The 56,566-nt window shown below is 60.2% G+C and carries 53 protein-coding genes and 2 riboswitches (2 of these 55 only partly in view); of the genes, 30 read left to right on the forward strand and 23 right to left on the reverse strand.

Translation table 11 applies throughout. From position 1 onward, the window contains the following. Positions 1-856, forward strand: the 3' portion of a protein-coding gene (locus AC1DMK_RS06305) for an MFS transporter (RefSeq protein WP_477857786.1). Its footprint begins 338 nt before the window's first position; only the last 856 of its 1,194 coding nucleotides appear in the window; its start codon lies off the left edge, out of view; its stop codon occupies positions 854-856. 98 nt (positions 857-954) lie between these two features. Continuing rightward, a complete protein-coding gene (ispG, locus tag AC1DMK_RS06310; RefSeq protein WP_477857788.1) occupies positions 955-2,205 on the forward strand; it encodes a flavodoxin-dependent (E)-4-hydroxy-3-methylbut-2-enyl-diphosphate synthase in 1,251 nt (416 codons plus the stop codon). A 13-nt stretch (positions 2,206-2,218) separates the two neighbouring features. Here ispG and AC1DMK_RS06315 read toward each other — a convergent pair whose 3' ends face one another. Then, positions 2,219-2,857 (reverse strand): LysE family translocator, encoded by a 639-nt coding sequence (locus tag AC1DMK_RS06315; RefSeq protein WP_037058982.1) that lies wholly within the window; start codon positions 2,855-2,857, stop codon positions 2,219-2,221. A gap of 135 nt (positions 2,858-2,992) precedes the next feature. Beyond that, positions 2,993-3,907, reverse strand: coding sequence for a polyprenyl synthetase family protein (locus AC1DMK_RS06320; RefSeq protein WP_477857789.1), 915 nt, complete (start codon positions 3,905-3,907; stop codon positions 2,993-2,995). A 134-nt stretch (positions 3,908-4,041) separates the two neighbouring features. Between AC1DMK_RS06320 and mtgA the strand changes: the two genes are divergently transcribed. From mtgA to AC1DMK_RS06345, 5 genes are all read left to right on the forward strand, one after another. Next, positions 4,042-4,788: a monofunctional biosynthetic peptidoglycan transglycosylase gene (gene mtgA, locus AC1DMK_RS06325; RefSeq protein ID WP_196246729.1), complete on the forward strand. Its 747-nt coding sequence runs from the start codon at positions 4,042-4,044 to the stop codon at positions 4,786-4,788. A gap of 97 nt (positions 4,789-4,885) precedes the next feature. After that, positions 4,886-5,632 carry a DUF1868 domain-containing protein gene (locus AC1DMK_RS06330; protein WP_477857790.1) on the forward strand — a complete coding sequence of 249 codons (747 nt, stop codon included), beginning with the start codon at positions 4,886-4,888 and terminating at the stop codon, positions 5,630-5,632. Further along, positions 5,620-6,267: a glutathione S-transferase family protein gene (locus AC1DMK_RS06335; RefSeq protein ID WP_037058986.1), complete on the forward strand. Its 648-nt coding sequence runs from the start codon at positions 5,620-5,622 to the stop codon at positions 6,265-6,267. The genes AC1DMK_RS06330 and AC1DMK_RS06335 overlap by 13 nt, the downstream gene beginning before the upstream one ends. 156 nt (positions 6,268-6,423) lie before the next feature. Further along, entirely contained in the window at positions 6,424-6,609 is a 186-nt protein-coding gene (gene rpmF, locus AC1DMK_RS06340; RefSeq protein ID WP_003543812.1) for a 50S ribosomal protein L32, read from the forward strand. 143 nt (positions 6,610-6,752) lie between these two features. Beyond that, positions 6,753-7,160, forward strand: coding sequence for a hypothetical protein (locus tag AC1DMK_RS06345; RefSeq protein ID WP_037058988.1), 408 nt, complete (start codon positions 6,753-6,755; stop codon positions 7,158-7,160). 69 nt (positions 7,161-7,229) lie between these two features. Here AC1DMK_RS06345 and phaR read toward each other — a convergent pair whose 3' ends face one another. Further along, entirely contained in the window at positions 7,230-7,802 is a 573-nt protein-coding gene (gene phaR, locus AC1DMK_RS06350; protein WP_037058989.1) for a polyhydroxyalkanoate synthesis repressor PhaR, read from the reverse strand. Between the two features lie 237 nt (positions 7,803-8,039). On the opposite strand from phaR, the gene AC1DMK_RS06355 reads away from it, so the two are divergent. After that, complete coding sequence (locus AC1DMK_RS06355; protein WP_477857794.1) at positions 8,040-9,221, forward strand: acetyl-CoA C-acetyltransferase; 1,182 nt, start codon at positions 8,040-8,042, stop codon at positions 9,219-9,221. 69 nt (positions 9,222-9,290) lie between these two features. Continuing rightward, complete coding sequence (gene phbB / locus AC1DMK_RS06360) at positions 9,291-10,016, forward strand: acetoacetyl-CoA reductase (RefSeq protein WP_477857796.1); 726 nt, start codon at positions 9,291-9,293, stop codon at positions 10,014-10,016. A gap of 96 nt (positions 10,017-10,112) precedes the next feature. On the opposite strand, the gene AC1DMK_RS06365 is transcribed toward phbB, so the two are convergent. From AC1DMK_RS06365 to metA, 7 genes are all read right to left on the reverse strand, one after another. Continuing rightward, on the reverse strand, positions 10,113-10,265 hold the full coding sequence (locus AC1DMK_RS06365; protein WP_477857798.1) for a hypothetical protein: 153 nt from the start codon (positions 10,263-10,265) through the stop codon (positions 10,113-10,115). A gap of 84 nt (positions 10,266-10,349) precedes the next feature. Then, the gene (locus AC1DMK_RS06370; RefSeq protein ID WP_196246725.1) at positions 10,350-10,496 is read right to left on the reverse strand and encodes a hypothetical protein; all 147 of its coding nucleotides are present in this window, start codon (positions 10,494-10,496) and stop codon (positions 10,350-10,352) included. A gap of 142 nt (positions 10,497-10,638) precedes the next feature. Next, positions 10,639-11,790 carry an N-acetylglucosamine-6-phosphate deacetylase gene (nagA, locus tag AC1DMK_RS06375; protein WP_477857800.1) on the reverse strand — a complete coding sequence of 384 codons (1,152 nt, stop codon included), beginning with the start codon at positions 11,788-11,790 and terminating at the stop codon, positions 10,639-10,641. After that, positions 11,790-12,821, reverse strand: coding sequence for an SIS domain-containing protein (locus tag AC1DMK_RS06380; protein ID WP_037058997.1), 1,032 nt, complete (start codon positions 12,819-12,821; stop codon positions 11,790-11,792). Before AC1DMK_RS06380 ends, nagA begins: the two co-directional genes overlap by 1 nt. After that, a complete protein-coding gene (locus AC1DMK_RS06385; protein ID WP_037058998.1) occupies positions 12,818-13,591 on the reverse strand; it encodes a GntR family transcriptional regulator in 774 nt (257 codons plus the stop codon). The genes AC1DMK_RS06380 and AC1DMK_RS06385 overlap by 4 nt, the downstream gene beginning before the upstream one ends. Positions 13,592-13,749: 158 nt before the next feature. Further along, the gene (locus tag AC1DMK_RS06390) at positions 13,750-14,772 is read right to left on the reverse strand and encodes an aldose epimerase family protein (protein ID WP_477857803.1); all 1,023 of its coding nucleotides are present in this window, start codon (positions 14,770-14,772) and stop codon (positions 13,750-13,752) included. A 127-nt stretch (positions 14,773-14,899) separates the two neighbouring features. Then, complete coding sequence (gene metA, locus AC1DMK_RS06395) at positions 14,900-15,823, reverse strand: homoserine O-acetyltransferase MetA (RefSeq protein ID WP_477857804.1); 924 nt, start codon at positions 15,821-15,823, stop codon at positions 14,900-14,902. A 35-nt stretch (positions 15,824-15,858) separates the two neighbouring features. Further along, positions 15,859-15,936: riboswitch (SAM riboswitch) on the reverse strand. Between the two features lie 151 nt (positions 15,937-16,087). Between metA and AC1DMK_RS06400 the strand changes: the two genes are divergently transcribed. Then, a complete protein-coding gene (locus AC1DMK_RS06400; RefSeq protein ID WP_037059003.1) occupies positions 16,088-17,914 on the forward strand; it encodes an ABC transporter ATP-binding protein/permease in 1,827 nt (608 codons plus the stop codon). A 4-nt stretch (positions 17,915-17,918) separates the two neighbouring features. Here AC1DMK_RS06400 and AC1DMK_RS06405 read toward each other — a convergent pair whose 3' ends face one another. From AC1DMK_RS06405 to AC1DMK_RS06420, 4 genes are all read right to left on the reverse strand, one after another. Further along, the gene (locus AC1DMK_RS06405; protein ID WP_477857806.1) at positions 17,919-18,542 is read right to left on the reverse strand and encodes a DUF5666 domain-containing protein; all 624 of its coding nucleotides are present in this window, start codon (positions 18,540-18,542) and stop codon (positions 17,919-17,921) included. 148 nt (positions 18,543-18,690) lie between these two features. After that, positions 18,691-20,514: an ABC-F family ATP-binding cassette domain-containing protein gene (locus AC1DMK_RS06410; protein WP_477857808.1), complete on the reverse strand. Its 1,824-nt coding sequence runs from the start codon at positions 20,512-20,514 to the stop codon at positions 18,691-18,693. A 3-nt stretch (positions 20,515-20,517) separates the two neighbouring features. Beyond that, the gene (locus AC1DMK_RS06415) at positions 20,518-21,168 is read right to left on the reverse strand and encodes a thiamine diphosphokinase (RefSeq protein ID WP_477857809.1); all 651 of its coding nucleotides are present in this window, start codon (positions 21,166-21,168) and stop codon (positions 20,518-20,520) included. A 48-nt stretch (positions 21,169-21,216) separates the two neighbouring features. Then, positions 21,217-21,747, reverse strand: coding sequence for a MarR family winged helix-turn-helix transcriptional regulator (locus AC1DMK_RS06420; RefSeq protein WP_477857810.1), 531 nt, complete (start codon positions 21,745-21,747; stop codon positions 21,217-21,219). Between the two features lie 121 nt (positions 21,748-21,868). Here AC1DMK_RS06420 and AC1DMK_RS06425 point away from each other — a divergent pair, with 121 nt between their 5' ends. From AC1DMK_RS06425 to AC1DMK_RS06445, 5 genes are all read left to right on the forward strand, one after another. Next, on the forward strand, positions 21,869-23,404 hold the full coding sequence (locus AC1DMK_RS06425; RefSeq protein ID WP_037059013.1) for an MDR family MFS transporter: 1,536 nt from the start codon (positions 21,869-21,871) through the stop codon (positions 23,402-23,404). Positions 23,405-23,464: 60 nt separating this feature from the next. Then, positions 23,465-23,581, forward strand: a riboswitch (TPP riboswitch). Positions 23,582-23,635: 54 nt separating this feature from the next. Next, the gene (gene thiB / locus AC1DMK_RS06430) at positions 23,636-24,652 is read left to right on the forward strand and encodes a thiamine ABC transporter substrate binding subunit (protein WP_477858130.1); all 1,017 of its coding nucleotides are present in this window, start codon (positions 23,636-23,638) and stop codon (positions 24,650-24,652) included. Next, positions 24,652-26,286, forward strand: coding sequence for a thiamine/thiamine pyrophosphate ABC transporter permease ThiP (thiP, locus tag AC1DMK_RS06435; protein ID WP_477858132.1), 1,635 nt, complete (start codon positions 24,652-24,654; stop codon positions 26,284-26,286). The genes thiB and thiP overlap by 1 nt, the downstream gene beginning before the upstream one ends. Then, positions 26,279-26,986: a thiamine ABC transporter ATP-binding protein gene (locus AC1DMK_RS06440; RefSeq protein WP_477857811.1), complete on the forward strand. Its 708-nt coding sequence runs from the start codon at positions 26,279-26,281 to the stop codon at positions 26,984-26,986. Before thiP ends, AC1DMK_RS06440 begins: the two co-directional genes overlap by 8 nt. A gap of 251 nt (positions 26,987-27,237) precedes the next feature. Then, entirely contained in the window at positions 27,238-28,782 is a 1,545-nt protein-coding gene (locus AC1DMK_RS06445; protein ID WP_477858134.1) for a M48 family metalloprotease, read from the forward strand. A 53-nt stretch (positions 28,783-28,835) separates the two neighbouring features. On the opposite strand, the gene AC1DMK_RS06450 is transcribed toward AC1DMK_RS06445, so the two are convergent. From AC1DMK_RS06450 to AC1DMK_RS06470, 5 genes are all read right to left on the reverse strand, one after another. Further along, positions 28,836-29,699: an RNA polymerase factor sigma-32 gene (locus AC1DMK_RS06450; protein ID WP_037059020.1), complete on the reverse strand. Its 864-nt coding sequence runs from the start codon at positions 29,697-29,699 to the stop codon at positions 28,836-28,838. 380 nt (positions 29,700-30,079) lie between these two features. Then, on the reverse strand, positions 30,080-30,652 hold the full coding sequence (locus AC1DMK_RS06455) for a CarD family transcriptional regulator (protein ID WP_037059021.1): 573 nt from the start codon (positions 30,650-30,652) through the stop codon (positions 30,080-30,082). A gap of 398 nt (positions 30,653-31,050) precedes the next feature. Beyond that, positions 31,051-31,389, reverse strand: a complete 339-nt coding sequence (gene fdxA, locus AC1DMK_RS06460) for a ferredoxin FdxA (protein ID WP_037059440.1) — start codon at positions 31,387-31,389, stop codon at positions 31,051-31,053. Positions 31,390-31,582: 193 nt separating this feature from the next. Further along, the gene (locus tag AC1DMK_RS06465; protein ID WP_037059022.1) at positions 31,583-31,987 is read right to left on the reverse strand and encodes an RNA-binding S4 domain-containing protein; all 405 of its coding nucleotides are present in this window, start codon (positions 31,985-31,987) and stop codon (positions 31,583-31,585) included. Positions 31,988-31,990: 3 nt separating this feature from the next. Then, positions 31,991-35,068, reverse strand: a complete 3,078-nt coding sequence (locus tag AC1DMK_RS06470; RefSeq protein ID WP_037059023.1) for a helicase-related protein — start codon at positions 35,066-35,068, stop codon at positions 31,991-31,993. A gap of 641 nt (positions 35,069-35,709) precedes the next feature. Here AC1DMK_RS06470 and AC1DMK_RS06475 point away from each other — a divergent pair. Next, entirely contained in the window at positions 35,710-35,865 is a 156-nt protein-coding gene (locus AC1DMK_RS06475; RefSeq protein ID WP_080725438.1) for a DUF3309 family protein, read from the forward strand. A gap of 27 nt (positions 35,866-35,892) precedes the next feature. Further along, entirely contained in the window at positions 35,893-36,153 is a 261-nt protein-coding gene (locus AC1DMK_RS06480; RefSeq protein ID WP_037059024.1) for a YMGG-like glycine zipper-containing protein, read from the forward strand. Between the two features lie 167 nt (positions 36,154-36,320). On the opposite strand, the gene efp is transcribed toward AC1DMK_RS06480, so the two are convergent. After that, positions 36,321-36,890 carry an elongation factor P gene (gene efp, locus AC1DMK_RS06485; RefSeq protein WP_037059026.1) on the reverse strand — a complete coding sequence of 190 codons (570 nt, stop codon included), beginning with the start codon at positions 36,888-36,890 and terminating at the stop codon, positions 36,321-36,323. Between the two features lie 151 nt (positions 36,891-37,041). Here efp and epmA point away from each other — a divergent pair, with 151 nt between their 5' ends. The 8 genes from epmA to AC1DMK_RS06525 all read left to right on the forward strand — a co-directional run bounded on the left by epmA (position 37,042) and on the right by AC1DMK_RS06525 (position 48,638). Continuing rightward, entirely contained in the window at positions 37,042-38,106 is a 1,065-nt protein-coding gene (epmA, locus tag AC1DMK_RS06490; RefSeq protein WP_037059030.1) for an EF-P lysine aminoacylase EpmA, read from the forward strand. Further along, positions 38,103-39,155, forward strand: coding sequence for a lysine-2,3-aminomutase-like protein (locus tag AC1DMK_RS06495; protein ID WP_477857816.1), 1,053 nt, complete (start codon positions 38,103-38,105; stop codon positions 39,153-39,155). Before epmA ends, AC1DMK_RS06495 begins: the two co-directional genes overlap by 4 nt. A gap of 265 nt (positions 39,156-39,420) precedes the next feature. Continuing rightward, on the forward strand, positions 39,421-39,672 hold the full coding sequence (locus AC1DMK_RS06500; protein WP_037059034.1) for an acyl carrier protein: 252 nt from the start codon (positions 39,421-39,423) through the stop codon (positions 39,670-39,672). Then, entirely contained in the window at positions 39,673-40,854 is a 1,182-nt protein-coding gene (locus AC1DMK_RS06505) for an acyl-CoA dehydrogenase family protein (RefSeq protein ID WP_477857817.1), read from the forward strand. Between the two features lie 4 nt (positions 40,855-40,858). Continuing rightward, positions 40,859-41,767, forward strand: a complete 909-nt coding sequence (locus AC1DMK_RS06510) for an amino acid--[acyl-carrier-protein] ligase (protein WP_037059037.1) — start codon at positions 40,859-40,861, stop codon at positions 41,765-41,767. After that, complete coding sequence (locus tag AC1DMK_RS06515; RefSeq protein WP_477858136.1) at positions 41,758-42,738, forward strand: DUF1839 family protein; 981 nt, start codon at positions 41,758-41,760, stop codon at positions 42,736-42,738. Before AC1DMK_RS06510 ends, AC1DMK_RS06515 begins: the two co-directional genes overlap by 10 nt. Positions 42,739-42,754: 16 nt before the next feature. Then, entirely contained in the window at positions 42,755-45,229 is a 2,475-nt protein-coding gene (locus AC1DMK_RS06520) for a glycosyl hydrolase 2 galactose-binding domain-containing protein (protein WP_477857819.1), read from the forward strand. 97 nt (positions 45,230-45,326) lie between these two features. Continuing rightward, positions 45,327-48,638 carry an oligosaccharide flippase family protein gene (locus tag AC1DMK_RS06525; RefSeq protein ID WP_477857821.1) on the forward strand — a complete coding sequence of 1,104 codons (3,312 nt, stop codon included), beginning with the start codon at positions 45,327-45,329 and terminating at the stop codon, positions 48,636-48,638. 12 nt (positions 48,639-48,650) lie between these two features. On the opposite strand, the gene AC1DMK_RS06530 is transcribed toward AC1DMK_RS06525, so the two are convergent. The 3 genes from AC1DMK_RS06530 to AC1DMK_RS06540 form a co-directional block, all read right to left on the reverse strand. Continuing rightward, complete coding sequence (locus tag AC1DMK_RS06530) at positions 48,651-49,817, reverse strand: glycosyltransferase family 4 protein (protein ID WP_477857823.1); 1,167 nt, start codon at positions 49,815-49,817, stop codon at positions 48,651-48,653. Positions 49,818-49,956: 139 nt separating this feature from the next. Further along, positions 49,957-50,193, reverse strand: coding sequence for an Lrp/AsnC ligand binding domain-containing protein (locus AC1DMK_RS06535; protein WP_037059054.1), 237 nt, complete (start codon positions 50,191-50,193; stop codon positions 49,957-49,959). 73 nt (positions 50,194-50,266) lie between these two features. Continuing rightward, positions 50,267-51,163, reverse strand: a complete 897-nt coding sequence (locus AC1DMK_RS06540; protein WP_477857824.1) for a LysR family transcriptional regulator — start codon at positions 51,161-51,163, stop codon at positions 50,267-50,269. An 84-nt stretch (positions 51,164-51,247) separates the two neighbouring features. Between AC1DMK_RS06540 and AC1DMK_RS06545 the strand changes: the two genes are divergently transcribed. From AC1DMK_RS06545 to AC1DMK_RS06565, 5 genes are all read left to right on the forward strand, one after another. After that, positions 51,248-51,475, forward strand: a complete 228-nt coding sequence (locus tag AC1DMK_RS06545) for a hypothetical protein (protein WP_477857826.1) — start codon at positions 51,248-51,250, stop codon at positions 51,473-51,475. Positions 51,476-51,522: 47 nt separating this feature from the next. Continuing rightward, positions 51,523-52,806 carry an NAD(P)/FAD-dependent oxidoreductase gene (locus AC1DMK_RS06550; protein WP_477857828.1) on the forward strand — a complete coding sequence of 428 codons (1,284 nt, stop codon included), beginning with the start codon at positions 51,523-51,525 and terminating at the stop codon, positions 52,804-52,806. A gap of 25 nt (positions 52,807-52,831) precedes the next feature. After that, a complete protein-coding gene (amaB, locus tag AC1DMK_RS06555; RefSeq protein ID WP_037059058.1) occupies positions 52,832-54,370 on the forward strand; it encodes an L-piperidine-6-carboxylate dehydrogenase in 1,539 nt (512 codons plus the stop codon). 70 nt (positions 54,371-54,440) lie between these two features. Beyond that, positions 54,441-55,430 (forward strand): Ldh family oxidoreductase, encoded by a 990-nt coding sequence (locus AC1DMK_RS06560; RefSeq protein ID WP_477857830.1) that lies wholly within the window; start codon positions 54,441-54,443, stop codon positions 55,428-55,430. Positions 55,431-55,568: 138 nt separating this feature from the next. Beyond that, positions 55,569-56,566, forward strand: partial view of an iron ABC transporter substrate-binding protein gene (locus AC1DMK_RS06565; RefSeq protein ID WP_477857832.1) — the 5' portion only. The gene runs 31 nt beyond the window's last position; 998 of the gene's 1,029 nt are visible here — the first part of the coding sequence; the start codon lies at positions 55,569-55,571; its stop codon lies off the right edge, out of view.

Genomic DNA, 56,566 nt, shown 5'->3' on the forward strand with positions numbered 1-56,566 from the left:
CTTCCTGTTCGGCGGGTTCATCGGCGCGATGGACGTTGCCATGAACGCCAACGCGGTGGCCGTGGAGAAGTCCATGCGGCGGGCGATCATGTCGTCCTGTCATGCTTTCTGGAGCCTTGGCGGCCTGATCGGCGCGGCCCTGGGCGGCCTCCTGATCGCCAAACTCGGCGTCCTCTGGCACGCGGGACTTGCAACGCTTCTTGCCGCCACCATCCTGGGCGTCGCTTGGACCATGATCTATGCCGACCCGCCACATCCCGATGAGAAAAAGGAAAAGACACGGGCGCCGATGGTGCCGCTGCCTTGGCTGCTCGGTCTCATGGCGCTGTTTTCCATGGTCCCGGAAGGCGCGGTGCTGGATTGGGGCGCGCTCTATCTGCGCCAGGAACTTGGCGCATCGGTCGCTCTTTCCGGCTTCGGTTTTGCGGCCTTCTCGCTGACGATGGCCATCATGCGCTTTGCCGGCGATCTTGTCCGCGACCGGTTCGGCGGTGTCAAAACGCTGAGAATCTGCACCCTCTTCGCCATTGCCGGCATGCTGTTTGCGGCACTCGCGCCGAGTGCGGAAATTGCGATCATCGGCTTTGCGCTGTGCGGCGTCGGCATTTCGAACATGGTTCCGATCGCCTTTTCGGCTGCCGGCAATATTCCCGGACTGAAGAACGGCATCGGTCTCTCGGTGGTAACGACGATGGGTTACTCCGGAATGCTGGTAGCGCCTTCCGCCATCGGTTTCGTCGCTGAGCATACCGGCTTCGGCGTCGTCTTCATGGCGCTTCCGGTCCTGCTTGTCGTCGTGCTTTTGTTTTCGAGCCTGGCGCGCTACGCCGACGGCATTTCGGGTGGCGGTCACTGAGGCTGGCGCCCAAGCAAAAGTGATGCACCGGGCGGTTGACAACAAAGCGGGCATGATCCACCTGAAAGAGACGAATTTTAGGGGTTTAAGAACTCTATATGTCTTCTGCTGCAGATTTTGATCCGAAAGCGCGCCGCGCATCGGTCGCCGTCGACGTCGGCGGCGTCATCGTGGGCGGTGGTGCGCCTGTCGTCGTGCAATCGATGACCAATACCGATACCGCCGATATCGATTCAACCGTCGCTCAGGTGGCCGCGCTGTTCAGGGCGGGCTCGGAGCTGGTGCGTATCACCGTCGATCGCGACGAGAGTGCTGCCGCCGTGCCGAAGATCCGCGAGCGGCTGCTGCGGCTGGGCATGGACGTGCCGCTCATCGGCGATTTCCACTACATCGGCCACAAGCTGCTTGCCGATCATCCGGCGTGCGCCGAAGCATTGGCGAAATACCGCATCAATCCCGGCAACGTCGGCTTCAAGGACAAGAAGGACAAGCAGTTCGCCGAAATCATCGAGATGGCGATCCGCTACGACAAGCCGGTCCGCATCGGGGTTAACTGGGGATCGCTCGACCAGGATCTTTTGACAGCCCTGATGGACAAGAACGCGGATGCGGGCTCACCGCTTTCGGCGCGCCAGGTGACGCGCGAGGCGATCGTGCAGTCGGCGCTTATTTCTGCCAATCTGGCCGAAGAGATCGGCCTGCCGCGCAACCGTATCATCCTCTCGGCCAAGGTCAGCCAGGTGCAGGACCTGATTGCCGTCTATTCGATGCTGTCGGAGCGCTCGGACCATGCGCTGCATCTCGGTTTGACCGAGGCCGGCATGGGAACGAAGGGCATTGTCGCTTCGTCTGCCGCCATGGGCTACGTGCTACAGCATGGCATCGGGGACACGATCCGCGTTTCGCTGACGCCTGAGCCGAATGGCGACCGGACGCGCGAAGTGCAGGTCGCGCAGGAACTGCTGCAGGTCATGGGGTTTCGTCAGTTCGTGCCCGTCGTCGCCGCTTGTCCGGGCTGCGGCCGCACCACCTCGACGGTCTTCCAGGAGCTGGCGCAGAACATTCAAAACGATCTGCGCAAGAACATGCCGGTCTGGCGCGACAAGTATCCGGGCGTCGAGGCGCTGAACGTTGCGGTCATGGGCTGCATCGTCAACGGACCAGGCGAAAGCAAACATGCCGATATCGGCATCTCGCTGCCGGGCACAGGTGAAACGCCGGCTGCCCCTGTCTTCATCGACGGGAGCAAGGCTCTGACGCTGCGTGGTCCGAACATCGCTTCGGATTTCGAGGCACTGGTGGCCGATTACATCGAAAAGCGTTTCGGGCAGAAAACGGCTGCGGAGTAGCAGCCTCCAGCCGTCAGATGCGGCTGGTCAGCAGCTTCAGTCCCGCAAAGCAGTAGAAGGCCGCCATCGCGCCTTCTATCCAGCGCCGCAGGCCGCGGTAGACCTTCAAGGCGTGCGGTGTGGAGAAGAGCAGCGCATAGCCCATGAAGACGGTGAAGCCCGTCGCCATGCATACTGCGATGATCAGGCCCGCGACGGATGCCGGGGCACCTTGCGGCATGCCAAGCGCGATGATCGCGAGCCACGCGAAAATGGCCTTCGGATTGGTGACATGAATGCCGTAGCCCCGCAGCAGCAATGCCCGCGTCGACAGGCTCTTTTGCACGACAGTGCGCGGCAGATCATCGTTTGAACGCACGGCCCTGAACGCCTTGTAGGCGAGGTAGAGCAGATAGAGACCGCCGAAGATCTTCAGGATCTCCAGCGCTATCGCGTAGGTCTGGAGAATCGTCGCCAGGCCGAGCGCCGCCGCACAGGCCCAGGTGAAGGAGCCTGCGAATATGCCCAGCGAGATGGTCATGCCGGCCTTTCGGCCATGCATCATCGAGGTCGATACGATCGCCATGATTGCCGGCCCCGGGCTGATGACGGCGATCAGATAGGCGACGTAGGCGGGTAGGATCTGCGGCAGGTAGGTCAGGGTCTCACGCATCTTGCGTCTCGTACTTAGGTGGCGGGCAGGTTGTCGGAGCGCGCTGGTTCTCGTCCATTTCTAGGCCCGGTTGCCAGGCGCCGACAAGAGACAGTGCCTCTCGCCCAGCCCGGAATATTGTCCCCGTGACGCTTTTCAGCTCTTGCGCTTGGCGATGAACCGGGCCGCTTCGGCCAGAACAGCGCCCTTTTCGGCATAGGGCGACAGCAGCGCTTCGGCCTCGCTTACGTGTTCCCCAAGCATAGCCTCCGCCCAGCACAGGCCATGCAGGCCGACCAGCGTTCCCTTGCCGCGGCCGGCGTCCTTGCCGGTTGCCTTGCCCATCGTGGCTGCATCCGCGGTCAGGTCGAGAATGTCGTCGGCCAGCTGGAAGGCGAGGCCGATCTTTTCTCCAAAGCGGCGCAGCCTCGCACGGTCGTCTGCCGCCGCGCCGGCGACGATCGCGCCGGCCTCGCAGGCGAAGCGGATGAGCGCGCCTGTCTTCATCGCCTGCAGCGTGACGATGCCGTCCTCGTCCGGGGATTGCTTTTCGGCGGCAAGGTCGAGCGCCTGTCCGCCCGCCATGCCGCCAATGCCGGCGGCGCGCGCGAGCGCCAGAATGAGGCCAACCTTGCTGGCGTCAGGCAAGGCAGTCTGCTCAGAGGCAATGATGTCGAAGGCGTAGGTGAGCAGGCTGTCGCCCGCAAGGATCGCGGTCGCTTCATCGAAGGCGATATGCGCCGTCGGCTTGCCACGGCGCAGATCGTCGTTGTCCATGGCCGGCAGATCGTCGTGGACGAGCGAATAGCAGTGCACGCATTCGAGCGCAGCACCTACTCTCAAGGCTGACTGCCTGTTGCCGCCGAGCAAAGCTGCCGTTTCGACGACCAGAAACGGCCGCAGGCGCTTGCCGCCGTTCAAGACCGCATAGTGCATGGCCGAACGCAGGCGCTCCGGACGAGCGATTTCGTCATCGAAAACCTTTGCCGACAGCAGCGCATCCAGCTGGGTCTCGATTTCGCGCGCGCTCGCAGCCAGTCTCGTTTCGAATGCTTTGAAATTTGCGTTCATGGCGCGTTGTTTGGCATGGGCGGCCTCCGGCTTGCAACGGAATTGTCGATGAAGCAGGCAAGATTTCCTTTGTCTCTGGCAATGGCAGTTTGCAGGCGGTATGGAGAATGAGGGAACGTGACTGGGTCGGGGATTTGGACATAGCGCCGGATAGAGAGGACAGCATGGCCGTGCCGCCTTATAGGCAGGCGCTGCTTTGGCTGAAGGATCGCTCGACTATGATGCGCATTGTTCTTGCGATCGCCGCTCTTCTCGTTCTTCCCTACGTCCTGATCTTCCTCTACCTGCTGCCCTTCATCCATCCCGTCTCCACGCTGATGTTGCGTGATCTGGCGCTCCTGCGCGGCTATGATCGCCAGTGGGTTTCGATCGACAAGATCTCGCCGGTTCTGGTGCAGTCGGTGATGATGTCGGAGGATGGGCAGTATTGTTTTCACGGCGGTGTCGATTGGGACGAGATGCGGATGCTGGTCACCGACACGCTCGCAGGCAAGTCGACGCGTGGCGGCAGCACTATTCCCATGCAGACGGCCAAGAACCTGTTCTTGTGGAATAGCCGCTCCTTCGTTCGCAAGGCCATGGAGCTGCCGCTGGCCGTCACCGGCGACTTCGTGTGGTCGAAGCGTCGCCTGATGGAGATTTATCTCAACATCGCGGAATGGGGCCCCGGGATTTACGGCATCGAGGCTGCAGCGCGCTATCACTTCAAGGTACCTGCGTCGAAGCTCACCAGTCGCCAGGCCGCACTTCTGGCGGTCTCGCTGCCCAATCCGATCGACCGCAATGCGGGCAAGCCCGGCAGAGGGCTGCGCAGGCTGGCCGCCGTGATCGAACGGCGCGCGCGGGGCTCGGGCGAATACATCAGATGTATTTATGATTGACATGAGAAGATGTCGTTGGTGACGACAGGTGTCATCTGGCATTCGTGGTTGAGACGTATGGACGGGCCTCCCGCCAGCAACGACCGGACGCCCAGCGATGATCACCGCCCTTTCCCCAGCGCTTTTGGACTATTCTGAAACGCACAATCCAGATCCGCCAAAACATCTTGGTACGCGCTACGACGAAAGCGGAACCTTTCTGCGCGAGCCCGGCAATACCGTCGTCTGCCACCTGGTCGAAGGATCGGCATCACAACGCGCAATCGTCGACGCACGGCAGCGCCTGTTGAAAATGCCGCAGGCATCGCAGTTCGCATTCACCCCCATTCCCAGCCTGCACATGACGCTGTTCCAAGGCATCATCGAGCATCGCCGCACATTGCCCTACTGGCCGCGGGATATTGCGCTTGATACCGAGATCGATGGCATGACCGATCTCTATCTCGATCGGCTTCGGTCTTTCGCGGCGCTTGAGCCGTTCCGCGTCGGCGTGAGCGAGGTGACTCCGGCTGGATTGACCGTTGAAGGCCTAAACGCAGGCGACCGGCAGACGATGCAGGCCTGGCGCGACGCTCTTGCCGATGTCTTCGGCTACCGGCATCCCGACCATGGCAGCTATGTCTTTCATATCACCTTCTGCTATCCGATAAGCTGGCTCAGCGAGGCGGCGCTGCCTTTATGGCAGGCGATGCTCGATGCTGCGCTGGACGCGTTGCGCCGGACCGCATCCGTTATAGAATTGAAACCGCCGGCCTTCTGCAGTTTTAGGGATATGAACCAATTCGAAGAGCGGCTCGTGTTTGATAGAGCCATGCAACAGGAGAGAGCCCGTTGGATAGACTGACGCTTTATATTGGCAACAAGAACTATTCTTCCTGGTCCTTCCGCCCATGGATCGCCATGACTGCGGCAGGCGTTCCGTTCGAGGAAGTCCTTGTCCCCTTTGACTTTGCGGCTGGAAATCCACGGCTCAAGGAATTTTCGCCGACCGGGCAGGTGCCAGTTCTTCAGCATGGCGATCTTCGCGTCTGGCAGTCTCTGGCGATCATCGAATATGTTGCCGAGCTCTTTCCGGAAGCGGAAATCTGGCCCAAGGAGCGCGACAAACGTGCTGTGGCGCGAGCGGTTTCGATGGAGATGCTTTCCAGCTTCAGGGCTCTGCGCAGCGCCTTGCCGATGAACATCCGGCGGGCGAAGGGCAAGATCGCGCTGGCAGATGGTGTGATGGCCGATGTTGCCCGCATCGAAACGATCTGGCGGGATCTGCGCGCGCATTCGGGAGGACCATTTCTGTTCGGCGCCTTTTGCGGGGCCGACGCGATGTTTGCGCCTGTCGTCAGCCGGCTCGATGTATATGATCTGGTGACAGCGGGCGACACATTGAGCTATATGACTGCGGTAAAGGCGCATCCTGCCTGGAAGGCCTGGGAAGCAGCGGCGCGCGCCGAACCCTGGGTCGTCGAGGAAGACGAGGTCTGATGGCGGAATCGTCAGATTCTCAAAAAATAAAGCTGGGGACTGGTCAAGCCCCTCCAAGGCATGTATAAGCGCGCAAAATTTCCGAAATCGCGATACGTCGTTTCGGCCGCCAGTCTGGCCGTTGGATGTGTTCGCCTGTGAAGTGGAGTAAGAGAAATGGCTGTACCGAAGAGAAAAACGAGCCCGTCCAAGCGCGGTATGCGCCGCTCTGCAGACGCACTGAAGGCTCCGACCTACGTTGAAGACAAGAACTCCGGCGAACTGCGTCGCCCGCACCATATCGATCTGAAGACCGGCATGTACCGCGGCCGCCAGGTTCTGACGCCGAAGGAAAGCGCATAATACTTTATGCGTTCTGCTTCAGCAGGATTTGCGAGGTCGGCCACGTGCCGGCCTTTTGCTTTTTCAGCAAATATACTCATTGATGTCTTGAAGTGACATGGCGGTTTACGGCACTATTCTTCTGTCGAGGGAGAATCTGCCATATGCTTAATGCTGTTCCGCTGATGATCGTACCTTTTATTCTCTATAATCTGGCAATGTTGGGCTTGATGGGCGGCGGAGGTCTTCCGTCACTGCACAACGATTTGTTCGTTCTCTCGATGATTTCGGGTGCCATATGGAGCATGTCGCTCGGCGATCTGTTTATCGTCGTTGCGCTCGTCGTGCTGTTCTTCGATATACTGAGGGCGACCCTCAACTCTCGCGGCAGCCTTGCCAACCACATGCTGTCGATGTTGGTCTTCATTGCGTTTCTGGTCGAGTTTCTTCTCGTCCAGGATGCTGCAACGCAGGTCTTCTTCATTCTGCTGACAATTGCGCTGATCGACGTCGTCGGCGGCTTTGCCGTGTCGATCCGCAGCGCGGGACGGGATGTTTCGATCGGGCTCTGAGGCGCCGCCCGCGGCTCACATCCCGTCAAGCTGCCGAGCTTGAAGAGATGTGCGCTCGGGCATGACCCGTTAGAGGCTGTCGAGCTTGCTCTGAAGCGCGCGCAGCTGTTCCTTCAGCTCGTCGATGTCTTTTGCTTCCGCTTTGCGGCTCTCCTTGGCGGGCGGCGTCATGAAGGGCGAAAACATTTGCATGGCCTGCTGGAACATCTCGGTGTTGCGACGCACCTGCTCTTCCACCATCTGTATCGGCAACTGCAGGTTCTTCGTCAGTGGCGTTTCGCCGAAAGCACGCGTTACCTGCTCGCGCATCTGCGATTGCTGCTCCGTGAAGGCGCGCATCGAATGCTCCAGAAAGCTCGGAACGACCATCTGCATCTGGTCGCCGTAATAGGTAATCAGCTGGCGAAGGAATGAAATCGGCAGGAGCGTATTGCCCGTCTTGGATTCCTGCTCGAAAATAATCTGCGTCAGTACAGAGTGAGTGATGTCATCACCGCTCTTGGCGTCCTGGACCGTAAAATCCTCCCCCTTCTTGACCATCTCCGCCAGGTCTTCCAGCGTCACATACGTGCTGGTGCCCGTGTTGTAGAGGCGGCGATTGGCGTATTTCTTGATTACGATCTGACCCTCATTCTTCGCCATATCAGTCTCCCAAAACCCGTCTGATTGTCATGAAAATTCCTCCACTTGAGAATGTAGACGCAAAAGAAGCTCGGTGACAATCTCTTTGTGCGATGCGGCAACCCCTTTTGCGGCAGGCATAATTTGCCAGAATGTAAGTTGTTGCTAAAATTAGCGGATAGACTCTTGCCGTTTGACTTGGGGATGAAGCTTTGTCAGTTTCAACCCATATGTGGTGGAGTTAATGAGGAGACCGTCATGTCCAGTCCGTCCATCGTCATCGCCAGTGCCGGCCGTACCGCGGTTGGTTCGTTCAACGGCGCTTTTGCAACTGTTCCGGCTCATGAGTTGGGGGCAGCTGTCGTCAAGGGAGTACTTGAAAGAGCGGGTGTTGAAGCCGGGGAGGTGGATGAGGTCATTCTCGGCCAGGTTCTGCCAGCGGGAGAGGGCCAAAACCCCGCGCGCCAGGCCGCAATGAAGGCCGGGGTTCCGAAGGAGGCGACGGCCTGGGGCGTCAACCAGCTCTGCGGTTCCGGTCTTCGCGCTGTGGCACTCGGCATGCAGCAGATCGCCCTTGGGGACGCGAAAATCATCGTGGCAGGTGGCCAGGAATCCATGTCGATGGCGCCGCACGCAGCGCATCTGCGCGGCGGCGTCAAGATGGGCGACATGAAGATGATCGACACGATGATCAAGGATGGTCTTACCGATGCCTTTTATGGCTATCACATGGGCGTGACGGCTGAGAACATCGCCCGTCAGTGGCAGCTCTCTCGCGATGATCAGGACCAGTTTGCCGTGTCCTCGCAGAACAAGGCCGAAGCTGCGCAGAAGGCCGGGCGCTTCAAGGACGAGATCATTCCCTACCTCATCCAGACCCGCAAGGGCGATGTGACGGTGGATGCCGACGAATATATCCGCCATGGCGCCACGATGGAAGCGATGGCGAAACTTCGCCCTGCGTTCGACAAGGACGGTACCGTTACGGCGGCCAATGCGTCGGGCCTGAACGATGGTGCCGCGGCCGCCGTTCTCATGACGGAGGCGGAGGCGTCCAGGCGCGGCATTCAGCCGCTTGCCCGGATCGTGTCCTGGGCCACTGCGGGCGTCGACCCGCAGGTTATGGGAACCGGCCCGATCCCGGCATCGCGCAAGGCGCTGGAGAAGGCCGGCTGGTCGGTCAGCGACCTCGATCTGATCGAGGCGAACGAGGCGTTTGCGGCTCAGGCCTGCGCCGTCAACAAGGATCTCGGATGGGATAGCGCGATCGTAAACGTCAATGGCGGTGCCATTGCGATCGGGCATCCGATCGGCGCATCCGGCGCCCGCATTCTCAATACGCTGCTGTTTGAGATGAAGCGCCGCGGTGCCAAGAAGGGACTTGCGACGCTCTGCATCGGCGGCGGCATGGGCGTTGCGATGTGTTTCGAAGCACTTTGAATAGCCTGCATTTCATGTCTTGATGGAGCTCCACAAGATAGTGGAGCCTTAAATAGGGGGAAGCGGAACATGAGCAGAGTAGCTGTTGTCACCGGCGGTACGCGAGGCATCGGCGCCGCAATTTCCATGGCGTTGAAGAATGCCGGCTATAAGGTTGCTGCCAATTATGCCGGCAATGATGAGAAGGCGAGGGCCTTCCATGACGCGACGGGCATCCCGGTGTTCAAGTGGGACGTGTCCGACTACGGCGCTTGCGGCGAAGGCATTGCCAAGGTGGAGGCGGAACTCGGCCCCGTGGAAGTGCTCGTCAACAATGCGGGCATCACACGGGACGCCATGTTCCACAAGATGACGCCGCAGCAGTGGCACGAGGTGGTCAACACCAACCTGACGGGGCTCTTCAACGTGACGCACCGCGTGTGGGGTGGCATGCGTGAGCGCAGCTTCGGACGCATCGTCAACATCTCTTCGATCAACGGCCAGAAGGGCCAGATGKGGCAGGCGAACTATTCCGCTGCGAAGGCGGGCGATCTTGGATTTACCAAGGCGCTGGCTCAGGAAGGGGCAGCCAAGAATATTACCGTCAACGCGATCTGCCCTGGCTACATCGGCACGGAGATGGTTCTTGCTGTTCCGGAAAAGGTCTTGAACGAACGGATCATTCCGCAAATTCCGGTGGGGCGGCTCGGAGAGCCCGAGGAAGTCGCACGCTGCGTCGTCTTTCTCGTCTCCGACGATGCCGGCTTCATCACCGGTTCGACGCTGAGCGCCAATGGCGGACAGCTTTTCGTCTAGAGCAATTCCAGCAAAAGTGCATAGCGGTTTTGCGTTTGGAATTGCGTGAAAACAAAAGGTTAGAGCGTTTTCGCGATTCGGAGAAAAGCGGAAACTCTAGCGAATCGAGGCGGTAGGATCGCCGTCGCGGCTGTCGACTTGCTGCGAATAGCTGCGTGGCGTGCTGCGCGTTTCATATGGATTGATTGAGGCGGCATAGGCTGCGAGCGCGATCGTCAGGAATGCGGCCGCGCCGATGATTCTGGTCATGTTGATACCTCCGATTCCGGTGAGAGCATTCGTGCTGCCGGGCGGTGTCGATATTGGGGCCAATTTGAGGAATTATTCGGTCACTCAACCGTTTGGTTGTTGCCGATCTCTGACCCTGACCGGAACCTTCTGCATCGCCTGCGTCTGGCGGCGCGATGCGGCAGCCGCCGTCACAATAAAACTGGCCGCGACGAGGATGGCGACCGCCGAATTCAAGATGATCTGAGCCATGGAAGCATTCCTTTTCAAGCGCCCCGGCTTATGATTGCGCCGACGCTGTTCATTGAGGAAATATGCGCTCGCGGCCCGCGGTTCGATAGATTGACCTTTGGCGACCGACTGTCAGTGCAATGTTGACAATCGCTCTTTGTGGCTACGGTGTCTCGCCGCCGATCCAGGTTCGCGTGACTTCGATGCTATCGGTTATGTGCACCAGATCGGCGCGTGCGCCGGGCGCCAGGCGTCCGCGGTCTTCAAGACGAAGGAAACGCGCCGGGTAGAGCGTGGCCATGCGCAAGGCCTCCGCAAGCGTCAGGTCCAGATAGGTGACGCCATAGCGGATGGTCGACGCCATATCGACGTCCGAACCGGCGAGCGTGCCGTCCGAGAGCACCAGCTTTGAGCAGAAACCACCCTTTTCGCGGCGAACGGTACGGCCGTTCAAGACAAACTCATCGTGCTTCGAGCCGACGAGCGACATCGCGTCGGTCACGAAAAAGAGCTTTCCTTCGCCGCGCTTTGCGCGAAGCGCGGTTCGCAGTGCTTTCGGATCCACATGATGGCCGTCGGCGATGATGCCGCACCAGACAGAAGGGTGATCGATTGCCGCACCGACCAGTCCGGGAGCGCGATGCCCCATTTGGCTCATGGCGTTGAAGAGATGGGTGACGCCGCGCGCGCCGGCATCAAAGCGGCTCTCCGCGGCCTGGCTGGAGCAATCGGAGTGGCCGATACTGATGATGATGCCTGCTTCGCTCAGCTCCCGCACCTGCTTCGACGTGACCTGTTCGGCGGCCATCGTCACCATGAGCGTGCCGATCGATTGCTTGGCCGCGACAAGTGTTCTGACGTCCTTTTCCTCGACGGAACGCATCAGTTCGGCGAGATGCGCGCCTTTGCGCGCCGGGGCAAGATGCGGACCCTCGAGATGCAGGCCGGCGACACCGCGGTTCGCCTTCACAGCCTCCTTGGCCGCTTCAAGGGCCATGAGGGTCGCATCTGCCGTGTCGGTGATCAGGGTCGGCAAGAGGGCAGTCGTTCCGTAAGGCCGGTGGCCTTGCGCAATCATGTACATCGAGCTTGCGGACGGATCGTCATTCAGCATCCGGCCGGCGCCGCCGTTTACCTGGGCGTCTATGAAGCCGGCCGAAAGCACGCCGCCGTCCAGCTGGATCGTCTCTCCCTGCGGAAGGTCGTTGCCCGCAGCAATCGTCTCAATGCGCCCATCGGCGATGACGAGTGCCTTGTCGTCGTGGAAGCGCTCGCCGTCAAAGATGCGAGCGCCAGCGATGATTTTGCGAGGCATCAGACCGTCTCCGTGACCTTAAGCAGGTTTGCCGGCTTGTCTGGATCAAAGCCCTTGCGGCGCGTCACCGATTCGATCAGCCGGTAATAGACGAGCAGCGAAACGAGCGGATCGAGAAGGCCATTTCCGGTGGTCGGCACACGCAGATTAATCCCTGCAAGCGGCTGAGACGAGAAGGGAACGGTGGTGGCGCCGAGCTTCTGCAGGCGTTCGAGTGCCTGTACGTTGTTGGCATGGGCTGCGTCGTCGGGCGTAAAGGCAACGATCGGGAATCCGGGCTGCACGAGCCGCATCGGCCCATGCATCAATTCTGCCAGTGAGAAGGCCTCCGCATGCAGGCCAGCGGTTTCCTTGGCCTTGAGGGCAGCCTCAAGAGCAATCGCGAAAGCGGGGCCGCGACCGCCGGTGTAGAGCGACGTGGCGTTGAAGAGGACATCCTCGGCCGCAGCCGTGTCTATCCCTACCGTTGCCAGGAGTGCCTCCGGCAGCTTGTCCAGTGCCGAATGCAGATCGCGCTTGCCGCCGATTGCCGCCGTGACGCCGGAGAGGGCCGCAACAGAAGCGATGAAAGACTTCGTGGCAGCAACGCTCTTTTCGGCGCCGGCGTTGAGGCCGAGCACGATGTCTGCCTGCTTGGCCAGCGGACTGTCCGTGACATTAACGACGGCGATGGTCGTTGCGCCGCCGCGCTTTGCCGCTTCCTGCAGCGCGACGATGTCGGGACTTGCGCCGGATTGCGACACGGTAAAGTGGATACCGCTCTTCAGATGCAGCGGCGCGCCATAGACCGACGCGATCGAAGGGCCGACCGAGGCGACCGGCACGCCGCAGGTGATCTCGAACAGATATTTGAAGAAGGTCGCAGCATGATCGGAAGAGCCGCGCGCAGCCGTTGTGATCACACTTGGGGTGCTTGAGGAAAACAGCTTGGCGATCTCATCGAAAACCGGCTTTTCTTTCTGCAAGAGCGTTGCCACGACATCCGGCGATTGGCCGGCTTCTTGCAACATCAGCGACTGGGTATCACTCATAGGTCGTCTCCGATTCTCAATTCTGCTACAAAATCATATGCATCGCCGCGATAGTGCGAGCGGGTGTATTCAACGACGCGCTGGTCATCCAGCCGCGAAACGCGTTCGATCAGGAGTGCTGGCGCTCCGGGCTTCACATCAAGGGCTGCGGCCGACGACGGATCGAGGGTGACTGCTGTCAGCCTCTGCAGCGCGCGTACGGGGCGGTGGCCGCTGGCTGCGAGCGCTTCATAGAGCGAATCCTCTCCGCCGCCGTTTTCGCCAAGAAATTTGACGGGTACCACTGAGCGGTCGATTGCGAGCGGCAACCCATCTGCGAGGCGGAGGCGGTCAAGGCGAAGCACGCGCTCGTCGACGCCGAGACCGAGCAGGAAGGCTTCCTCGGGCGAGGGCGTATTGATGGTGCGGGACAGGATTTTGGCGGCAGGTACGCGACCGCGCGAGCGCATGTCGGCGGAGAAGGAGGAAAGCCGCCAGAGCGACTGCTCCATGCGCTCGACCCTGCTGGATACAAAGGTGCCGCTGCCATGTCTCGATTCGAGAGTGCCTGCGTTCAGGAGGTCGCGATAAGCGGTGCGAACGGTCACGCGCCCAATTTGCAAGGCTTCGGCAAGATCGCGTTCGCTCGGCAGGGCCGCGCCCGGTTTCAGCAGGCCCTCCTGGACCAATCCGGTGAGAGCCAGTGCAAGGCGCCTGTAGAGCGGCCCGGTACGGGTTCCATCGCGCAGACCCCGGCTATCKATCTCCGCTATCAGACTGGTTCTATCCATGGCTATCAAATAGAACCTATTTAGAACCAATTACAAGCAAGAAATGAGATAAAACAAAAAACCCCCGCAGCTGCCTGCGAGGGTGAGGTGGTGTTCATCGATGGTGCTGGAGTGTGGGCGAGCGAAGCATCACGCATCCTCCGGCGGAGGGGGCGCGGTCAGCTCTTTGAAAAAATGTAGTCCGTTTCCTGTCGCAGCACCTCTCCCGGGCGAACAACCGCGCTCGGGAATCCCTGGTGATTGACCGCGTCCGGCCAGATTTGTGTTTCGAGGCAAAAGCCGGCGAAAGGTCCGTATTTGCGGCCGCCGATCCCGGGCACCGGCACGTTGAGTTTGAAGGCGGCGTAGAACTGCACGCCAGGCTCCGTCGTTCGCACTTCCATCGAAACGCCGGAGTGCAGGCTGCGGGCAAGCGCTACGGAACGCTTGGCGGTGCGTTCGTTCGAGAGGCAGAAATTGTGATCGTATAGCGCCTGCTTGTCGCCATCGAAGCGCTTCATCGAGGACATCTCGCGGAAGTCGAAGACCGTGCCTTCCACCGGGCGCACTTCTCCTGTCGGTATCTGTCTTTCGTCCGTCACCAGATAACCGTCGGCGGCGATCATGATGTCGTGACCGAGCGTGTCCTCGCGACCGTCCAGATTGAAATAGGCATGCTGGCAGACGTTTGCGAGCGTCGGCTGGTCGGTCGTGGTTTCGTAAGTGACCGACAACTCACCGTCGCCGTGCACCCGGTATGTGGCCAGAATGGTGCAGTTGCCGGGATATCCGCCGCGGCCGTCAGCGTCGATAATCTTCAAAACGACGCGATCGACGTCGTGTTCGACGATCGTCCAGTTGCGCTTGGCGATATTGTCGGTGCCGCCGTGAAGATGAGTGATGTCGTTCTCGTTCAGGTCCAGCTGATAGTCCTTGCCGTCCAGCGTGAACTTGCCGCTGCCAATGCGATTGGCGCAGCGACCCGGAGTGGCGCCGAAATAGGAGGAGTGAACGGGGTAGCTGTCGAAGTTGTCGAATCCGAGGGTAAGCGGCGCGTCATGGCCTTCGAGGCGCAAATCCTGGATCACCGCGCCCCATGTCATCACCTTGGCGGTCAGCCCGCCGCCCTCGATCTCGACGCGATAGACGGCTTCGCCCGTCTTGGTCTGCCCGAAAACGTCCCGCTTCAATGTGTCCGCCATCACCACCGCCCTACCTGTATCTTCATGAGGCTCGGAACCTGCCTCCATTTGCCCCAAACCGCAACCGTCACGAGACAAAAAACAAGCGCCGCCTCCCGGAGGCAGCAGCGCTTGCAACGGCCGATGCTCAGCCGTCCTCGCCGATTTCCTTAAGGTCGTAAGGTGTCGTCTGGTAGATCTCGTTGATCCAATTGCCGAACAGCAGATGTGCATGGCTTCGCCAGCGGTTCTGCGGGGCGAGAGATGGATCGTTATGCGGGAAGTAGTTCTGTGGCATCTTGATCGGTACGCCGGCGTTCACATCGCGGAAATACTCGTCGGCAAGCGAGGTGGAGTCATATTCGACGTGGTTGAATATGTAGAGCCGCTTGCCCTTCGCCTCGTGAACGAGGCAAACGCCCATCTCACCCGATTCCATGAGGATCTCGAGGTTTGGCGATTTCTCGATGTCCGGGCGGCGCACTTCGGTCCAGCGTGAGACCGGAACTTCGAAATTGTCAGAAAAACCGTTGAGATAAACCGATGACGGCGAAAGGTTCTTGTGACGGTAGACGCCGAATGCCTTCTCCTTGAGCTCGTGCTTTGGAACGCCGTGGAAGTGATAGATGGCGGCCATTGCGCCCCAGCACACGTTCATCGTCGAATGGACGTTGGTTCGCGTCCAGTCGAAAATCTGCTGCATTTCGCCCCAATAGGTGACGTCTTCGTAGGGCAGCGTTTCGATCGGCGCACCGGTGATGATGAAACCGTCGAACTTGCGATGCTTCACCTCCTCCCATGTCTGGTAGAATGAGAGAAGATGCTCTTCCGCGGTGTTCTTGGCCTTGTGGTTTCCGACCCTGACGAGCGACAGCTCGACCTGCAGCGGCGAGGCGCCGACAAGGCGTGCCATCTGCAGCTCGGTCTTGATCTTGTTCGGCATGAGATTGAGAAGCCCGATCTGCAACGGACGGATGTCCTGACGGATTGCTTCCGTCTCGGTCATCACGCGCACACCTTCCTGAACCAGGGTTTCAAAGGCGGGCAGGGTATCGGGGATCTTGATGGGCATTGCGGTCACTCGATGAAAAAAACGAAAATATCGCTATCGGTCCGCACGCGGCCCTTTAGCAACTTCTTTAACGTGGCTGCAAGCCGGCCGGCCAAATCACCACGGAATGCCTTAAATAGCGCCAGTTGGGTTGCGAATCAATCACTGAAAAAGACGGGCCTGCGGGCTGGCGGTAACTCACGCATTAATGCGTGCTAGAATCTGTTGCTGGACAGGCTGAAACACCATGTTATTCAGATGGGATAGACCGCTTAGGGAAGCATAATGGCAGATGACGTCAAAGGCAGGCCGAGGATTCAGGGACAGGACAGGGTAGGTTACGACCTCAGCCTGGTCTACCGGCTGAAGGTGATGTTCTCAGCGTTTTGGAATTCCAGGGTGCGGGGACGTGTTCTTGTTCTGTCGACTGCGTTGATCGCCATCATCCTGGCCACCGCATATGCCACTGTCATCCTCAATCAGTGGAATGCGCCGTTCTACGATAGTATCTCGCGACGTGACCTGCCGGGCTTCTTTCACCAGCTCAAAATCTTTGCGATGATTGCCGGCATGCTTTTGCTGCTCAACGTCATACAGGCTTGGCTCAACCAGATGACGGCGCTTTTTATGCGTGAGGGCCTGACGCGCGACCTTGTCGACCAGTGGCTGCAGCGCAAGCGCGCGCTTCGCCTGGCGTCAAGGGGCCTGATCGGCGTCAACCCGGACCAGCGCTTGCACGAGGATGCGCGCAATCTTGCGGAAAGCACGACGGGCCTGGTCATCGGCCTTGTGCAATCGACCATCCTTCTCGTGAGCTTCATCGGCGTGCTATGGGAGCTTTCCAGCGGCTTCGTCTTTCACTTCGGCCTGCACAGTTTTTCCATTCCGGGCTATATGGTCTGGGCCGCAATCTTTTATGCAGCCTCTGCCTCCGTGCTCAGCCAGCTTGTCGGCCGCAAGCTTGTGAAGCTGAATGCCGATCGCTTTTCGAAGGAAGCAGAGCTCCGCTTTGCCCTGATGCATGCCAACGAAAACATACCCGCCATCACGGCTGCGCGCGGCGAGGAAAACGAGCGGGGGCGCATCAACAACGATATCAGCGCGGTTCTCACCGTCATCAAAAGGGTGGCGATGGCAAACGTCAATCTCACCTGGGTTTCGGCCGGCTATGGTTGGCTCGTCGTCGTCATCCCTATCATCGTTGCTGCGCCCGCCTATTTCTCCGGCGGGCTGACCTTCGGCCAGTTGATGATGTCGGTCGGCGCGTTCAATCAGGTGAATACGGCCCTGCGCTGGTATGTCTCGAATTTCGGCCCGATTGCCGAATGGCGAGCCACGTTGATGCGGGTCACCGATTTTCGTCAGGCGCTGACAACCATGGGCGACGACGTCGATCTCAAGGAGATGATTGCCTATGAGAGGAGCGCTCCCGGGACGCTGACGCTCGACAATGTCAGGATCGCGGCCAAGATCGACGAACAGATCGACCAGTGCGGCGGCTTCCGGGTGCGTGAGAACAGCGTGACGATCAAGGCCGGTGAGAAGGTCATGATCAACGGCGACCACAACGTCAATCGCAAGCTCCTCTTCCTTGCGCTTTCCGAGCTCTGGCCGTGCGGTGGCGGCAAGATCGGTCTGCCGCCCGCCGACGACATGCTTTTCGTTCCGCAGTCCGCCTATATCCCAGGTGGAACGCTTCGCGAAGCTCTGGCATTCCCCGAGCCTGCGGAGACCTACAAGAACGAAGATGTCGAGGCAGCCCTTGAGAAGGCCGGGCTGCACAACCTGATTGCCCGGCTCGACACGCGCGCGCGCTGGGACAAGCTGCTGGATTCTGACGAGCAGCGTGCCATCGGCTTTGCCCGGCTGCTTCTCGTTCGGCCGCGCTGGATCGTTTTCGACGAGGTGCTGGAAGGCATGGAGCCGGAATGGCAGGCCACGATGATGAAGGTGCTTACCTCGGTGCCCGAGAGCACGATGATCTATATCGGCCGCTCCGAAGCCTATGTGGAAGCGTTTCAGCCGCGGGTGCTGCATCTCGATGCGCTGGCGGCCAAGCCGGAAGCGAAGGTCGTGGCAAAAGCCCCGAATGCGCGGGCGCCAGCGCTCTGACCGCTCACATCGGCGGGACAACACCGTTCGTGCCGACGGTCACCTGGGATGCAGAGATCGTGCCGTCGGCCGTTTTTTCGCCCATCACGATCACCCGGGCACCCGGCGTCAGATCCGCCTTGCCGGCGGGCGTGAAGGTGACGATCGGCGTATCGTCAGCGATTGATATGGTCTTTTCCTTGCCTTGGTAAGTCAGCGTAATGGTGTGGCCATCGACCGCCTTGACCGCCTTGGCAACGGTTGCATTGGTCATAGTGCTGTTCGGCTTCAAATCCCAGGGGCGGCTGCCTTCGCCGGTGCCTTTCATCGCCGCGGGAAAGATCAGAACCTCCAGGGCTCCGTCGCCGCCGTCAGCCTTCGGCAGCGACGCAACGCCGACGAAATCTCCCGGCTTGATATCTTCAACCGACGCCTTCTTGATGCCCCCTACTTTCCAGTCAGGCTTCAGCGACACTGTCTGGTCGGCGCCCTCCCTGGTCTTGACGACAAGCGTGTCGCCGTTGAGGCTTTCGATGGCGCCGCGCACATGCACGCGCTGTGCGTCCGCGGCGAATGCGGTTTGCGATGCGATCGTGAGGACACTTGCAGCGAGGGCGGCGGCCACTGAGATGTTAGGATTGCGGGACATGGTCTGTCTCCATGCGGTCGTCTGGTCGGTGTGCTTCGACCGCGCGGTTGCAGTTTAGTCCCGGCGCTGGAACGCTGACGAATCAATGAAAAGTGAGGAGCCCGGCCGATGCCGCATGGAGCTGAGCCCGCTCTGAAGGCGGGCTTGTTCAGCCCTCCAATTCTTCCCGCAGCATTTCGAGTTCCAGCCATTCCTCTTCCATCTTCGTCAGGCTGCCGCGGAATTTCTCCATCTCGGCGGCGAGACGGCTGAACGTGGCGGGATCCTTGCTGAAGAGTGCCGGGTCGGCCATCTTTTCCTCGCGCCTGGCGATTTCGGCTTCGGCCTTTGCCATCTCCTTGGGCAGGTTATCGAGCGCGAACTTCTGCTTGAAGGAGAGCTTGCCCTTTCCCTTTGGTGCCTCGGCGACGGCTGCTGTGCCCGGCGTCTTCGACCTCGCCGCCCTCTCGGCTTTTTTGCGCTCGTCGGCAGCACCCTTGCGCTGTACGAGCATATCGGAATAGCCGCCGGCATATTCGATCCAGCGTCCGTCCGGCGCATCGGGTGCGGCGGGTGCGATTGTCGACGTCACCGTACGATCGAGGAAATCGCGGTCGTGGCTGACGAGAATGACGGTGCCAGGAAAGCCGGCGACAATCTCCTGCAGCAGATCCAGGGTCTCGATATCGAGATCGTTTGTCGGCTCGTCGAGGATCAACAGGTTTGCCGGGCGCGACATGATACGCGCCAGCATGAGGCGTGCACGCTCTCCGCCCGAGAGGTTCTTGATCGGCGTGCGCGCCTGCTCGGGCTGAAACAGGAATTCCTTCATGTAGCCCGTGACGTGGCGCTGCTCGCCATTGACGAGCAGGTTGTCGCCGCGGCCGTCCGTCAGATAGTGGGCGAGTGTCTCGTCGGGGTTGAGGTCCTCGCGCTTCTGATCGAGCGTGGCGATTTCCAGGTTGGTGCCGAGCTTGACCGTGCCGCTATCGGGCGAAAGCTGCCCGGTCAGCATCTTCAGCAATGTCGTCTTTCCCGCGCCATTCGGCCCGACGAGACCGATGCAATCGCCGCGATGCACACGGATCGAAAACGGCGTGACGATCGGCCGGTCGCCGAATGCCTTGGTGATCTTGTCGGCTTCGATGACAAGTTTGCCCGATTCCTGCGCATCGGAGACAGTTGCCTGCACCGTGCCCTGCGGACCCTGGTGTCCACGATAGTTCGAACGCATCGTCTGCAGTTCGCCAAGGCGGCGCATGTTGCGCTTGCGTCGTGCCGTGACGCCGTAGCGAAGCCAGTGCTCCTCGCGTTCGATCGCCTTGCCGAGCTTGTGCTGCTCGAGCTCCTCGGCTTCCAGCACCTGGTCGCGCCAGGCTTCGAAGTGGGCAAAGCCCCGGTCGAGCCGGCGCGAGGTGCCGCGATCGAGCCAGACGGTTGCGGTCGAGACCTTTTCGAGGAAGCGACGGTCATGCGAAATCAGAACGAGTGCACTTCGGGTCTTCTGCAGTTCGCCTTCCAGCCATTCGATCGTCGGCAGGTCGAGATGGTTGGTCGGCTCGTCGAGCAGGAGAATATCGGGCTCGGGGGCAAGGACGCGCGCGAGAGCAGCGCGGCGTGCCTCGCCGCCGGAGAGGTTTTTCGGATCTTCTTCGCCCGTCAGGCCAAGATGCGAGAGCAGATAGGTGACGCGATAGGGATCGTCGCCCGGCCCGAGCCCAGCCTCGGCGTAGGCTTGCACTGTCTTGTGGGTTCCGAAGTCGGGAGCCTGCTCGAGATAGCGGACCGTTGAGGAGGGATGGCGAAAAACCTCACCGGACTGGGCTTCGACCATGCCGGCTGCGATCTTGAGAAGCGTCGACTTTCCCGAGCCATTGCGGCCGACAAGGCAGATCTTGTCTCCAGGCTCCACCTGCAGCGCAGCACCGGCCAGGAGCGGTGCGCCGCCGAAGCTCAGGAAAATATCATCGAGTTTAAGAATGGGGGGCGCCAAAAATCAGACTCCGGAAAGATCGTAGGGGCGGGCGAGCACGATGGCGCGGCCGCTTTGAAGCGAGAAGCGCACAGTGCCTTGCGCGACATTGGAAATGGTGCGCGAGGAACCGAACGGCAAATGAAAATCCGCCAGCCGATAGCGTGCATTTTCGATGGACAGCCCACGCAGCTCGCTGAAGCCTGTGACCGAGAAGAGACTTCCCGGTGGGAGATCGAGGCTGATCGTGCCGGCAATAAGCGGCACGGCCTCTTCACTGCCCGACGTCAGCAGCACGTCCAGGCCCTGTTCGGCGAGGCTGACCGCATAGAGCAGATGCTGGATCGCATGATCGGAGCGTTCGCCTGCCAGCGCGCCGACAAGGATCAGCCGATCTGCACCACGTTTGATGGCTTCCGATACGGCGATCTCACCATCGGTCGAGGCCTTTGCCGTCGGGTAGGCCTGCTTTTGCACATGCGCAAACGCGCTCTCAAGATCTGCAGGGGTGGAATCGAAGTCGCCGACCCAGAGTTCGGGCACAACGCCCAGAGCAGCGGCATGCCGCATGCCTCCATCGGCAGCAATGAAGCGTGTGCCCGAGACTGCCTGGCGCAGCCGATCGGTCCGTTGCAACTCGCCGCCGAGCAGAATGGTGAAGGTGGATTGGCTCATGGGCATTGCCCATAGCGCAAAGCGGGGGTGAAGGGGAAGGGGCGCAGATCAGGCTTCGTCGGCCTCATCCTTCATGCGAGCCTGAAAAACGGCCTCAAAGCCGGAGATGTACCGGTCGAAAAGCCTTGCAAAGGTGTCGATATCCTCCTTCGGCCAGTCCTCGACGATTTCGCAGACGATCTTGAGCTTCTGTGCCTTCAGTTCCGACAGCAGTCTCTGGCCGAGTGGCGTCATGACGACGACGATCCGGCGGGCATCGGCCTGGGATGCCTTGCGGCGAAGCACGTTGCGGCCGACCATGTCGGAGACGACACGGCTTGCTCGGGATGGATCGATGCGCATCATTTCGGCAATGGTGCCGACTGTGACTTCGCCGTTGTCCTGGGCCCGGCGAACCGCATCAAGGACGTCGAGATGCGAAAGTTCGAGGCCAGGGGCGATGGTCTGTATGGCAAGCCGGCCGATCAGCCGTCGGCCGGTCATCAGCCGCATGCGGGTCATGCTTTGGCCGATGTACATGACGCCTTCGCTTGTCCCGGCGGGGTCGATATCGGCAGATTTGGTCGTGGTCTCGTTCATCGGAAAATCATAGCAGAATGCGGCCACAATGAGAACATGCAAATGTCATGAATGTGACATTGACAATTATATGCCAATAGCACATAAATTCGACCTGCCGACCCAATCGGAAATGAAGCCCATGGATATGCAAACTGCCCCGGCGCCGCTCGTGACGGATCACCGCCGCCGGCTCGTTCTCTTTCTTTTTCTGATGACCGCCATGTTCATGGCAACGCTTGACAACCAGATCGTCGCGACCGCCCTGCCGACAATCGTCGGCGAGTTCGGTCATCTCGAGCGATTCAGCTGGATCGGCTCGGCCTATCTTCTCGCCGTGAGCGCGGTGATGCCGCTCTATGGAAAGCTCGGGGACCTTTTCGGCCGCAAGTATGTGATGATGGCGGCGATCATGATCTTCACGGTCGGGTCTGCGGTCTGCGGTCTGGCTGTCTCCATGAACACGCTGATTGCCGCCCGCGTCCTGCAAGGGCTTGGCGGCGGCGGCATCATGGTGTCGATCTTCGCGGTCAATGCCGACCTCTTCGAGCCGCGCGAACGCGCGCGCTACCAAAGCTATTCGAGCCTTGTGTTGATGGCCTCCGGCGCGATCGGGCCGGTTCTCGGCGGTACGATGAGCGACCTTTTCGGCTGGCGCTCGATCTTCCTCGTCAACGTACCGATCGGCTTTGTGGTGCTGGCAGGCCTTGCCTTCATGCTTCCCTATCGAAAGCCGAACCGCCGTCCGAAGATCGACTATGCGGGCGCGCTCCTTCTTGCCCTGACGACGACCTGCGTTGTGCTTGCGGCCGATGGCAGCCAGCTCTTCGGCTCGCTGATCTCCGCGCAAAACGTGGTGATCGTTGCCTTCGGTGTCGTCTGCGCCATCGCATGGGTCCTCGTCGAACGCCGCGCCGCCGAACCGATCGTTCCGCTGTCGCTGTTTGGCAACTCCACGTTCGGCCTGTTGCTCGCCATGTCGATCATGAGCGGCGCGATCGGGATCGGCATGGTGAATTATTTCGCGCTTTTCCTGCAGACGACGACCGGCCTTTCGCCATCGGCAGCCGGCGGCCTCTTCGTTCTTCTGACCGGCGGCATCGTGTGCGGTTCGCTGTCGGCCGGGCGCATTATCTCGGCCACCGGACGATACAAGCCCTTGGCAATCGCCAGCCTGACCTGCAGCGCGGCCGCGTTTGCGCTGCTTTCTCAGGTTCACGCGGGAACGCCGGTCTTTCTGATCGGGGCCATTATGGCGTTTCACGGCATCGGTGTCGGCCTGGCGCAGCAGGTTCCGATCATCGGCGTGCAGAATGGCGCACCCGCCCGCGACGTCGGCGCAGCGACCGGATCGGTGACGCTGTCGCGCATGGGCGGGGCATCGATTGCGATTTCCATGTATGGCGCCATCGTTGGTTCGCAGCTCGGCAGGACGGGTCTCTCCATTCCCGGTGTGACCGACATCGAGCAGCTGACGCCGAAAATGATGGCGGCTTTGCCGGATGCGACACGGCAGGCCGTGGCGGATGCCTATTCCAGTGCGTTCACACCACTGTTCATGACCTCCTGCGCCATCGCGCTCGTCGGCCTTCTGGCGGCTCTGATGCTAAAGCCGGTGCAGCTGCCGCGAACAGGCGAGTTCAAGCAACCTGCAACGTCCACCGAAGCGGCTGAATAAACAAAAGGAGGCGGGTGCCGCCGCCTCTTGCTATCCGCCGATCGCGACGATACACCTTTCCCCGCTCTAACGGGGTGCCTTGTGTCCAGCGGACATGGGGCTGAGAGGCTTTGCAAAAGCTAACCCGCGGAACCTGATCCGGTTAACACCGGCGGAGGGATTAGACGCGTGACACCAGGCACCGCCCTTTTCCCCTTCAAGAAAACCTAGAGGAGAGGTGCCATGCCCACAATGTTCAAGAACCGATCATTCGTCGCTGCCGCGATAGCTGCGTCTGTCGCCGTGTCGATGACGCCGGCCAAGGCCGCCGACAAGGCTCTGACCGTCTATACCTACGAAAGCTTCACGTCGGAGTGGGGTCCCGGGCCCAAGGTGAAAGCAGCGTTTGAAAAGACCTGCAACTGCACCGTCAATTTCGTCAGCGTGGCTGACGGCGTGGCCCTGCTTTCCCGCCTCAAGCTCGAGGGTGCAGGCACCAAGGCCGACGTCGTGCTTGGCCTCGACACCAATCTCATCACCGAAGCCAAGGCGACTGGCCTGTTCGACGTCAGCGGCGTGGACACCAATGGCCTGAAGGTTCCAGGCGACTACAAGGATGAGGTGTTCGTGCCCTACGACTACGGCCATTTTGCCGTCATCTACGACACGCAGACGATCAAGAATCCGCCGCGCAGCATGAAGGATCTGGTCGAGGGCGATCCGTCGCAAAAGATCGTCATCGAAGATCCGCGTACCTCCACGCCGGGCCTTGGCCTGCTGCTGTGGGTGAAATCCGTCTACGGCGACAAAGCTCCGGACGCCTGGGCAAAGCTCAAGGGACGGGTCCTGACGGTGACGCCCGGCTGGTCGGAAGCCTATGGCCTGTTCACCAAGGGGGAGGCCCCGATGGTGCTCTCCTATACGACCTCGCCAGCCTACCACATGGTTGCGGAGAATACCGATCGCTATCAGGCGGCTGCCTTCTCCGAGGGACACTACGTCCAGATCGAAGTGGCGGGCCTGCTGAAGAACGCAGCGGACAAGGAACTCGCGCGCGACTTCCTGAAGTTCATGGTAACGCCGGACTTCCAGGATACCATACCGACCAATAACTGGATGATGCCGGTCTCCGCGACATCCCAGCCGCTGCCCGACGCTTTCGGCAAGCTCGTCAATCCGTCGAAGACCTTTCTCATGAGCTCCGACGAGGTCGCCGCGAACCGCAAGGCCTGGATCGACGAGTGGCTGGCTGCCATGAGCATGAATTGATGCTGCTGACTGCGGCCGAAAAGCGTTACGCGATCACCGGCGGGGCAATCAGCCTCGCCGGTATCGTCTTTTTCGTCTGCCTGGCGGCGTTTGCGCTGCTCGTGTCGAGCGGTGCGGTGTCGATCTCAGGGGCGCTTCTCGACCCCTACATCTTGACAGTCGTGCGCTTCACCTTGTTGCAGGCGTCTTTATCGACCGTTCTGTCGATCATCTTTGCCATTCCGATTGCACAAGCGCTGGCGCGCCAACCGCGCTTTCCCGGCCGGATCTGGATTGTTCGCCTCATGGCGGTGCCGATGGGGCTGCCGGTGCTGATCGGCGCATTGGGCCTGATCGGCATATGGGGCAGGCAGGGAATGCTGAATTCGCTGCTGACGAGCGCCGGCGTTGCCGAGCCGATCAGCATTTACGGCCTTGCCGGCATTGTGCTGGCGCATGTCTTCTTCAATCTGCCCTTGGCCTGCCGGTTGATGCTGGCAGCGCTGGAGCGTGTACCGGGTGAATACTGGCTGATGGCGAGCGGTCTCGGCATGCGGCGTGGCTCCATTTTCCGCTTCATCGAATGGCCCGTGCTGGGCTCGATCATTCCAGGTGTTGCAGGCCTGATCTTCATGCTGTGCGCCACAAGCTTCACGCTGGTGCTGACACTTGGCGGCGGTCCGGCCGCGACGACCATCGAGGTCGCGATTTACCAGTCGCTGCGTTTCGACTTCGATCCTGGTCGGGCCGTCGCGCTGTCGTTGCTGCAGATCGCACTCACCGCCATCGTGCTTGGCGTGCTCGCTCTTTTGCCCGCTATCGGCGATGACGGGCTGACATCAGGCAAAGCCGTCCGCCGGCCGGATGGATCGCTGCTCGGTGCCCGCCTCGCCGATAGCGGTCTGCTGGTGCTCACGGTGCTTTTCCTGGGCTTGCCTTTGATGGCCGTTGTGGTCGCAGGTCTGCGTGCCAATCTCGTGAAACTGATCGTAGAGCCGATCTTCTGGCAGGCGACCGCCACCAGTGCCGCAATTTCGCTTTCTGCTGCCGTGCTGTCGCTGGCTGTTTCGGGCGCCTTGGTGCGCGCGCGCCACACCGTCTTTCTGCAGGGAGAAAGGGGCCGCGGCGCCCGCGCGTTCTTCGCAGCGATGGGAAGCGCATCCTCACTGGTGTTGCTCGTTCCGCCGATTGTCCTTGCGACGGGCTGGTTCATGGCCCTGAGGAGCATCGGCGATGCCGGCACCTATGCGCCGGTCCTCGTCGTCGTCATCAATGCGCTGATGTCTCTGCCATTTGTGATGCGCGTGCTCGAACCGGCCTACGCCATTCATCAACGGCGGACGCAACGGTTGCGCGCCAGCCTTGGCATCTGCGGCCTTGCCCGTCTGCGCCTGATCGATTGGCCCGTGTTGCGCAAGCCGGTGCTGACTGCGGTTTCTTTCGCCACGGCGCTATCGCTGGGCGATCTCGGTGCTGTCGCACTGTTCGGTTCGGACAGTTTCGTGACGCTCCCCTGGCTGGTCTACAGTCGCATGGGCAGCTATCGAACCAACGATGCGGACGGACTGGCGCTTATCCTCGGGGTCATCTGCCTCCTTCTGACGATCGCAGGCACCATGGGACAACCGAGCAAGGAGCCCGCATCACATGGCTGATGGCATCGAAATGCATGATGTTTGCCTAGCGTTGGGCGGGCACGCGTTCTTCTTCGACTGCGACCTGCCGGCGGCAGCCGTCATTGCAGTGACGGGTGCTTCGGGAGCCGGAAAGTCGACATTTCTCAATTTGCTGGCTGGCTTCGACGTGCCGACGCAAGGGCGTATCCTGATCGCGGGACAGGATGTCAGCGCCGTGCATCCGGCCGGACGACCGGTTTCGCTCGTCTTTCAGGACAACAACCTGTTCGCGCATCTCGATGTTTTCACCAATGTCGGGCTCGGCGTCGATCCGGCCATGAAACTCTCGCGGGCCGATCGGTCGTCGATCGTTTCGGCACTGGAAAAAGTCGGCCTCGGCGGATTCGAGAAGCGGATGCCGGGGACACTTTCCGGCGGAGAGCGCCAGCGCGTCGCCTTTGCCCGCGCGCTCGTTCGCAGGCGGCCGGTGTTGCTGCTCGACGAGCCATTTGCGGCGCTCGACCCTGGCTTGCGCAACGACATGGCGGCGTTGCTTCTGGACATGCATCGCGATACCGGGAACACCGTGGTCGTGGTTTCGCATGATCCGGACGAGGTACGCCGGATTGCCGACCATGCAGTTTTCATCGAGGACGGCCGGGTCGCCGTTAGCGCTCCGATTGCAGGGTTTCTGGCTGGGGACGAGCATCCCGGTTTGCGTCAATTTCTCCGCGGTTGACGAATATAGGCGGAGTAACGGCACTTTCGCCATAATTTGAGTCGACCCAAGGAACTCCGTAACCACGTTACGCTTGCTAAAATACAACGGTGCCACATTTAAGCAGAGTCTCGCTATGCAACCGATGCGGAAATCAGTTACAGCAAAGACTTGCGCCCCGTATTTTGCACTGCAAAAACGGGGGCGGACGCCTGTTGAACCCTAAAAAAGACGATCGGATCGCCAATGCAGCGAGCCGGTTGAAACGCACGATGACTTGGAGAGCCAGACTGGACAGCATGACGACGTGGAAAGTGACCGCGCCTTCCAGTGATGTGTTCTTCGCCGCGTGCCGTTGGGTCCGCCGGGCTTCGCTCGTCTCTGTTGCGAGCGTTGCACTCTACGGCTGTCAGTCGGCTCTCGAACAATCCTATCAGCCGAGCGTCGGTCCTTCGTCCAATCCGCAGATCGTCGACGAGGTTCAGAAGAACGATCCGCGTGCGGCAATGGGTGCGCGCGAGCATCCGCGCATCGTTGCAAGCTACGGCGGCGAGTACAAGGACGCAAAGACGGAGCGGTTGGTTGCACGCATCGCTGGAGCGTTGACGGCGGTGTCGGAAAACCCCAGCCAATCTTATCGCATTACCATTTTGAATTCTCCGGCGATCAACGCCTTTGCCCTGCCGGGGGGGTATCTCTACGTGACCAGGGGTTTGCTCGCGCTTGCCAACGACGCCTCGGAAGTGGCGGCGGTGCTGTCGCATGAGATGGGCCACGTCACCGCCAATCACGGCATCGAGCGACAGAAGCGCGAAGAGGCGGAAGTCATTGCCAGCCGCGTCGTTGCCGAAGTGCTGTCGAGCGATATTGCCGGCAAGCAGGCCCTGGCGCGGGGCAAGCTGCGTCTGGCGGCCTTCTCCCGGCAACAGGAACTGCAGGCGGATGTGATCGGCGTGCGGATGCTCGGTGAGGCAGGCTACGATCCGTTTGCCGCCGCACGCTTCCTGGATTCCATGGCCGGCTACAGCCGCTTCATGTCGGTCGATCCCGATGCCGACCAAAGCCTGGACTTCCTGTCGAGCCACCCGAATTCGGCGCAGCGCATCGAGCTTGCCCGCGACCACGCGCGGGCGTTCGGACAGGAGGGCAAGGTCGGCGACACGGGCCGCGATTACTATCTTGATGGCATTGATGGTCTCCTCTATGGCGACAGCCCGGAGGAAGGCTATGTTCGTGGCCAGACCTTCCTGCATGGCGGTCTTGGCATTCGTTTTGATGTGCCGCCCGACTTTAAGATCGACAACAAGGTCGAAGCCGTGATGGCGACCGGGCCAGGCGATGTCGCGATCCGCTTTGACGGTGTTGCCGACAACCAGAACCAGTCGCTGACAAACTATATCTCCAGCGGCTGGGTCACTGGCCTTGATCCTTCAACCATTCGGCAAATCACCGTCAACGGCATGGAGGCGGTCACGGCGCGCGCGAGTGCCGACCGTTGGGACTTCGACGTGACTGTCGTGCGTAACAATGCTCAAATCTTCCGCTTCCTGACGGCAGTACCGAAGGGCAGCCAGAGCCTGCAGCAAACTGCCGACGTCCTGCGGGCGAGCTTCCGGCGCATGACGCCGGACGAGGCTGCATCGCTGAAGCCATTGCGGGTTCGGGTCGTCACGGTGCGTGCGGGTGAGAACATCACCACGCTTGCAGCCCGGATGATGGGCACGGACCGGAAGCTCGATCTCTTCAAGCTCATCAATGCGCTGCCAACGGGCGCATCCGTTTCGCCCGGCGATCGCGTCAAGATCATTGCTGAATGAAAAGAGGCCCGGCTTGCGCCGGGCCAGTCGTATCACTGGGGGAGTAATCTGTCTCAGGCCGATGCGGCCATGTAAGGATCGGCGCTGACGAGCGCGCTGCGAAGCTTTTCCATGGCGCGGCTCTCGATCTGCCGGACGCGTTCCTTGGATATGCCGAGGTCTGCCCCGAGTTCCTCGAGCGTTGCGCCATCCTCCGCCAAGCGGCGAGCGCTGATTATTTTCATCTCGCGTTCGTTCAGATGCTTGAGCGCGGAGGCAAGCCAGACGCGGCGGCGTTCGCCGTCGATCATGTTTGTTACCTGTTCATCCGGCAGGGGCTCGTCGCTGACGAGGAAATCCATCTTCTCGGCGCTGTCCGCATCGCCGGAGACGGAAGGTGCCTGGAGCGATGCGTCGTTGCTCGATAGTCTTGCGTCCATCGTCTGCACGTCGGACAGGCTGACGCCAAGGGCGGCGGCGATTTCCTGGTGGATCGACTGCAAGGTCAGCTGCGTATCGCCCTTGGCAAGCTTGGCGCGGAGCCGGCGGAGATTGAAGAACAGCGCCTTCTGTGCCGAGCTGGTACCACCGCGCACGATCGACCAGTTGCGAAGGATGTAATCCTGTATGGAGGCGCGGATCCACCAGCTTGCATAGGTCGAAAATCTGACGTCTCGCTCCGGTTCGAAGCGGGCGGCCGCTTCCAGAAGGCCGACGTAGCCTTCCTGCACCAGATCGCTCATCGGCAGCCCGAAATTGCGAAACTTCGCGGCCATCGAGATCACAAGGCGCATATGCGCCATGGCAATCTGGTTGCGGGCGCCGCGGTCTTCGTTGTGCTTCCAACGAACTGCCAGATCGTGCTCTTCCTCGCGAGCAAGATAGGGAGCCGCCATGGCAATTTTGATCATGCGCCGGTCTGCAGACATGTTCTTCATATCAGGTCTCCTGAATTCAGGCTTTGGGCCCCGAAAAGGGCAAACAATGTTTGCTTCCGGGCATCGCTGCCCGGATCAAATGCATGGCTTGATGATATGAAGGCCTCGAACTCTGGACGTTTCCGGATGAGGCCCTAGTTTAATGCTAAGAGTTCGTCATACAGGCAGGCCGGACCGGTGTCGTCACTTTGCCACACAGGCAAGATGTGCAAGGCATGATCCGCTCCTCATCGAATATTGACGTGAAAGCGAACATCTGAGGGATGACTTTCCCGAGGAAGTCCGCACTGACAATTGAATAACGTGCGAGCGCGCAAAAGGTTCCAATAAAAAACCCGGCTCGAAGGCCGGGTTTTTTGCATGAGAAGGAAGCGTGCCGATCAGGCAGCTTCATCCTGAGTTTCGTCTTCTTCGATGGCTTTGCCGCGCTTTGGACCCTTGTTCAGGTTCGTCTCGACGAGGCGCACGGCTTCGGTTTCCGACATCTTGTTCACAGCAGCAATTTCGCGTGCCATGCGATCGAGCGCAGCTTCATAAAGCTGACGTTCGGAGTAGGACTGTTCCGGTTGGTTTTCGGCGCGATAGAGATCACGCACCACTTCTGCGATGGAAATCAGGTCGCCGGAGTTGATTTTGGCATCGTATTCCTGCGCACGGCGGGACCACATGGTGCGCTTGACGCGCGCCTTGCCTTGCACGACCTTCAATGCACGCTCTACGAAATCGGTTTCAGAAAGCTTGCGCATGCCAATGCTCATGGCCTTCGCAACCGGCACCTTCAGCCGCATCTTGTCCTTCTCGAAATCGATAACGAAAAGTTCAAGCTTCATGCCGGCGACTTCTTGCTCTTCAATGGCGCTAATGGTACCGACGCCGTGAGCGGGGTACACAATCGATTCACCGGTTTTGAAACCATGGCGTGCTGCGGAAGGCTTTTTCTGCTGGGTCGTCATTCTTATCAAAAACTCCCTGTTACGCTTCCGGCAGGAGCCGGAGCCGGGTCAGTCAGGCCCGGATGAGACGGTCGGATCCGTCGGGTGACTTTACTTCTGGTCCCACCGGGCAGAAGCAAACAGAACCAGGCACGCGATCTTGGGACCTGACAGCTCAAGGCGTTGATATGTCACGGAAACCGCGTGTGGATTTGTTTGCTTTCGTGGTGGTTTTGGGGCATGCGACATGCCGCAAATGGATCAGTGTTAGAAAATCTACCACAAAAATATGAGGAAATCAATAATTTACTGCGCATGAGTCATGCGGGCAACACATGTCACCCGTTTGACTCGAGCGGCTTTGCGATCGACCAGCCGGGATATGAACCCGGTTCCAGGCCGAGGGTTCACTGCTGCGATCAATCGCCGGCGCCGGCCTTTTCGGAAAAGTACTTTTCGAACTTTCCGGTCTCGCCGTCCATTTCCTTGGCCTCGGTCATCGCGTCCTTCTTGACGGTAATGTTCGGCCAGACGCTGGCATACTCAGCGTTGATCTTCAGCCACTTGTCCAAGCCCGGCTCTGTATCCGGCTTGATTGCCTCGGCCGGACATTCCGGCTCGCAAACGCCGCAATCGATGCATTCATCAGGATGAATGACGAGGAAATTCTCGCCTTCATAGAAGCAGTCCACAGGGCACACTTCGACGCAGTCGGTGTATTTGCAGCGAATGCAGTTGTCGGTCACGACATAGGTCATGAAGAACTCCAGGTATTTCACGCAGGTGGGGCCGGGCAACCCGGAACGTCGCGCCTTTCCCTAGCCGGAGGGTCGCATTGAGAGGCTTGGGAGGCCGTCACGCAATCCGGCAAGTTGTGTGTGAAGTATCGGCTTTGGTGGCGGATTTCAAGAATAAACCGATCGTAAAAACACTTGGTTTGGAGAGACTTTTCTAATCTTCCTCCGACATCAGCCTGTCGATTGCGCGCCGTTCCTTTTTCGTCGGTCGGCCAGTGCCTGCCGAACGGGCAGCCTGGTCGAAAGCCGTGAGGCGTTTTGTCTCATCGGGAGCCGGTGTGAGATCGTCATAGAGGAGCCGTGCCTCCTCGAAAGGTCCGCGTCGCTCTCCACCTGACTTAACGATCAGGACGACATCGCGCCGGTCGAGCGAAAGCTCGACCTTGTCGCCGGGTTTAACCATGTGGCTTGGCTGAGCGACCCGATCACCGTTGATGCGCACATGGCCGGATTGAATGTGGCTTTGTGCGAGCGAGCGCGACTTGACCATGCGCGTGAAGAACAGCCATTTGTCGATACGCTGGCGCGAACCGGTTGATGGCTGTGTCTCCCCGCCCATTGGTTACTTCTTCATCTGCTCCTTCAAGGCAGCGAGCTTGGCGAACGGAGAATCCGGATCGATCGGCTTTTCCTTGCGCGGTGGCTTTGCCTCGAAGCGCAGCGGCTGCGAACCGCCGCGATTGTTGTTGCGGTCGTTCCGGTCCTTGCGATCACCGCGGTCCTGACGGTCGCCGCGCTGTTCGTTGCGGTCGCCGCCGCGTCCCTGATTGGGCTTTGCGCCGTCCTTGCCGCGATGCTGGCGGTTGCCGTCGCGGTTTTCTCCGCCTTCGCCGCCACCCTGGCGACGATGCCCCTGGCCACGGTCCTGGCGCTCCTGGCCCGGACGTTCCTGTCCCTGGGCCTGGCCGCCACGGCGATCGCCTTGACCACGGGGTTGGCGCTGGTTGTCGGTGCGGCCTCCAAGGCGCCACAGCAGAACCGGCTTCGGCTCTTCCGTCTCGGCACCTTCAACGACCTCGTCAGTGGCAACAGTTTCGGATGCCGGTGCTGGCGCTTCCGTCGTTGTCTCTTCCGATGCGCTGTCGGCATCGTCGTGATCAGCCTTCTCGGCGCTTTCGTCGGCTGTCGTTTCGGCAACTGCCGGGGTAGCGGACGCGTTCTGCGCGGAGAGATAGGCTGTAGCCTCTTCAGCCTTCACGGCATCGGCGCGATAGCCGAGGCCCTTGAGGATTTCTTCCATGTCCTCAAGCGTCGCGCCGAGAATCGAAAGCATGGCGGTCGTCGTCGTGAAACGGCGGCCGTCATAGGCGCCTTCGGGACGATTCGGTTGACCGGGCTTCCATTGCAGGAGCGGCCGGATGATGTCGGCGAGGCGCTCCAGAATGTCGATGCGAACGGCCCGTTTCCCGAGGAACCGGAAACCTGCAAGCTTGTAGAACATCCGTTCGAAGCCGGGATCGGTGACGACGGAGGTCCGGCCGGCGGCCAACACTGGAATGAGATCGCCATAGCCGGTCTTTTCCAGACCGTCGTTTTTCAGAGCCCAGAGCAGCGTGATGAGTTCAGCCGGCGCCGGCTTCAGAAGGGCCGGAACGAAGATGTGATAGGCGCCGAACCGAACGCCGTAGCGGCGCATCGATGCACGGGCATCCTGATCGAGAGACTTGACCTCTTCTGTCACGTCGCGGCGGAAGAGCACGCCCAGGTTCTCCACCAGCTGGAACGCGAGACCCTTTGCAAGGCCCTGCAGGTCCTCGGCGCGAGACAGATCGTCAAGCGGTTTGAGGACCGTGCTTATGTGGTGGTTCACAAAGCGCTCGACACGCGCCGACACATGGTCGCGCGCATTGCCCGTCAGCTGCTCGTCGGCGAGCAGGATGACGCGCGGGCGCATAATGTGATCGCTACCCGTCAGTCGCGCAACCGGATCGCCCAGCCAGCGGATCAAACCGTCCGCGCTGATGGCCAGATCGGCATTGCCGGCCGCGTGAATACGCGCTGCGCGCGCCTCGAATTCAAGAGCAAGCGCCTTTTGCGAAGCAGTTTGAACCGCCTTGGCGTCCGGCCCGTCCGCTCCCGATACAGGCGTGAACCGGAATCCGGACAACTGCCCTACATGATGTCCTTCAACGAAGACATCGCCATTTACACTGATTTCAGCTTCCAGCATCGCATTCTCTCTCAGGCGCTTCATGAGCACAGATGTCCTGCGATCAACAAAGCGTTTCGTCAACCTTTCATGTAACGCATCGGACAATCGATCCTCGATATCCCGCGTCTTTTCCTGCCAGTGTGTCGGATCGGCAAGCCAATTGGGCCGATTCGATACATAGGTCCACGTCCTTATCTGCGCGATTCGCGCCGAAAGCGTGTCAATTTCACCGTCCGTTCGATCCGCGCGGTGTACCTGCTCGGCAAGGAAGTCCTCATTCACCGTGCCATAGCGCACGAGATCGGAAAAGAGGGTGGAGATAAGATCGGCATGTTGTGCCGGTGTAATACGTCGGTAATCCGGCAGCGCGCAGGCTTCCCACAGCTTTTCTACCCGCGCCGGCGTATTGGCAAGATCAATGATTTCGGGATAGCGCGACAGCTGTTCCAGCGCCTGTTGATCAACAGCCGGCAAAGCGCGTGTCAGTCCGGAAACGCGCGGACTGGTCTCAAGACTCGCCCGCAAAGTCTGGATGGACTTGAAATCGAGGTTCTTGGTCCGCCACTGCAGCACCTTGACGTTGTCGAACTGATGGCCCTCGATGCGCTGGACGAGCTCTTCGTCGAAGGGTTCGACCTGGCCGGTCACGCCGAATGTGCCATCGCGAAGATGACGCCCGGCGCGCCCGGCGATCTGGCCCAGCTCGGCGGGATTGAGATTGCGGAATTGATAGCCGTCGAACTTTCGATCCTGCGCAAAGGCGACGTGATCGACATCGAGATTGAGGCCCATGCCGATCGCATCGGTCGCCACAAGATACTCGACGTCGCCGGCCTGATAGAGCGCGACCTGGGCGTTGCGCGTTCGAGGACTGAGCGCGCCGAGAACGACCGCCGCGCCGCCGCGCTGGCGGCGGATCAACTCGGCGATGGCATAGACCTCGTCGGCGGAGAACGCGACGATGGCGGTGCGCTGCGGCAGGCGGGTGATCTTCTTCTGGCCGGCGTAAAATAGGTGGGAAAGCCGGGGCCGTTCGACGATGGTCACGCCCGGCAGGAGGTGCTGGAGGATGGGGCGCATGGTACCAGCGCCCAGCAAAAGGGTTTCGTCGCGGCCGCGCAGGTGGAGGATGCGGTCGGTGAAAATGTGACCACGCTCCAGATCGCCTGCCAGTTGGACCTCGTCGATGGCGACGAAGGCGGCCTTCGTCTCGCGCGGCATCGCTTCAACGGTGCAGACCGAAAACCGCGCATTGGGAGGCGATATCTTCTCCTCGCCCGTAACCAGAGCGACGTTGTGCACGCCGACCTTCTCGACGACACGCGTGTAGACCTCGCGCGCGAGAAGGCGCAATGGCAGGCCGATCACGCCGGTGCCGTGGGCGACCATGCGTTCGATGGCATAATGCGTCTTGCCGGTATTGGTCGGACCGAGCACCGCGGTMACGCCGCGCCCGCTCTGTATCATGGGCTGCGATGTCAGTGTCATTGTCCTGCTGATGAGGCGGGGGACCTCGGGATAAACTCAGCTCCTCACTGAAGCAGACAACACATGGACAGCCGCTCGGCCAAACGCAAGGGCTGACTTGTGGATTTCTGCTGCGCGAATAGCTTGCAGAATACCCGTTTGGCGATTCAGAACAGTGCGAGAACGAATCAGAGACGAATCGCTCACTCCCGCTGATTCAGTGTTTGTTCACGGCTAACTATTGATTTTGAATCACTTTTTCGCACTAGATGCTGAATCTGGAGATTCACGCTTGGCGTGTGGCCGCCGCCAATTCCTGCCGGGGCCGGCAGTTTATGTCTTATCGCGGTTCGGTCGTCGGACGAACGCGTATGGCTACTCCGTTCAAGTGTCGATCAAAGGCGGAACAAACAGAAGACGAATCGGCGACTGCCTTGATTTCAGGGTTTGTTCACGGCAACATGTTGTAGGAGAATGACTTTTTAACCATAGAGCAGGATGGCCGAAAGGGACGCAGGAGCCTGTTTACGGTGGCGCTGGAATTCTGACCGTGGGTCTGCGAGTTCGAATTAATGGAGCGGATGGAAAATTCGAGCGGAACAAAAATCTGATGGGCGTGTTTCTTGCTCATTCAAACTCGCATTGCGCTGAGGTCACCGGATATGCTTGGAACGATACTGCTTATTATCCTTATTCTGCTTTTGCTCGGGGCCCTACCAAATTGGGGTTATAGCCGCGGGTGGGGCTATGGACCTTCTGGCGGTTTGGGGCTAGTGCTCGTCATTATTATTATTCTTGTACTGATGGGGCGGATCTAAGCGCCCGAAAAACCTGGGAGAAATGTCATGATGAAGAAAATTGTTCTCATTGGTGCCCTGGTCGGTGCACTCGCATCCTGCACGGCGACGGAACAGGGTACTGCGATTGGCGCAGGCAGCGGCGCTATCATCGGCGGGGCAGTCAGCCACAGCTGGGGTGGTGCGGCAATCGGCGCTGTAGCCGGTGGTCTCGCTGGCGCTCTTATCGGGCAGTCGGTCGAACGCCGCGGTTACTGCGTCTACCGCGACCGGTACGGTCGCCGCTACGAAGCGCGTTGCCCGCGCTAAGATTGCGTGGGTAGTCGGCGAAAATAAGCCGGGTACTGTCTTCCTATGTCAAAGCGAAAGGCGTCGGTTACCCGGCGCCTTTTTGCATGGCCGCTTGCTGGATCCGGGCAAACAAAAAGGCCGCATCGAGAGCGATACGGCCTTCGAGATGACGAACTTCCTGAAGATCAGTCTTTTGCACGCTCGACGTAGGAATTGTCTTCCGTGGCGATGACGACGCGCGTACCGGCGTTGATGTGTGGCGGCACCAGGGTGCGTACGCCGTTCGACAGCATTGCAGGCTTGTAGGAGGACGATGCTGTCTGACCCTTGACGACCGGTTCGGTCTCGGAAATCTCGAGCGTCACGTGGCGTGGCAGTTCGAGAGCCAGCGCGATCCCTTCGTGCATCGACAGAATGCAGGTCATGCCTTCCTGAAGATAGGCCTTCTGGTCGCCCATGGTTTCGACGTCGACCACGATCTGGTCGTAGCTGACGGGGTTCATGAAGTGGAAGCCTTCGCCGTCTTCATAGAGGAACTGGTGGTTGACGTCTTCAACGAACGCGCGCTCGACCTGCTCGGTCGTACGCCAACGCTCGGAGACCTTGACGCCATCGACGATGCGGCGCATGTCGACCTGGGTGACCGGCGTGCCTTTGCCCGGGTGAAAGTTCTGCGCGGTAAGAACGACGTAGAGCTTACCATCCACGTCGATAACGTTTCCCTTGCGGATGGAAGAGGCGATGACCTTGACCATAAGACTTCCTTGTAACTGGGCTTTTGGCGTCGTAGAGGACTGTCGAAATAGCCCCGGAGACGCAATTAATTGTTCTTTGGGGGCGCAACTAACCTAAAATCCGGCAAATAGCCAGCCCTCGCGTTGGCCGATGCGGCGAGGACAGCGTTGAATGAAACCCTCGATCACCAAAGCGTCTCCATGGTGGACGCCGAGCGTCCATGCAGATCGCCGTCCCTTCCTGATCGGACGCAATGCCGTCCAGGCGGCTCTGCGCGGCTACTTCGCGCGCGAGGATTTCATCGAGGTGGATACGGCAACGCTGCAAATCTCGCCAGGCAATGAGGCGCATCTTCACGCGTTTGCGACAGAGGCACTGACCACCGATGGCCAGAAGGCGCCGTTCTATCTGCATACGTCACCGGAGTTCGCCTGCAAGAAGCTGCTCGCCGCCGGCGAGCAGCGCATCGCCTGTTTCTCGCATGTCTATCGCAACCGCGAGCGCGGGCCGCTGCATCATCCGGAATTCACCATGCTGGAATGGTATCGTGCGGCGGAAAGCTATGAGAGCCTGATGATGGATTGCGTGCGCATCCTGGCGCTCGCCGCGCAGACGACAAAGGCGGCCATGTTCAGCTACCGAGGCAGGCAATGCGACCCGTTCGCCGGCCCCGAGCGCATTGGCGTGGCAGAGGCCTTCAGGCGTCACGCGGGGATCGACCTCCTGGCGTCCGTGTCGGCTGACGGTTCCACAGATCGCGCCAAGCTGGCAGCGGAAGTGAGGCGCGCGGGCATGCGTGTATCGCAGGACGATGGCTGGGCCGATCTTTTCAGCCGCGTACTCGTCGAGAAGGTGGAGCCGCATCTCGGCTTCGGTCGCGTCACGATCCTGGACGAATATCCGGTTTCGGAAGCTGCCCTGGCAAGGCCTTCAGCGCACGATCCGCGAGTGGCGGAGCGTTTCGAGGTCTATGCATGCGGCGTGGAACTGGCGAACGGCTTTGGCGAGTTGACCAATCCCGACGAGCAGCGACGTCGTTTCGAAATCGAGATGGCGGAAAAGGCGCGCGTCTATGGTGAGACTTATCCGATTGACGAGGACTTCCTCGAGGCGCTCTCGATCATGCCCGAGGCGAGCGGCATCGCGTTGGGTTTCGATCGACTGGTGATGCTCTCGACAGGGGCATCGCGGATCGAGCAGGTGCTTTGGGCGCCGGTTGCGGAGTACGGACGATGAACATCGCCAAGCCGATCAAGACGTTGGCAGGCTTGAAAGACGCAGGACTGCTCAATGACCGCGATCGCGAAAGCCTCAAGGACGTTGCGGCGCGCTATGCCATTGCTCTTACGCCGTCCGTTTCGAAGCTTATTGATCGGGCCGACCCGGCGGATCCGATCGCTCGTCAGTTCGTGCCCGATGTGGCCGAACTTGTCGCTACGCCGGAAGAACGCGCCGATCCGATCGGCGACCATGCGCATAGTCCGGTGGAAGGGATCGTGCACCGCTATCCGGATCGCGTGCTTTTGAAGGCGGTTCACGTCTGTCCCGTCTATTGCCGCTTCTGTTTCCGGCGCGAAATGGTCGGACCGCAGGGCCTTGGGACGCTGGATGCGGCCGCCATGGAAGCCGCCTTCAATTACATCCGGGACCATGACGAGATCTGGGAAGTCATCCTGACGGGGGGTGATCCGCTGGTGCTGTCGCCACGTCGTCTGGCGGAAATACTTAATGAACTCGCGACCATCGACCACGTTCGGATCGTTCGGTTCCACACCCGTGTACCGGTGGTCGATCCGCAGTCGGTCGATGCGCTTTTGATCGATGCGCTGAGGGCGAGCGGCAAGACGGTCTACGTGGCCCTGCATGCCAATCATCCGCGCGAATTGACAGCCGAGGCGCGTGCCGCCTGCGCCCGTCTGGTGGATGCAGGGATCGTCATGGTCAGCCAATCTGTCCTGCTTAAGGGCGTCAACGACGATCCCGCTGTTCTTGCCGACTTGATGAAGGCGTTCGTCGAGACGCGGGTGAAGCCTTATTATCTGCACCATCCAGATCTCGCTCCCGGTACCAGCCATTTCAGGTTGACGATCGAAGAGGGGCAGAAGATCGTCGCTGCGTTGAGAGGTCGAATTTCAGGCCTCTGCCAGCCAGCCTACATCCTCGACATACCGGGTGGCCACGGCAAGGCCGTGATCGGCGAGCAGGCGATCTGGAAATTGGACAAGGGGTGCTATTCGGTTTCCGACTATCAGGGACAAGAGCATCGGTATCCCCCGGGCGAGTAGGGCAGTGTGCCCGCAAAAGCGTGTTGTTTAAAGACGCTTTTGCGCCGGCAGGCGACATTGGTATCTGCCTGGAAATGTAGCGTAAAGCGTTGCTTTCATTATGCTTATACTACATTTTATGCTCCTTTTGGTTGTGTTTTAGCCGATAGTATAAATTCGTTTTAACTACGTCATTTAGGGGAATCTTGGGTTTTCCTGATTAGAGCTGGTCCTATTAAGAGGCGTTGATCGCCCCTCGGGATATGATCATCTTGGAGATAGACGAATGAATACGACAATCCGCGAACTCTTGGCGAAATTCGGAAAACTGCCCGTTTCGGTTGATCAAGTGGCCGACGATGCCGACCTTTATTCGGCCGGCCTCACCTCCTTCGCTTCGGTGCAGCTGATGCTTGCTATCGAGGAAGCTTTCGACATCGAGTTCCCGGACAATCTGCTCAATCGCAAGTCTTTCGCGAGCATTTCGGCGATTGCCAAGACAGTCGATCTTATCAGGGATAGCCGGAAGGTCGCTTAGATGAATTTCCCGGTCAAAATCACGGAAGAAGATCTGAGCGTCAGGGTCGCGCGAGTCGCCGCGATCGCGGCAAAGCATGCGGATGCTGTTGATTTTGAAGGTAGATTTCCGCACGAGGCTGTAGACGCGATGAGGGCCGAGCGGTTGTTCGGTATTCAGATAGCGGGTCATTTCGGTGGCGAAGGGGCGACGATCGGCCGGATTGCCGAACTATGTTCGGTGCTGGGTCAGGCGTGCTCCGCTGCCGCGATGGTTTTCGCCATGCACCATATCAAGCTCTGCAGCCTGGTAGAACATGGCGACGCCAGCGAGTGGCATTGCGCGTTCATGCGGCGTGTGGCGGCCGAGCAGTTGCTCATCGCATCTGCGACCACCGAAGGCGGCATTGGTGGCAACCTCAGAAACAGCATTTGCGCGATTGAGGTCGATGGCCCGATCTGCCGCCTGGAGAAGGATGCCACGGTGATCTCGTACGGCTCGCACGCCGACGCAATCATGATCACCTCGCGGTCCCATGCGGATGCCGCGTCCTCCGATCAGTTGCTTACGGTTTTCCTGAGCAGTCAGTATACCCTGGAAAGGACGCATGTGTGGAACACGCTCGGCATGCGCGGCACCTGCTCCGATGGCTTCCTCTTTAGGGGCGAGGCGCCTGCCGAACAGATATTGCCAAAGCCTTTCGCCGAAATTGCCGCTCAGTCGATGCTTGCGTCGTCGCACCTGTTGTGGAGCGGCGTCTGGTACGGCATTGCCGTCGACGCCGTCGCCCGTGCACAGGCTTTCGTGCGGGCTGCCGCGCGCAAATCACCGGGTGCGCCTCCACCAGGCGCGTTGCGTCTGGCCGAGGTTTCCAATCTCCTGCAGATGGTGCGCTCCAACGTCGTTGCCGGTCTGAAGGCCTATGACGACGCCAAGTCCGATGCCGACCGGCTGATGTCGATGGGTTTCGCTGTTGCCATGAACAACGTGAAGATCGCCTCGTCTGAGACGATCCTCGAAATCATCAATCATGTCATGCTGATCTGCGGTATCATGGGCTACAAGAACGGTACGCCCTTCAGCGTCGGTCGCCATCTGCGCGACGCTCATTCCGCACAGCTCATGATCTCGAACGACCGCATTCTCGGCAACACGTCGAGTATGCTCCTTGTCCACAAACAGGACACCAGCCTATTGGGGTGACGACATGGATATGCAGGTGACGTTTCTAGACCGACTTTTTGAATCGGGCCTTCTAATCGATACCGGTGTCGACGGTCTTTATGGACGCAGCGGCCAGTTTGAAGATGTCATTGCCGCTTTCGAGCGCCTGATCGACAGGTTCGGCGGCGCCGACGGCGCGGAAGCCATGCGCTTCCCGCCAGGCATGAACCGCGCCTTTTTCGAAAAGAGCGGCTACATGAAGAGCTTCCCGCAACTCGCCGGCACGGTGCACAGCTTCTGCGGCAGTGAGCTTGATCACGTCAGCCTGCTGCAGTGCATGGAAGTCGGCGACGACTGGACAAAGGAGCAGAAGGCGACCGACATCGTGTTGACACCTGCGGCCTGCTACCCGCTTTACCCGACCATCGCCAAGCGCGGCAAGCTTCCGGCGGAGGGTGGTCTGTTCGATCTGCAGTCCTATTGCTTCCGCCACGAGCCGTCGCAGGATCCGGCCCGGCAGCAGCTTTTCCGCATGCGCGAGTATATCTGCATGGGCACCGAACAGCATGTCACGGACTTCCGTCAGCGCTGGATGGACCGCGGCGTGGAAATGATGAAAGCCGTCGGCCTCGACGTCACCATCGATGTTGCCAACGATCCGTTCTTCGGTCGAGCCGGCAAGATGCTAGCCAACAACCAGCGCGACCAGAACCTGAAGTTCGAGCTGCTGATCCCGATCACCTCCGTTGCCAACCCGACCGCCTGCATGAGCTTCAACTATCATCAGGACGCATTCGGCTCGAAGTGGGGCTTGCATCTCGAGGACGGCAGCGTCGCTCATACGGCTTGCGTCGGCTTTGGGCTAGAACGCATTGCGCTGGCGCTCTTCCATCACCACGGTCTCGACGTGAAGGCATGGCCGGCAAGGGTACGTCAGGCGCTATGGGGCTGAGCGTATCCATGTCCTCCGTTTTCCCGGGGATTCGCCCGGAGGCGTACGCGCCGCATGCGTTGCATTCAAGCGAGCGCATGTGGCCCGAAACCAATTGCTACGTCGATCTGTGGATCGAGGTTCTGAGTGCCCTGGGCGTTGCGCCCGAGGCGATGCTCGGCTTTACGCTCACGCAGGATTTCGAAGGCGATCAGTTTACCTTTTTCAAGGTGCCGCTCGAAGATCTCGAAACGCTGTACGATATCCGTGTCACCGAACTTTCCATTTTCGACTGTGTCGAGCGGCATGTCGAAACACAAATCGGCCGCGGGCGCCTGTGCCTTCTCGAGATGGACTCATTCTACATGCCCGACACGCGGGGCACCGCCTATCGGACTGAGCACGGCAAGACCACTGTTGCGATCAATCGTCTGGATTCTGCCGGCAAGCGGATCGAGTATTTTCACAATGGCGGCTATTTCGAACTTCAGGGCGAAGACTTCGACGGGTTGTTTCAGCTTCATCTGTCGGAAAACGGTCCGCCGTTTCTGCCTTACACCGAATTTGCAAAGTTTCCCGCGACAGCAAGGGACGCCGGGCGGGTGCTCGACACATCACGCCGCCTTCTCGATCAGCATTTTCGCCGCCGTCCTGGCGAAAATCCGATCCGCGCTTTCGCCAAGGTCTTTCCGCTTCAGGTGGAAGCCGTTGCCGAGCGGCCGTTCGGCTTCTTCCATAAGTATGCCTTCAATACGTTGCGCCAGTTCGGCGCGAATTTCGAGCTTGCCGCCGATCACTTGATGTGGCTGTCGGCTGGCGAATTTTCATCTGCGGCAGAACAGGCAAGTCGCATTTCGGAGGTGGCGAAGTCCGTCCAGTTCCAGCTTGCCCGGGCCGTGACCCGCAAGAAATACGATCCCCTGCAGACGGCGCTTGATCCCGCCGCCGATGCGTGGGATTCCATGATGGCTTCGCTCGCGGGGCGTTTGTGAAGCCGGGAGCCTGAGCATGCGGGGGAGAATGGCGAGCATTGGAGCGGAGGAAACTCTGCTTTGCGAAGGTTGGAATCTGGTGCTGACAGAACCTGATGCCTGCGCCAACCCGCACGACCTGCCGATGTCTGCGCAGGTCATTGCCGCCGAGGTCCCTGGTACGGTAGCGGCTGCGCTGGAAAAAATTGGATTGTTCGATCGTGAAAATCCGCAGCCGCTTGATACCAAGGACGCATGGTACGTCTGCCGGCTTTTCGATGCGCAGCCGGGTGAGGTGATTTTGCGGTTCGAAGGTCTGGCGACGCTTTGCCATGTCTTCTTGAACGGTCAGGAAATTCTCTTTTCCGAAAGCATGTTCACCATGCACGAGGTCCCTGCAACGCTTTTGGGGGGCGACGAACTCGCCATGTGCTTTCGCGCGCTTGCGCCGCGTCTTGCCGAAGGCGGTCCACGCGCCCGGTGGCGACCTCAGATGATGACGCCGCAAGGGTTGAAGAACGTCCGCACGACGCTGCTCGGGCGTATGCCCGGCTGGTGCCCGGAGATCCACGCGGTTGGTCCGTGGCGTCCCATCACAGTCGTCCGTCGCGATGTCGTCTCGATCGACAACGTGTCGGTAAGGGCCGTGCTCGAGCCAGACGGCACCGGCAAGCTCAGCGTTTCGCTCCATACCGAGGTCGACAATCCGGCGTTGTCGCTTCGCTGCGGCGAGATCGAGCAGCCTTTTGAAAAGGTCGGCGATAAGCTTTACTCCGCCATTCTAAGATTGAAAGAGGTCGAAGTCTGGTGGCCGCACACGCACGGAACGCCGCGCTTGTACGCCTATTCGATCCTTGTCGACGGTGTCGAGCATCGTGCCGGGCAGACCGGATTTCGCCATATCGAGGTCGAACGCGGCGCGGATGGAAGCGACTTTGCCCTGCACGTCAACGCAGAGCCGATATTCTGCCGTGGTGCGGTCTGGACAACGGCAGATATCGTTCGCTTGCCGGGGCGGCGCGCAGACTATGAACCGTTCCTGCGTCTTGCTGCCGAGGCTGGGATCAACATGGTCCGGGTCGGCGGAACCATGACTTACGAGACGCCGGAATTCTTCGAGCTCTGCGACGAACTGGGACTGCTTGTCTGGCAGGACTTCATGTTCGCCAATTTCGATTATCCGAAGAACGACAAGACATTTACGGCGCATGTCCATGCGGAGGTCGAAGAGTTTCTGCACGGCGTCCAAGGCTCTCCTTCGCTTGCCGTGCTGTGTGGCGGCAGTGAGATCTATCAGCAGGCCGCGATGCTCGGTTTGCCCGGCGAGTTCTGGACAGGGCCGATCACCGAGGAGATCATTCCGGCAATCGCGGGTCGCCTGAGGCCGGACGTGCCCTATGTGCCGAATTCGCCCTCGGGCGGGGCTATGCCGTTTTCTCCGAATGCCGCTGTGACGCACTACTACGGCGTCGGTGCCTACATGCGGCCGCTCACGGACGCCCGTCGTGCCAATGTGCGCTTTGCTGCCGAGAGCCTCGCATTCGCGCATGTGCCGCAACAGAAAAGCTTGCACCGCCATCTCGACGTGCCGCCGGTCCATAGCCCCTTGTGGAAGGCGCGGGTGCCACGTGACCGCGGCGCCTCCTGGGACTTCGAGGACGTTCGGGATTTCTATCTGAGGGAGCTTTATGACCTTGATCCCGCTCGGTTGCGGCTAGACAATCGCGACCTTTACCTCGACATGTCGCGCGCGGTCACCGGCGAGGTCTTGGAAGAGACTTTTGCCGAATGGCGCCGAAGGGGATCGAGCTGCAACGGTGCGCTGGTCTGGACACTTCAAGATCTCCTTCCCGGCCCCGGCTGGGGAGTGATCGATTCGACAGGCGAACCAAAGCCGGTCTGGTACGCCATGCGGCGTGCCTTTCGTCCGGTTCAGGTGCTGTTGACCGACGAGGGAACGAACGGCCTCGACGTCCATGTTATCAACGAGACCGCACATAGCCTGCAGCTTGATCTCGAAATTGTCTGCTTCAAAAATGGCAAGCAGCACGTGGTCAGCGGTGGTCGTATCCTGACACTGGCACCGAGAGCCAAGGAGAGATTTGCGAGTACCGACCTGTTCGGCGCGTTCTTCGACACGACCTATGCATTCCGGTTCGGTCCGCCGTCGCATGACATCGTCGTGGCGCGATTGCGCTTGCCGGACGGCGGCGCGGTGGTGGCTGACGCTTTCCATTTCCCGCTCGGTCGGTCGAAGGCCTTCCACGACGCCGATCTCCAGGTTTCGCTGCTGCGCGAGGGCTCGGTGTGGTTCGCCGAGCTTGTGACGGACCGGGCGGCGCAATCCCTGCATTTCAGTCTCGACGGTTTCCGGCCGGACGACGACTGGTTTCATCTCGCACCCGGTGCCCCTAAACGCGTGCGGCTCCATCTTCTGCCCGGCAGAAGCGAAGAGGATGTCCCGTCCGGCGAAGTCACCAGTCTCGGCGGGTCACGATCCTTTGCATTTTGACCACAACGGTCTCGTGATCAAAAGCGTCGATGCGATCAATTTCGAAAGATTTTCACACTAGCATGGCCGGCTCCGAACGGCCTTGAGTGGACACGACATGTCGAAGGGAATTATTGCGAATTCGGTTATGAACGGAGCGGCGGGGATGCTGCTGCTCCTGACAGGATTCCTTTCGTCCATCATCACAGCTCGCCTCCTTGGGCCGGAAGCAAATGGCATCGTCGCCTTTTCGCTTTGGCTTGTCGTGACGGGTGCGTCCATTGCTGAACTCGGATCGAGCATCACGCTCTCGAAGACATTGCCGCAATTGCAAGCTGAGGGATTCGACGCGAAGCGACGGCGGGGTTTCGCCTCCCTGCTCGTCACGGTGATGTTTTGCTCCACCCTGGTCCTGCTTGCCCTCTATGCGCTCTTCTTTTTGACGTCGGAGGAGTTGCACTGGGCGGACACCGCGCCGTCCGTCGCCTATGTGACCGCTGCTTTGTTCTTCATCCAGGCGATCGGTTCGTTCGTCAAATTCTATCTGATCGGCGAGCGCCGCCTCGGCGACTTTTTCAAACTGTCGACCGCCGTCTGTGTCTTACAGCTCATCGGCGTTGCCGGCGGGGCGGTGTTGTACGGCGTCGAAGGTGTGCTCTTCGGATATCTGCTCGGGCAGTTGGTGTTCTTCGTCGCGACGCTGCCCATCCTGTTCACGCGTCGGGATCGATGCGGGATCCCACTGAAGCATCTGGCAGCCTCGTCTGCGGTCCTCTCCGCGCAGTTCGTCATCGACTCGATCTTTTTGAACAGGCTGGAAATCCTCTTCTTGCAGCAGTTCTGGTCCGTGGAAATGGTCGGCTACTATGCGGTCGGCCTCTCCGTCGCCAACATCGCCCTGCAACTGCCGATCCAGATGACAGGGAGCCTCTTGCCCTACTACTCCGAGCGGCGCCACAGCAGCGACGATCGAACGCTGCCTGTCGAAGTGTTTTCGGCTGTGACGCGCAGCATGGCCTATATCATCCTGCCGATGAGCTTCGGGCTTGCGGCGATTTCCGGCGAGTTGGTGCGCGCGGTTTTCGGCGAAGCATTCAGCCGAAGCGGTACCGTCGTGGCCCTGCTGGCGCTTGCGGCTCCGGCCTATACCTTCATGCAAACGCTGAGCCTCTACCTCTTGTCCATGGACCGGGCGCGCGATCGCCTGCGTGTCAGCGTTGTCGGCGGACTTGTGATGACGGTCGGCTGCCTGGCGATGGTCCCGGTCTTTGCGGCCGAGGGGGCCGCTCTTGTTCGCATCGGCGTTTTTGTGGTGATGTGTGTGATCATGGTCAGGCAGACCGGCTTCGGCAAACAATTGTCAGGTCTATATGTCAGTATTTCGAAAACATTGATTGCAGCTGCATTTTGCGCGTGTATCGCCATTGCAACTTTACATTTTATAAATGGTTCTGTTGGACTTTTGATCGCGATAGCGGCCGGGGGGCTTGGCTATATTGTTGCACTCAAGATCCTGAACGCGATTCCGCGTGAGGATGCCGAGGTTATGTTGTCTATCGTTGGGAAAATGCCGTCCTCGTTGCGAGGACCCGCCAAAAAGGCAGTCGAGTTTGTCGCTCCGTTGCTTCCTGAAAGGGGAGAGGTTGTTGTGCCGACCCACGAACCGTCGGCGGATCTGGCAGATGGTGCAGGGCGGGATGCGGCATTGCCGTTGGCGTTTGAGGGAACAATCGGCCTCTTCAAGCCAGAGAACCCAGATGTGCAGAAGCGGTCGACGGCCGTCCTTTTCGTCAATCCCTGGGGCTTTGAGGAGATGTGCAGCCGGAAGTTCTTCCGCGTCGCAGCTGAGCATTTCGCCGATGTCGGTGTGCCGAGCCTTCGGTTCGACTATCCCGGCACAGGCGATGCGCTGGACTTCGGTGGTGTGCCGGAGACACTGGCGGTCTGGGAGAATTCTATCCGGGATGCGGCGGAAAAGCTGAAAAACCTGAGCGGTTGCAGCCGGGTGGTTCTCGTTGCCCAAGGGCTTGGCGCGACGCTGGTTCAGCGTGCGGGCATGGCGATCGGCGGCGTGGACAGCATTGTCATGCTTGCGCCGGTCCTTAGCGGCCGCGCCTATCTACGCGAACTGAGCGCATGGTCGAAGTTCATCAACCTTCATCTCGGACTGGGCGCGGACGACCTTCCCAAAGGCCAGCATGTGATTGCGGGTCTTGTCATGCCGGACGGTATCGCCGCGGAGCTCTCGAAGCTCAACATCACTGCGCCGGAAGGCCTTGCCGCACCGCGCTATCTCATTCTCGAGCGGCCGGTGCGCGCGCACGACACGACCTTTGCCGACGGTCTGCGGGCGCTCGGTGGCGAGGTGGAACAGCGAATATTCGAGGGTTACGACGAGCTCGTGATCGATCCGCTGTTCGCCAAGACCCCGATGGCCACTGTGAACTATCTGGCTGGATGGCTGGACGCGAATACGTCCGTGGACGCTGCTGGCATTGCGTCGGTCACCGAGATCGAGCCGAAATCTATCGCAGGCGACGGGTTCGCAGAAGTCCCCGTGCGTTTCGGCGAGTTCAACCATCTGGTCGGCGTGGTCAGCCGGCCGCTCGGCACTCCCACGGGCAGTGCCGTTCTCTTTCTGTCGACGGCTTATGACCGTCATTCCGGTTGGGGACGGACAATCGTCGATATGGCGCGCGATCTGGCGCGTCAGGGGGTCGTCTCGCTTCGTTTCGATTCTGCCAACGTGGGAGACAGCCCCCCGCGCCTGGATGCGCCGACACAGATCCTCTATTCGCCGACGCAGAGCGAGGATGTGCGCGCCGCGACCGATCTTCTGGAAGGCCTGGCGAGCGGGCCACTCATGGTGGCGGGTCGATGCAGTGGCGGCTACCTGGCCATTCGCGCGGCGGTTGCTGATGAGCGCCTGAAAGCTGCGGTGTCGATCAACCCTTTCGTCTACTACTGGGATCCGAACCAGGCCGTCGAAAAGAAGCACGTCGTGTCCGTTCCGCGCAGCTTCGAAGATTACGGCCAGCGCATCGCAAACGTCGATACGTTCAAACGACTGCTACGCGGTGAAGTTGACGTCAAGGCCGCTCTTAGGAACGTCGCGATCGCGTTTGCCCGACGCATGTCGGTCCGCATCGCGCCTTTGCTGGAATACTTGCCTAGCCGGCGTCATACCGCCGTCGAGGTCAAGAAATCCTTCCTCGCCGTCGGCAGGCGGAAGGTGCCGTTGACGCTTATTTATAGCGAGGGCGATGTCGGGCTGGAGAACATGTATTTTCACTTCGGCCCGGGCGGGCGCAAGTTTATGCGCTATCCGAACGTGCGGCTGGTGATGTTGCCGGATGCCGATCACAATCTGACGCCACCTCAATCGCGCAAGACGGTACTTGCCGAGATCGTCCGCCTCGCCAAGGCCTGAGCCGACGACGGATCAGGTGCCGATCAGTTGCTCGTAGACGGCGATATAGCGCTCGGCGACGACATCCCAGGAATAAGCGCGCGCATCGGCGAGAAGCTCCGCCCTGATGTCCGGACCACGCGATTGGAGGCGCTCGAAGGCAGTCTCGATCGCCTGCGCGGCCGCGACGCTATCGGAGAAATCGGTAAGAAGAAGCTCGTCGTGACGCGCGCCGAGTGTCGCGAAAGCCTCGTTGCTGTTCAAGACAGGAAGCAGCCCGGCGCTCATCGCTTCGAGGGCGACCAACCCGAAGCCCTCGTAGGCTGAAGCCGATGCGAAAATCGATGCCTGCTCAATGATATTGCGGATTGCGTCGTTGTCCGGTGAGACATGGATCGTGACGACGTCAGCTATATTCAGCCTGGCGAGGTGATCAGCAAGGTCCTGACAACTTAGATCGGATTCGACACCAACGATATCCAGGTGCCAGTCGGCGTTGCGCGCTTTCAGCACGGCAAGGGTCTCGATCAGATTGTCGAGACGCTTGTTGACGGAAAACCGGCCGATGGTCACAATCCTGCGCTTTGCTATACGCGATGCGCTGTCGGCAAATTTGCCGATATCTGCGCCGTTCTCGATCACCATGCTGCGGTTGGGGGCGATCTGCGAGAATTGCCGAAGGTCGGACATGCTGCATCCGATCACCTTGTCGTAGGCCATCGCCGAGAAGCGGGTCATGGTCTGAAACCAGACCTTCTTCAACGCTGCGTGGTTCTGCGTGTGGAAGAAGCCTCCGTGCGTCGTCACCACCATCGGCTTTCGGTGCAAAAAGCGGCCCCAGGCGAGTGCATCAAAAAAGAAATCGATGGCATGAACATGGATGAGAGCGGCATCGCCCAGATGCCGGAAAACCTGCGGAGCGATAGGGTAGCGCGTACTGCCCGACCAGGGAATGCGAACCACTTCGATGTCGCCGATGTATTCGCGATGCGACAGCTTGTTGTCGCGCGCTGTGAACAGTGAATCGAGCGTGACCACGCGCACTCGATACCCCCGGTCGATCGTCTGGCGCGCAAGATTGGCGGTGACATCTTCCAGGCCGCCGCGATTGGGCAGAAACTGGCGTATGACGTGAACGATCAGCGGCAGAGGGTCTTGCGACGGTTCGGCGTCGCGAGCGTAGGTTTCGGCAGCGGACATGATACACCTATGGGCCGCGCCTCGGCGGCCGTAGCTACGACTGCAGCAACAAGACCGCAGCCAGCGTTAAGGCCGCGTTTAAAAGCGGCAACTGGCGGACCTTTGTGTATCGGGAGAGTTAACCGAGGGTGACCGACGGTTAGAACGCCTTGAAGGTCAAGGTGGTCAGCGAACGGACAATGCCCGGTATATTGGCGATGTTATCGTTAACGAACTTGCCAATGTCCTGACCTTCTTCGATATACACCTTGAGCAGGAGGTCGTAGTCGCCGCTCGTCGAATAGAGCTCCGAGACGCGTTCCGTCTGGTAGATGGCGTCGGCGACCTCATAGGTCTTGCCGGGGACGCATTGGAGCTGGACGAAAATCGGCTTCATGGGAGTTTCCTGCATTGAATTCTGTTTGGTGCGCATAATGCTCGAAAGCACCGTGCGGGCGCAAGCCGTTCCGTCATGCCGAGGCTTCCAGAACGATCCAATCGCGAAATGCCACCAGCGGTGCGTAATCGGCGCGCTCTGGCGGATAGGCGAGGTAGTAGCGTTCGCTGCTCTCCATTTCGCGATCGACAGCTGCGACGAGGTCGCCCCGCTTCAGTTCGTCCTGGATGAGGAAGGTCGGCAGCAACGCGACGCCTAGGCCAGCCGTTGCCGCTTGCGCCGCCGTTGCAAACTGGTCGAACAGCATGCCGTGCACATTTTGAAATGCCACGCCGTTGTTGGCAAACCACTGCTCCCAGGCGTCTGCCCGTGTGGTCAGGTGGAGGAGGGGAACGCCGAGCAGATCGGGCGCCCCTTTGATCGCGTGACGATCGCGAAACTCCCGACTGCAAGCCGGAACCGTCTTCTCGGACATCAGGAATGTCAGCTCCGCGCCCGGCCAGTGGGGGTGACCGAAGTGGATTGCGGCATCGATCGAATCGAGGCGAAAGTCGAAGGAAGACAGGCGCGTCACAAGATTGATGGTGACGCCGGGGTTGATGGCGAGAAACCGTCCAAGGCGTGGAGCGAGCCAGCGTGTGCCGAATGTCGGCAGGATCGCAAGGTTGAGGGTGCCGCCGTGCGGGTTGGCACGAAGATTGAGCGATGCGTTTGAAATACGCCGCAGCGCCTCGCGTATCTCACGCGCATAGCTATCGCCCGCAAGCGTCAGGCGCACCGTCTGGCGTTCACGGATGAAGAGTTCCACGCCGATTTGCTCTTCAAGCGCCTTGATCTGACGGCTGACGGCACTTTGCGTCAGATCCAGTTCGCGCGCAGCGGCGGTGACGGTGCCGGTCCGGGCGACGGCCTCGAAGGCTGCCAGCAATGAAGTCGAAGGTAAAAAACGCCGTGATGGCAGCATGATCATTCCATTGGAGAATGAGCTATTTCCGAAAAGTCGATATTTATGGCTTTTGCGGCCTTGTAAAGAACTTCATCCATCGAAGTCGGAATGAACGCGGAGTTCTCCCATGCCGGTAGCCGGAGGCGCAAAGACCAGCGATTTTTCAGCAGAATTGCCAGACCCCGCGCGAACCGCGAAGTCTTTGAGGATGACCTTGGTGCGAACATCGAAAATGAGCTGGAACTTTATACGCAACGCCAAGCACGTTCGATTTCGATCTGCTTGGTCTCGCCGCTCTGCAGCTTAAGCCAGTTGTCTGGCTGGTTTGCCGAATGATCAGGCAGCGGTAGAATGCCGCCAACTTTAACCGATGGAATCGATCGATGCTGAATGATCCGCGCTCCCATGGGCTTTGGGAAAAAACCGCTCCGCTGCCGCCGGCTACCTCTCCTCTGGAGGGAAATATCAGTGCCGATGTGGTGGTCGTGGGCGGTGGCTACACGGGGCTTTCATCGAGCCTCCATCTCGCGGAGGCCGGTTCGCGGGTCGTATTGCTCGAGGCAAAGGAAATCGGCTTCGGGGGAGCAGGGCGCAATGTCGGTCTCATCAATGCCGGCATGTGGGTCATGCCGAACGATTTGCCGGGGGTCCTTGGCCCGGTCCATGGCGAACGGCTGCTCGATATGCTGGGCAATGCGCCGAAGCTGGTGATGGAACTGATCGACAAGCACGCCATCGCCTGTGAGCTTGAACGCAACGGCACGCTGCATGTCGCCGTCGGCGCCGATGGCCTCAAGGAAATTGAGGAGCGGACCAAGCAATGGGCGGCGCTCGGAGCGCCGGTGACCCTGCTCGATGCCGCGGAGACTGCAAGGCGGGTCGGCAGCAGCGCCTATACCGGGTCGCTGCTCGACATGCGCGCCGGCACGCTGCAACCGCTTGCCTATGCGCGTGGCCTTGCCCATGCCGCCGTCAAGGCTGGCGTTGCAGTTCACACGTCGAGCCCTGCCGTCGCAACCGAGCGAAACGGCAGCCGCTGGATCGTCAAAACGGCGATGGGTCAGGTGAGCGCAGACTGGATCGTCGTCGCCACCGATGCCTACAGCACGGGGCCGTGGGAGCAGGTGCGCGCCGAACAGGTGCATCTGCCCTATTTCAATCTCGCAACCACGCCGCTCGGCGACAACCTGCGCAAATCGATCCTGGCCGGCCGCGAGGGTGTCTGGGATACCAAGGAAATCCTCTCGTCCTATCGCATGGACTATGCCGGCCGGCTGGTCTTCGGTAGTGTGGGCGCCCTGCGCAACACCGGGCTTTCTGTCCACAAGGCGTGGGCAAAGCGATCGCTGAGGAAGCTGTTTCCCCAGATCGGCGACGTGGAATTCGAATGCGAATGGTACGGCAAGATCGGCATGACCGACAACGCGCTGCCGCGCTTCCACAAGTTTGCGCCCAACGTCGTCGGCTTCTCCGGCTATAACGGCCGCGGTATTGCGCCCGGCACGGTTTTCGGACGCACGCTGGCCCGTCACATCTTGGGTCAAATGAGCGAAGCCGATCTGCCACTGCCGCTGACGGCGCCCGCCGAGCCGAGCTTCCGCGCAGTCAAGGAAGTATGGTACGAAGCCGGCGCTCAGGTCGCTCACTTCGCCGATGCCCGCTTTTGAGAACAACAAGGTTGGAACCACGACAATGACCATTGCAACGCTTGATCTCGCCTCAGAGACAAAGACACTGCTCGCCGAACTCGGCGTTTCCGCGGACCGCTTCACCGGCGGCACGCTGCGTGTCACCTCGCCGGTATCCGGCAAGGAAATCGGCGCGCTGAAGGAACACTCCGTCGCCGACGCGAAGGCCGCGATTACAGAGGCACACAAGGCATTTCTGGAATGGCGCGCCGTTCCCGCCCCGAAGCGCGGCGAACTCGTTCGTCTGCTCGGTGAGGAGCTTCGCGCCGCCAAGGGCGCTCTCGGGCGGCTGGTGTCTATCGAAGTCGGCAAGATTACCTCCGAGGGTCTCGGCGAAGTTCAGGAAATGATCGACATCTGCGATTTCGCCGTCGGCCTGTCGCGCCAGCTCTATGGCCTGACGATCGCCACCGAGCGCTCCGAGCACCGTATGATGGAGAGCTGGCATCCGCTTGGCGTCGTCGGCATCATCTCGGCCTTCAACTTCCCAGTCGCAGTCTGGTCGTGGAATGCGGCGCTCGCGCTCGTCTGCGGCAATTCGACCGTGTGGAAGCCGTCGGAAAAGACACCGCTGACGGCATTGGCGACACAAGCCCTGTTCGAAAGGGCGCTGAAGCGCTTCAACGCCGAAGGCGGCACTGCGCCGGTCAATCTGTCGACGCTCCTGATCGGCGGTCGCGAGGTGGGTGAAGTGCTGGTCGATCATCCGAAGGTGCCGCTGGTTTCGGCCACCGGCTCGACGGCCATGGGCCGTGCCGTCGGTCCGCGCCTGTCGCAGCGCTTTGCCCGCGCCATTCTCGAACTTGGCGGCAACAATGCCGCGATCATCTGCCCGACGGCCGATCTCGACCTGACGCTGCGCGGCGTCGCCTTCTCGGCAATGGGCACTGCCGGCCAGCGCTGCACGACGCTTCGCCGCCTGTTCGTCCACGAGAGCGTCTACGACACGCTCGTTGCGCGCCTGCAGAAGGCCTACGGCTCGGTTACCATCGGCAACCCGCTTGAAGCCGGTACGCTGGTCGGTCCGTTGATCGACAAGCAGGCATTCAGCAATATGCAGTCCGCGCTTGAGCAGGCCAAGGCCGCCGGCGGCAAGGTCACCGGCGGCGAGCGCGTCGAAAACGGTTCTGCCGATGCGTTCTACGTCCGTCCGGCACTGGTCGAAATGCCGTCACAGTCAGGTCCGGTCGAAAACGAGACCTTCGCGCCGATCCTCTACGTGATGAAGTACAGCGATTTCGACGAGGTGCTTGAGCTGCACAATGCCGTGCCGCAGGGCTTGTCGTCGTCGATCTTCACCAACGACATGCGTGAAGCCGAAACGTTCGTTTCCGCCCGTGGTTCTGATTGCGGTATCGCCAACGTCAACCTTGGCCCTTCAGGCGCTGAAATCGGCGGCGCGTTCGGCGGCGAAAAGGAAACCGGCGGCGGCCGCGAGTCGGGCTCCGATGCATGGAGGGCCTACATGCGCCGCACGACGAACACGATCAACTACGGCAAGACCCTGCCGCTGGCACAGGGCGTCAAGTTCGACGTCGAGTGATCGCTGCATTGCGATAAGCGGGGCGATAGCGTAACAGCGTCATCGCCCCCTTTCTTGCGCAGGTTTTTCCATGCATCTGACACTTGCCGCAGTCGAAACGCTGGTCCTCGATGCGCTGATGCGCAACCGCGTTGACGAAGCCAATGCCCGCGCTGTCGCCAGAGCGCTTGTCGCGGCGGAGGCTGCGGGCCAAGGCGGTCACGGTTTGCGGCGGGTGGCAGCTTATGCGGCCCAGGCCAAGGCCGGCAAGGTTGATGGCTTTGCCAAGCCGATATTCACGCGCCCGTTTCCAGCTGTCGTTCAGGTCGATGCATGCCACGGCTATGCCTATCCGGCGTTCGATCTCGCTGTTTCCGTGCTTCCCGACATCGCCAGGCAGCAGGGCATCGCCCTAGTGACCATTCGGCGCTCGCATCACGCGGGCGTTCTGGCTTTGACCGTCGAGCGCTTCGCGGAGATGGGGCTGGTGGCGTTGATGGTGGCCAATGCGACGGCGTCGATGGCTGCCTGGGGCGGTCGTAAGCCCGTCTTCGGAACCAACCCGATTGCCTTTGCGGCGCCGGTCCCGGGAGCTGATCCGCTCGTCATCGATCTCGCGCTTTCACGGGTTGCCCGTGGCAAGGTGATGGCGGCGCGGCAGACGGGTGCGCCGATACCGTCGGACTGGGCATTTGACAGGGATGGCCAACCGACCACGGATCCGGTTGCGGCGCTCGACGGCACCATGATTCCTTCCGGCGAGGCGAAAGGCGCGGCGCTGGCGATGATGGTCGAGATCCTGGCCGGGGCATTGACCGGTGCCAATTTCTCGTTTGAATCCTCATCGCTTTTCGATGACAAGGGTTCGGCGCCCGGTCTCGGGCAGATGTTGATCGTCATCAATCCGGCCGCGAGCGGCGGTGATGGCGTCGCGGAGCGAATGCGCCGGCTGGCCGACGAGATTTCGTCCGATCCGGGAGTGCGGCTTCCGGGCCGTCGTGGGCAGACTGCACGTCATCAAGCCCTCGAAAGCGGTATCGAGGTTGAAGACGAGCTGATCGCGTCGGTCAACGCCCTCTGAGTGTCTTTAGAGTTGAGTAATTGATTCAAGTATTTGTGATCGGTCAGGACTGCTGAAAACTTGAAATCCGAGTTCAAGAAAAATATACGGGCTTTCATCACCCTGGGGGAACTCGGGTGGAACGCCATGGAGGGCATCATGAAAATTTCCCTTAGCCGTTTTTCGGGAGCGCTTGCTGTTGCTGCGTCGCTTCTTGCTGCGACATCGCTGGCATCGGGGGTCGCACGCGCCGACGATTCCGAGGGCATCGTCGTCTACAACGCTCAGCACGAAAGCCTGGGCCGTGAGTGGATCGATGCCTTTACCAAGGAAACCGGCATCAAGGTGACGATGCGTCAGGGCGGCGACATGCAGTTCGCCAACCAGATCGTTCAGGAAGGCGATGCTTCGCCGGCCGACGTGTTCCTGACCGAGAACTCGCCCGCCATGACGCTCGTTGATTCTGCCGGCCTCTTTGCCCCTGTCGATAAGGATACGCTGGCGCAGGTGCCGGATCAGTATCGCCCGTCGGATGGCATGTGGACCGGTATTGCGGCGCGTTCGACCGTGTTTGTCTACGACAAGACGAAACTGACCGAAGACAAGCTGCCGAAGTCGCTGCTCGATCTTGCCGATCCGGCATGGAAGGGTCGTTGGGGCGCAGCGCCGGCCGGCGCCGACTTCCAGGCGATCGTCAGCGCCCTGCTCGAACTCAAGGGCGAGGAAGCGACAGCCGCGTGGCTGAAGGCGCTCAAGGAGAACGCAACGCCCTACAAGGGCAACAGCGTTGCCATGAAGGCGGTCAACGCCGGTGAAGTCGAAGGTGCCGTTATCTACCACTACTACTGGTTCGGTGATCAGGCAAAGACTGGCGAAAACAGCAAAAACGTTGCGCTGCACTACTTCAAGAACGAGGATCCGGGCGCATTCGTCAGCATTTCCGGCGGCGGTGTCCTTAAGTCCAGCCAGCACCAGAAGCAAGCCCAGGCGTTCTTGAAGTTCATCACAGGCAAGGCTGGGCAGGACATTCTGAAGACCGGTACGTCGTATGAGTATGCCATCGGCAAGGATGCTGCTTCCAACGACAAGCTGGTTGCGCTCTCCGATCTAGAGGCACCGAAGGTCGACGCCGCGAAGCTGAACAGCAAGAAGGTCAC

The organism is Rhizobium sp. 05L419 (assembly GCF_056397845.1).

Coding starts and splice junctions, on each gene's coding strand:
- thiB (WP_477858130.1), top strand. CDS start 23,636: ATGTTCAAGAACCGATCATTCGTCGCTGCCGCGATAGCTGCGTCTGTC.
- AC1DMK_RS06525 (WP_477857821.1), top strand. CDS start 45,327: ATGTCGAAGGGAATTATTGCGAATTCGGTTATGAACGGAGCGGCGGGG.
- rpmF (WP_003543812.1), top strand. CDS start 6,424: ATGGCTGTACCGAAGAGAAAAACGAGCCCGTCCAAGCGCGGTATGCGC.
- AC1DMK_RS06480 (WP_037059024.1), top strand. CDS start 35,893: ATGATGAAGAAAATTGTTCTCATTGGTGCCCTGGTCGGTGCACTCGCA.
- epmA (WP_037059030.1), top strand. CDS start 37,042: ATGAAACCCTCGATCACCAAAGCGTCTCCATGGTGGACGCCGAGCGTC.
- AC1DMK_RS06450 (WP_037059020.1), bottom strand. CDS start 29,699: ATGAAGAACATGTCTGCAGACCGGCGCATGATCAAAATTGCCATGGCG.
- thiP (WP_477858132.1), top strand. CDS start 24,652: ATGCTGCTGACTGCGGCCGAAAAGCGTTACGCGATCACCGGCGGGGCA.
- AC1DMK_RS06400 (WP_037059003.1), top strand. CDS start 16,088: ATGGCAGATGACGTCAAAGGCAGGCCGAGGATTCAGGGACAGGACAGG.
- AC1DMK_RS06425 (WP_037059013.1), top strand. CDS start 21,869: ATGGATATGCAAACTGCCCCGGCGCCGCTCGTGACGGATCACCGCCGC.
- AC1DMK_RS06315 (WP_037058982.1), bottom strand. CDS start 2,857: ATGCGTGAGACCCTGACCTACCTGCCGCAGATCCTACCCGCCTACGTC.
- AC1DMK_RS06550 (WP_477857828.1), top strand. CDS start 51,523: ATGCTGAATGATCCGCGCTCCCATGGGCTTTGGGAAAAAACCGCTCCG.
- efp (WP_037059026.1), bottom strand. CDS start 36,890: ATGGTCAAGGTCATCGCCTCTTCCATCCGCAAGGGAAACGTTATCGAC.
- AC1DMK_RS06465 (WP_037059022.1), bottom strand. CDS start 31,987: ATGGGCGGGGAGACACAGCCATCAACCGGTTCGCGCCAGCGTATCGAC.
- metA (WP_477857804.1), bottom strand. CDS start 15,823: ATGCCCATCAAGATCCCCGATACCCTGCCCGCCTTTGAAACCCTGGTT.
- AC1DMK_RS06380 (WP_037058997.1), bottom strand. CDS start 12,821: ATGAGTGATACCCAGTCGCTGATGTTGCAAGAAGCCGGCCAATCGCCG.
- AC1DMK_RS06515 (WP_477858136.1), top strand. CDS start 41,758: ATGGGGCTGAGCGTATCCATGTCCTCCGTTTTCCCGGGGATTCGCCCG.
- AC1DMK_RS06535 (WP_037059054.1), bottom strand. CDS start 50,193: ATGAAGCCGATTTTCGTCCAGCTCCAATGCGTCCCCGGCAAGACCTAT.
- fdxA (WP_037059440.1), bottom strand. CDS start 31,389: ATGACCTATGTCGTGACCGACAACTGCATTCGCTGCAAATACACCGAC.
- AC1DMK_RS06330 (WP_477857790.1), top strand. CDS start 4,886: ATGATCACCGCCCTTTCCCCAGCGCTTTTGGACTATTCTGAAACGCAC.
- AC1DMK_RS06370 (WP_196246725.1), bottom strand. CDS start 10,496: ATGGCTCAGATCATCTTGAATTCGGCGGTCGCCATCCTCGTCGCGGCC.
- AC1DMK_RS06445 (WP_477858134.1), top strand. CDS start 27,238: ATGACTTGGAGAGCCAGACTGGACAGCATGACGACGTGGAAAGTGACC.
- AC1DMK_RS06420 (WP_477857810.1), bottom strand. CDS start 21,747: ATGAACGAGACCACGACCAAATCTGCCGATATCGACCCCGCCGGGACA.
- ispG (WP_477857788.1), top strand. CDS start 955: ATGTCTTCTGCTGCAGATTTTGATCCGAAAGCGCGCCGCGCATCGGTC.
- AC1DMK_RS06320 (WP_477857789.1), bottom strand. CDS start 3,907: ATGAACGCAAATTTCAAAGCATTCGAAACGAGACTGGCTGCGAGCGCG.
- AC1DMK_RS06440 (WP_477857811.1), top strand. CDS start 26,279: ATGGCTGATGGCATCGAAATGCATGATGTTTGCCTAGCGTTGGGCGGG.
- AC1DMK_RS06345 (WP_037058988.1), top strand. CDS start 6,753: ATGCTTAATGCTGTTCCGCTGATGATCGTACCTTTTATTCTCTATAAT.
- AC1DMK_RS06405 (WP_477857806.1), bottom strand. CDS start 18,542: ATGTCCCGCAATCCTAACATCTCAGTGGCCGCCGCCCTCGCTGCAAGT.
- AC1DMK_RS06355 (WP_477857794.1), top strand. CDS start 8,040: ATGTCCAGTCCGTCCATCGTCATCGCCAGTGCCGGCCGTACCGCGGTT.
- AC1DMK_RS06505 (WP_477857817.1), top strand. CDS start 39,673: ATGAATTTCCCGGTCAAAATCACGGAAGAAGATCTGAGCGTCAGGGTC.
- AC1DMK_RS06495 (WP_477857816.1), top strand. CDS start 38,103: ATGAACATCGCCAAGCCGATCAAGACGTTGGCAGGCTTGAAAGACGCA.
- AC1DMK_RS06530 (WP_477857823.1), bottom strand. CDS start 49,817: ATGTCCGCTGCCGAAACCTACGCTCGCGACGCCGAACCGTCGCAAGAC.
- AC1DMK_RS06365 (WP_477857798.1), bottom strand. CDS start 10,265: ATGACCAGAATCATCGGCGCGGCCGCATTCCTGACGATCGCGCTCGCA.
- AC1DMK_RS06560 (WP_477857830.1), top strand. CDS start 54,441: ATGCATCTGACACTTGCCGCAGTCGAAACGCTGGTCCTCGATGCGCTG.
- AC1DMK_RS06520 (WP_477857819.1), top strand. CDS start 42,755: ATGCGGGGGAGAATGGCGAGCATTGGAGCGGAGGAAACTCTGCTTTGC.
- AC1DMK_RS06510 (WP_037059037.1), top strand. CDS start 40,859: ATGGATATGCAGGTGACGTTTCTAGACCGACTTTTTGAATCGGGCCTT.
- phaR (WP_037058989.1), bottom strand. CDS start 7,802: ATGGCGAAGAATGAGGGTCAGATCGTAATCAAGAAATACGCCAATCGC.
- nagA (WP_477857800.1), bottom strand. CDS start 11,790: ATGCCTCGCAAAATCATCGCTGGCGCTCGCATCTTTGACGGCGAGCGC.
- AC1DMK_RS06475 (WP_080725438.1), top strand. CDS start 35,710: ATGCTTGGAACGATACTGCTTATTATCCTTATTCTGCTTTTGCTCGGG.
- amaB (WP_037059058.1), top strand. CDS start 52,832: ATGACCATTGCAACGCTTGATCTCGCCTCAGAGACAAAGACACTGCTC.
- AC1DMK_RS06390 (WP_477857803.1), bottom strand. CDS start 14,772: ATGGCGGACACATTGAAGCGGGACGTTTTCGGGCAGACCAAGACGGGC.
- AC1DMK_RS06545 (WP_477857826.1), top strand. CDS start 51,248: ATGAACGCGGAGTTCTCCCATGCCGGTAGCCGGAGGCGCAAAGACCAG.
- AC1DMK_RS06415 (WP_477857809.1), bottom strand. CDS start 21,168: ATGAGCCAATCCACCTTCACCATTCTGCTCGGCGGCGAGTTGCAACGG.
- AC1DMK_RS06455 (WP_037059021.1), bottom strand. CDS start 30,652: ATGACGACCCAGCAGAAAAAGCCTTCCGCAGCACGCCATGGTTTCAAA.
- AC1DMK_RS06500 (WP_037059034.1), top strand. CDS start 39,421: ATGAATACGACAATCCGCGAACTCTTGGCGAAATTCGGAAAACTGCCC.
- AC1DMK_RS06540 (WP_477857824.1), bottom strand. CDS start 51,163: ATGATCATGCTGCCATCACGGCGTTTTTTACCTTCGACTTCATTGCTG.